We start from the raw sequence: 57671 nt of genomic DNA on the forward strand, positions 1-57671 counted from the left end.
TTTCCTTATTATTCGCATAATCCGGAAAATTAGCTGCCGCATCAATCCAGACATAGCGTGGCTTAACTTCTGTAACGTCCGGATTTTCCGGTTCTTCTGTTGAATTATCATTCCAGGGCCATCCGGGGATTCCATCAGAATCATCACTACATGAAGTGATAGTAACCATTCCGCAAAACGTCAATAATAATATTTTAAAAAGATTTCTCATATTATACATGTTTATTAATGTCAGTAACTCTTTTGAAACACATTAATTATTTGTCGATACAATCAAATTCATATCCTCCGATAATCTTACAGTTGTTGTCAACATAGTAAAGACGAAGTTTATATCCATCTGTAGTTGGAGCAAACAATACATCACCTGTTGCCGCTACACCATCTGCAGAACCGAACGAAGAAAGTGAAGGATTGAATGTCAAAGCGTCTGAAGTAGATACCGTACCGGTAAACGATCCGTCTGAGGTTACATCGTACATATATAAGTACGGAGTGCCTCCCCATTGCGGGAAGTGAGCCGTAGATACCAATACAAGATACTGCGCATTATTGAACGTTCTTGCATCCAGACAGTTATTATTCATTGCCCAGGAATTGCCATTGTCCGAATTGGATAAAGACTTGGACGCATTATTACTTGTTCCATTCACCCAATAAAGTACGTTAGGATCATAATAGGATAAGAAATAATCGCTTTGTGCAGTAGTTCCCTTGGTGACAACCTTGGTATTTGACACAGGAGATCCCCAATAGCCAACACCATTTACCGATACTACTTCAGGACTTCCCAATACACCGTCTGTTATAATCCAGCGAACAAATGTATTAGAACCGGACGAGGCTGTTCCGTCACACGTAGCAATGATAGCGGCATTTGTATTGATATCGCCCTGTACAGATACTTTGGTACCCATATCCAAACTTGTATTGTTGGTATAAGATATCAATAAAGTTGGAACTGTGGTTACAGAAGAAGTCTTATAGATAGAGAAGGATTTACCATTAGCTGCTTTTGTTGCCAACAATATGTTTCCTTTACTATCACTTGTCACACAACCTAAAGATGCAACACCTACGCTTCCCAAAGTCATATTGCCAATCTTACTTCCTGTAGAGGCATTATAATAGGTAGGAGCAGTAGAACCGTCCCCTAAGCAAACAACTAAATTATTGCCATTAACGGCCAGTGAAGGTGAGTTGGCTGAAGTCCAGGGCAAACCTATAACTCCCATATCCAATTTAAACAATTCTGTCTCACTGCCTTTTCTATACCCATAAGGGATCTTATCCGGTACTGCCTTCTGAACTGTGTACGTCTGCTTCGTCACTCCGTCGTGAGCGATGACCGTCAGTTCTACAGGTGAATTGAAGTCAAGCGCCTCTGTCTTAGGATCCGGCGACATTGTCGCATGAGAGGAAAGCGAATATTCTGCCAGACAGAAAGATAAATCTTCTGCAGAAATCAGAGATACCGTCTTATGCTCTTCGTCAATAATTCCACTAATATCTTCGGCCGGTATTGAGAAACTTAATAGCTGACATTTATTGGATTTCACTCTTTCACCCGTAATGCAGATTTGTTTCTTATATCCCTGCGCATCTGTATAAGTGAAGTAATTTTCTTTAGTCAAATCCAATATCGTCAGAACAGGGTCAATAGTACAGTTGGGAGCTAACTTTGCCTGAACCCTCATTGTTTTCATATATTCCGCCGTTTCATTTTCACTGTCTTCCGGATAAAACCATGGCATAGGAATCACATATTTATCTACAGACGCATCCGCAATTGTATAGACAACAGCTTCTTTGTCCACGTAAGGACCTGATGTAAAAAGTGCGGTCAAGCTTGTGATTCCCTGCCGTTCAGCAGTTGGAAGCACATATTCCGGATCTTGGCAGGAACTCATTAATGCCAATACTCCTAATAGTAAGTACTGTATATTCTTTTTCATAATTGTTTTCATTTTAGATTTATTGCCATTCTGCATATTGAGTTACAGCACCGTTATTGTCCAACTCCGCCTGTGGCATAGGGAAACGGTACATCTTAGTCGGGAAGTTACGATCTTTGTCATCACACTCTACATAAATGTAATTGAACGAGCCGTTTGCATTCTGTTCTATCTTAAGTCCATGAAGACGGATACCGGTGAATGCCGTTGCAGATAGTTTCCAGCGACGCATATCCCAATAATAGTGTCCTTCATAAGCTAATTCGACTTTACGTTCCTGACGAATCGCTTTCATCAGGTCTTCTCCACTCTTGTCCGAATAAGGCAAGCCGACTCTGTTACGAATGTCTTTGATGTCTTTATTGGCTTTATCGGCATAGCCACTCAAATGATAGCAAGCCTCGGCATGATTTAGTAACACTTCGGCATAACGAATTTCGGTCCATGGCTGTGTACTTGCCTGCACAGAAGTGAAACTATGAGTCTCATCCACCAGCTTACGCAAATAATAACCTGTGGTAGAACGTCCTTCTGGTTTGGCATCCGTTTTCCATGCAGCCCAACCATCAGTACCATTGACATAAGATGCGATCGTTCTGCCTTTCCACGTCGCACCATTATAAAGAATGGTTGCTTTGAAGCGTGGTTCAAGTTTATCGTATGGAGGAGTTGCCGTTGTTCCTTCTGCTGTATGCCAGGTACTCCAATCCGGAAAACCGCTACCGTCCGCATATTCATAAGATTCTACCATTTCTTGTGTCGGAGTTCCGAATCCTCCGGTCATTGAATTACCATCCAATGCTTTATCACCTCCGGGAGCCATATAGCCGTCAAAATCATGAGTCACAGTAGAACTCTTGTCATAGCAATATTGCAGAATAGCTTCCTGACTTCCTGCTTTAAATGCATTAGAATAATTCTCTTTTTCTTCCAGATTATATCCCATGCCCATCACTTCTTCGGCAGCGATCCGGGCATCATCCCATCTTTCTGCATAAAGCATTGCCCGTGACAGCATTGCATAAGCAGCTCCGCTAGTCAGACGTCCATTAGGGGTTTTATCAACCGGTAAATGTTCGCCCGCAAACTTCAGGTCCTCATATACAAAGTTCCATCCTTCTGCCTCGGAACTGACCGGCATATCCTTCTTTATATTATCCAGATCTTCGTCATATATGATTACTTCCTTATAACGTTTTATCAGGTCGGTATATAAATATCCTCTGAAGAAGCGCATTTCCGCTTCCAGCCGTTCTTGTTCCGTCTGACCAAATGAGGCGTACTTTTTCAGTTTATTGATACCTTCATTGACACGGCGTACATATTCATACATCGTCCCCCAATTGCCTAAATAAGTGCTGACATAACTTACTGTCAGAACGGATCCTCCATAAGCGATTTCGCTAGGTATCTGGCATTTAGACATATAGTTATAGGAACCGTATTTGAGTTGGTCTGTCAACGCTTCCGTCATGCCTGCCAGGCATTGTCCGTCACGATAAACTCCTAAATAATCGATATAACGGTAGAAATCGTTGACAGCTTGTTCGGCATATTCCAGTTTACTCCATACCAGTTTATCTGATGCTTTGTCCGTTGGTGTCATGTCCAGATAATCACTACATGAACCAAGCCCTAAAGAGGCTCCCAACAATATGATAATTATTAATTTTGTTTTCATAATAAATCTTTTAAAGGTTTAGAAAGTCAGAGTTATACCGCCCATGATTGTGCGTTGTTGAGGATAATATCCATTGTTCACTCCCGGAGATTCGGGGTCGATTCCATCGGGAAGACCGGAGATCGTGAATAAATTGGAACCTTCTACATAAATTCTAAGATTCTGAATTCCCACAGGGCTCATCCACTTTTTAGGGAATGTATAACCCAGCTGTGCCGATTTGAGACGAAGGTATCTGCCATTACGCAACCAGAAGGTAGAAGCTAATCCATTGTCTCCTCCATGTCCTTGATTTCCCAGAGTCAGACGTGGGAATGTTCCATTCGGATTTTCCGTGGTATACGCATTCTGAACCAGATATAAAGGTGAGTTGGCACCTTCTTTGAATGCCTGTGTCCAGACCGTATTGTCATCATAACCATTATAGTAAGTTCCGGTTAATGATACATCGAACAATGCGCCTCCGGTAAATTGCGCGCTTAAATCAAATCCGTTCCAGGCACAATTCAAGTTCAGACCATAAGTCAGTTCCGGACGATTGCCCCGTCCTACACGTGTTCTGTCATCTTCATCTATTTTGCCATCGCCATTTAAATCCTTATATTTGATGTCACCTACATTAGGACGGGTTCCATACCATGCGGAATTATCAATTTCTTCTTCCGAACGGAACAAACCTTCTGCCACCCATACAACTGAAGCGTCTACACTGCGACCTGTACGTTTTCTCCATTCTACAGTATTGGGACTATCCGGATAACGGAGATAGCGATTTCTTGCAAAAGTCAAGTTGAAACTGGCTCCGTAAGAAAATGGTTTCCCTGCCAGATTTAATTTATTACGATGACTCACTGTGATTTCAACTCCCTTGCTGTCTACCTTGTTATAGTTGGCATACGTATAATAATATCCTCCCATTGATGGCGGATAATCGCCTCCCATTGCTGTCAGAATATCATAGGTATAGTTATAGAATACATCAAATTCCATACCCAGTAAACCATTCCACATGGTAAAGTCGAAACCTGCATTGTAAGTTAACGTATTTTCCCACGTCAGAGTAGGATTCGCAATTACGGATGCACGCAGCGCCTGCATGACTTTTCCGTTCAGAATTGTCTGGTACGCATTTTTGTTACCGTCCATCAGGTTATAAGTACTAAGGAATGCATACGGACTCACATCGTCATTACCCAACAAACCGATAGATGCACGTATTTTCATATCATCCAGGAAAGTCAGATCGGACATAAAGTTTTCTTTAGATATTCTCCACGCTACTGATGCTGATGGGAAAAATGCCCAACGTTTTCCACTTACATTGCCCGCAAACTTATATGAACCGTCATATCGTCCTGTAAATTCTGCCAGATACTTATTGTCATAGTCGTATTTCAAACGAAAAACGTAACCAATGCTACGATTGGCATCACTATAGCCGGAAATGGGGGAGTCTGCCGGTTGTCCGAAACTCAGTTCCGGAAGTTCTGCAAAACTCATATTCTTATTATATCCGGAGAAACTGTTTTCTTTATAATCACGGATTTCCGCAAGTACCATGGCTTCTACATTATGCTTACCGAAAGAATTCGCATAATTGATGCTTCCCTGGCCTACCATTTGACGGGAACTGAATTGTCCTTCACCTAAATTTATTCCATTTGCAGTTCCACGAGGATCATCCGCTTTAGTCCAAGTCCAGTCTGTAGTGGAGGTCGGCATTTTATTGATATAAGTAGAATAAGGCGTATTCAGGTTTTTATTATGCGAGGTCTTGTAGTCATAAGCTCCGGTAACCTTTACACTTAATCCTTTTACCCAAGGCAGATTATATTGTAAAGAGAGGTTAGTCTGCAAATCAAAGCTATTAGTATGTTTGTAGCCGGATTCATAAATAGCTGCTAACGGGCTATTCGGTAAGCTTGTATTATTCTGTGTAGTAGCGGTATAAAGTCCATCATATTTTTCCGGTAAATACGGATGCATCATGATAGTCTGGTGAGCAACGGATAACCAACCTTGTTCTCCCAATGTGGAATTAGAATCTGTACCACCGGAGGCATATCCCGGAGTTTCACGTTTTCCTACATTTCCGGCAACTCCCAAACTTAACTGGAAATTCTTGGCCAGCTGAGTTTCAATGTTGGTTCTTAAGTTATACCTTCTATAAGTAAAGTTATCAATATTACCATCCTGTCCCAAATAGCCGACAGATGTGAAATAACGCATTTTGTCACTACCACCCTGTACAGTGATGTTATGCTTCTGATTGATACCTGTACCAAATACCTTATCAATATAATTGACATTATCCCACCCATCAGTAGGATCGCCGTTCAACATCGCTTCCACATTTGCTTTTGTGAATACCGGTGTATATTGCTTCATGTCCGTAATGCTTCCGTTAGCCAGCTTATCCATCATATCAGCCATATTATAATAATATGCAAACTGGGGACCATTCATAAACTGCGGAAAGTTTGCATTCATAGATGCTCCTATTGAACCGTTATATGTGATTCTTGACTTTCCTTCCTGTCCTCTCTTTGTTGTAACAATGATAACACCACCTGCGCCCTTCAAACCGTACACAGCCGCAGAAGCTCCATCTTTCAAGACAGATACACTCTCAATATCATTAGGATCAATGTCATTGATGGAACGAGGCATACCATCTACAATATAAGTAACATTGTAAATAGAACCACGAACCCGCAATACTGCTTGGTCATCACCCGGTTCTCCGGAGACCTGAACAGAAGAAATGCCCGGTAAACGTCCGCCTAACAAACTTGATACATTGGTTGCCGGTGCCTTTAACAGTTCGTCGCCTTTGACCGCAGAAACCGCTCCTGTCAGGGATTGTTTCTTTGCAGTACCATAACCAACAACAATCACTTCATCCAGAGATGCTACATCATCCTTCATCACCACATTGATCGTTTTCTGTCCGGCAACTTTTATATCTTGTTCCGCCATACCTACATATGTGAAAGACAATATATCTTTTGAAGTCGCCTGAATGCTGTATTTTCCATTAACATCTGTAACTGTACCATTAGTAGTCCCCTTTACTACAACACTTACACCAGGTAGAGATTCTCCTGTCTCATCAGTAACAGTACCTTGCACCAAACTCTGTGCATGAGCATTGATAGCACATGCAAAAAGTGCGCATATTGAGAAAAGAAATATCTTCAATATGCGAGAGTTTTGCTTAATTTTTGAGTTAAACTCTGTCATAGAATTAATTTTTAGATTATTAATAAGATTGGTTAACATAATAATTCATTGTTTCTATAGCTGTTCCAATACTTTCCAGCATTGAAATAATCCCCTTGGTACATGAAAGCACCCTTTCCATTTACCACCTTTCAGCGGTAACAAAACTTCCCCTCTGCGATTCAGATATCCGTACCATTCCGGATATTCCGGATCTTTGAAGTGCGACCATGTGTAGTCATGCACTTTTTCAAACCATTCCAGACATTTCCTGTCTCCGGTCAGCTGATAACCTTTCAGCAATGAAATCAGAGATTCAATGTGCACCCACCAGAGTTTCTGATCCCATTCCAATTGCTGGGGAGGACAACCGTTACGGTCCATAAAGTAATAGATACCTCCATATTGCTTGTCCCAACCATAGTCGAGCATTGTCAGGGTTACATCTTTTGCTTTTTCTATCAATTCCGGACGATTCAGGCGTTTGCCCAAATCCATGATGAACCACATCGCTTCAATAGCATGGCCGGGAGTCACCTGACGACCTTCGAAGCAATCCATCAGATTACCGTCCATATCAACATTCTCAACAATGATACCACCCAACTCCGGACGATAAAAGACATCCATCACTTCATAGATACAGGTTTCCATCGTCTGTTCCAGATAACCGGGATCCAGCAGATGTTCGATCTCCAAAGCCAGATTACAGAGAATCATCGGGAGAGCGAAGTTCTTCAGATTACGAGTGCCCGGATGAAGCTTGTTCCACTTGCCTTTCGGATTATCAACCTTAGAAAGGATGATTTCAAAGGTCTTCTTTGCTATGTCCGCATACTCCTGATTTCCCGTAGCTAAACTCAGCTGTCCGAAGGCCATCGTGGCGAAAGTATATGAGAAAATATTGTATGGTTCTACCAGTGGTCTACCCGAACGGTCGAGTGAAAAGTACCAGTTATAATTTCCATCATGTCCGTATTTTTTCAAGAATTCACCACCCTGAACGGCACAATCCAACCATTCCTGTCGTTTTTCCACCTTGTTGTAAAGCATGGAGAACATCCATACCTCACGTCCCTGCAACCAGATGAACTTATCCGTATCGAAAACCTTCCCTTCACGGTCCAGGCAGCTGAAATAACCGCCGTATTCACCGTCCTGGGAGTGTTCGAGCCAGAATGGAAGGACATTGTCCAACAATTCATCCCGGTACTGATTCGCTAGTTTCTTAAAATCCATAATATTGTTTTTATTATAGATAGGTATAGGGTACACCGAAGGCGGAGAAACGTTTCTTGAATGGCCATGCAAAAAACGCCTGCGGCTTCTCTATACTTCTCAGTTGTTGTTAGTTTACTGTTATTAAGGTCTCTTTCTTTCTCCTACTGTTCCGACCGGGTCCAGTATCTTTCAATCTCTTCCAGTGACTTTCCCGTAGTCTCCGGCACGAGTTTCCATACGATGAGCATATACGGCACGCACATGACTGCGAACAGGAAGAATGTTCCGGCGGGGGTGAGATTCTGGAGCATCCAGGGGGTTAACTGTCCGATCAGGTACGTTCCTATCCACAGGGCAAATCCTGCGATGGACATCGCCAGCCCGCGTACCTTGGTGGGGTACATCTCCGAGAGGAGCACGAACACCACGGCACAGATGGAGACGGCACAGCAGAATACATAGAACAGGAAGAAAACGAGCAGGAAGAGGCTGGATACTCCCCAGGAATCACCGAAGAGGAAGTAAATGCCGATCAGCAGGAGGGAGACAACCATCCCCGAAACTCCGTAATAGACCAGTTGCTTGCGGCCGACCCTGTCGATGATCACAAGAGCAAGAACGGTGGTCAGAGTGTTGACTAGTCCTACGAGAACTTGGTAAAAAACGCAAGTTTGTCGCTTTGACTGTTAAATATATGCTGAGAAAATCTTATCTTTGCCTTCGTTAAACTAACTAATACCCCCATTTATGAAAAGAAATCATTATTTACTTACCCTTGTTCTCTTGTTAGGGTGCTCTATCTTCGTGAAAGCTTCAGACACCGTTTTTGTACATCAGACGCAAATTCCTATTTTAATTGAGCGGCAGGATAACGTATTGTTCTACTTTCGTTTAGATGCAAAAGAAAGCCGGATGATGGATGAGATCGTTTTGGATTTTGGAAAGAGTGTCAATCTGTCGGATGTACAGGCTGTCAAACTCTATTATGGCGGTACGGAAGCTTTACAAGATAGAGGAAAGAACAGATTTGCACCTGTTGACTATATATCCAGTCACCGTCCGGGGAATACATTGGCAGCAATACCGTCTTATTCGATAAAATGTGCGGAAGTCTTGCGGCCTTCTGCAAAAGTTGTTTTGAAGAGTCATTATAAGTTGTTCCCGGGGATTAATTTCTTTTGGATCAGCTTGCAGATGAAGCCGGAGACTTCTCTATTCACGAAAATAAGTTCCGAACTTCAATCAGTGAAGATCGATGGTAAAGAAGCCATTTGTGAAGAACGGTCGCCGAAAGACATTATTCATCGAATGGCAGTGGGTGTCCGCCATGCCGGTGATGACGGTTCGGCTTCTTTCCGTATTCCCGGATTGGTAACTTCAAATAAAGGAACGCTGCTTGGCGTATATGATGTTCGTTATAATAGCAGTGTCGATCTGCAGGAATATGTAGATGTCGGTTTGAGCCGGAGCACGGATGGTGGCAAAACATGGGAAAAGATGCGCCTTCCTCTTTCGTTCGGCGAATATGATGGTTTGCCTGCTGCACAGAATGGGGTAGGGGACCCTTCTATTCTGGTAGATACCCAAACGAATACAATATGGGTTGTTGCCGCATGGACACACGGAATGGGTAATCAACGTGCCTGGTGGAGTTCTCATCCCGGAATGGATCTATATCAAACGGCACAACTGGTGATGGCAAAAAGTACGGATGACGGTAAAACCTGGTCGAAACCGATTAATATAACCGAACAAGTAAAAGACCCTTCCTGGTATTTCTTGCTTCAGGGACCGGGACGGGGAATAACAATGAGTGATGGAACTTTAGTATTTCCTACCCAGTTTATCGACTCTACCCGTGTGCCTAATGCCGGCATCATGTATAGTAAAGACCGCGGAAAAACATGGAAGATGCATAACATGGCACGTACCAATACAACCGAAGCGCAAGTAGTAGAAACAGAGCCCGGAGTGCTGATGCTGAATATGCGGGATAACCGTGGAGGAAGCCGTGCTGTGGCAATTACAAAAGATCTGGGCAAGACATGGACAGAACATCCTTCCTCTCGGAAGGCCTTGCAGGAACCTGTATGTATGGCTAGTTTGATTCATGTGGAAGCTAAAGATAATATACTTGATAAAGATATCCTTTTGTTCTCGAATCCGAATACGACCAGAGGACGCAATCATATAACTATTAAAGCCAGCCTGGACGGCGGACTGACCTGGCTTCCCGAACATCAGTTAATGCTGGATGAAGGAGAAGGCTGGGGATATAGCTGTCTGACAATGATTGATCGGGAAACGATTGGCATCTTGTATGAGAGTAGTGCAGCCCACATGACATTTCAAGCAGTAAAACTGAAAGATTTGATTCGATGAAAAGTCTTCGAATCTTTTTGGGGATTGCATTTTTATTCCATACCTTATATATATTGGGAGCAGGTCATTTGCATCTGCTTCCCCAACCTCAGCAATGTGTGCTTGCAAAAGGATATTTTGTCGTGGGTAAAATGCAGCTTTCCACTCCTGTGCTTTCGCAGGAATGGAAGCGTTTTGTGACGGAGATGGGAGGCACTCTGACTGATCAGTCGGCATCCTCTATCAATATAAAGTTGGTTGACGCGATTGACAATGTACCTGTCAATCAGGAAGAGGCTTATCGTCTGATTATTACTCCAAAGGCAATTACTGTGGAGGCTGTAGCAGAGCGTGGAGTATATTGGGCGATGCAGACGCTATATCAACTAAAAGAAGAAAAGGGAAAGAAAATCCGACTGAAATGTGGTACTATCACTGATTGGCCGGCTTTCCGGATTCGGGGTTTCATGCAGGATGTAGGGCGTAGCTACTTGTCTTTGGAGGAGTTGAAACGTGAGATAGCTATATTATCCCGATTTAAAATCAATACTTTTCATTGGCACTTGACGGAAAATCAGGCATGGCGTCTGGAAAGTAAAATCTTTCCGATGTTGAATGATAGTGCGAATATGACTCGTATGGCGGGTAAATATTACACGCTGGAGGAAGCGAGAGAGTTGACCGAGTTCTGTAAAGCTCATCAGGTACTGTTGATTCCGGAGATTGATATGCCCGGACATAGTGCGGCATTTATCCGTACTTTCCGTCATGATATGCAAAGTCCGGAAGGAATGAAGATCCTGAAACTCCTGCTGGATGAGATTTGTGAAACGTTTGATGTTCCATATCTCCATATTGGAACAGACGAAGTGCATTTTACTAATCCGCAGTTTGTGCCCGAAATGGTGGCTTATATCCGTGACAAAGGGAAAAAAGTGATTTCCTGGAATCCCGGATGGAAGTATAAGACGGGTGAGATCGACATGATGCAACTTTGGAGCTATCGTGGCAAAGCCCAACAAGGTATTCCCGCTATTGACTCCCGTTTCCATTATTTGAATCATTTTGATACGTTCGGCGATATAATTGCTCTATATAATAGTCGGATTTATAATGCGGATATGGGAAGTGATGATCTTGCCGGAGTCATTATGGGTATCTGGAATGATCGTTTAATCGACAAAGAGTGGAATATGGTTCTGGAAAATAACTTTTACCCGAATATGCTGGCTATCGCAGAGCGTTCATGGCGGGGAGGAGGAACTGAATATTTTGATAAGCAAGGAACAATTCTTCCTGTAGATGAAAACTCTGAGGTTTTTCGTAATTTTGAGGACTTCGAAAGTCGTATGTTATGGTATAAAGAGCATCTGTTTAAAGGGTATCCATTTGCCTATGTCAAACAGACTCATGTAAAATGGAACATTACAGATGCTTTTCCGAATGAGGGGGATCTGACTAAAGTTTTTCCACCGGAAGAAGAGCTGAAAGATTCATATACCTATGAAGGGAAGCAATATGGAGTGCGTCCTGCCATAGGAGCCGGTATCTATCTCCGGCACGTATGGGGGAAAATTGTGCCGGCTTTTTATAAAGACCCGCAGGAGAATCATACTGCTTATGCCTACACGTATGTCTATTCTTCTAAAGCACAGGAAGTCGGCTTATGGGCTGAATTTCAAAATTATGGACGTTCTGAGAATGACCTGCCGCCATTACCGGGAAAGTGGGATTATAAAGAAAGCCGTATTTGGATTAATGATCAGGAAATACTGCCTCCGGTATGGTCTGCTACTCATCGCGTGAAAAGTTTGGAAACAGCCTTAGGTAATGAAAATTGTGTGGCACGTCTGCCACTACGGGTTCATTTGCATAAAGGCTGGAATAAGGTATTGCTGAAACTGCCTGTCGGCAAATTCTCAACGAATGAAGTACGATTGGTTAAATGGATGTTTACCGCAGTATTTGTTACTCCTGACGGCGATAAGGCCGTAGAAGGGCTGATCTATTCTCCGGAAAAGAAAATGTAATTGACTCTTATATGATGAAAAATGTATTATTGATTGTTGTTGCCATCTTGTTTGTTACAGCAGCGAGTGCACAGGAAAATCGTATTAAAGTTGCCTGCATCGGGAATAGTATCACCTATGGTTATGGATTGCCCGACCGGACTACACAATCGTATCCGGCGCAATTACAGAAGATGTTGGGAGAGTCTTATCAAGTCGAAAACTTCGGCAAATCGGGTGCTACCTTGTTGAATAAAGGGCACCGGCCTTACATGCAGCAAGATGAGTATCGCAGAGCGATCGACTTTGGCGGAGATATTGTGGTTATTCATTTAGGCATCAATGATACAGATCCCCGTGATTGGCCCGATTATCGTGATTCCTTTGTGAAAGATTACATTGAATTGATCGATTCTTTTCGGGCGGCTAATTCTAAAGTCCGGATTATGATTGCCAGACTTACACCTATTGCCGATCGGCATCCTCGTTTCCTGTCAGGGACACGTGACTGGCATGGAGAAATACAATTGGCTATTGAGAATGTGGCACGCTATACCGGAGTACAGTTGATCGACTTTCATGAGCCGTTGTATCCATACCCTTTCATATTGACGGACGCCGTACACCCTGATTCCGAAGGAGCGTTTATTATGGCTCAGACCGTATATTCCGCCATTACCGGAGATTATGGCGGACTGAAAATGTCGTTGCTTTATACAGATAATATGGTATTGCAACGGGATGTTCCGCTGACGGTTCAAGGAATTGCCAATGCCGGGGACCGGGTAACTGTAAGCATAGCCGACCGGCAAATGAAAACAAAAGCAGGTCTGAATGGAAAATGGTCGGTAACGTTGCCTCCTTTAAAGGCGGGTGGTCCTTATACCTTAAAGATCTCAACGGATGAGACAGACCTTCAATATCAAAATGTGTTAGCGGGTGAAGTCTGGCTTTGTTCCGGTCAGTCAAATATGGAGTTTATGCTGAAACAGGCTTCGACTGCCCGAGACGATATTCCACGTGCCGCAGATCAGCAACTTCGTTTGTATGATATGAAAGCACGTTGGCGCACAAATGCCGTCGAATGGGAGGCGTCCGTACTTGACTCGTTGAATCATCTCCAATATTATAAGGATACGGAATGGAAAAATTGTACTCCGGCGACAGCTTCTGATTTCTCGGCAATTGCATACTATTTTGGTAAGATGCTAAGAGATAGTCTGAATGTTCCGGTTGGATTGATTTGCAATGCCATTGGAGGATCACCTACAGAAGCCTGGGTAGATAGAGCTAGTTTGGAATATCAGTTTCCCGCCATTTTAAAAGACTGGACTAAAAATGATTTTATTCAGGAATGGGTGCGCGGACGGGCTGCTTTGAATATAAAAAAGTCAGCAAATAGCCAGCAGAGGCATCCGTATGAGCCTTGTTATTTATATGAGTCGGGGATTCGGCCTTTGGAACAGTATCCGATACGAGGAGTAATCTGGTATCAGGGAGAATCGAATGCGCATAATTGGGAAGCCCATGAAAAATTATTTAAACTGCTCGTGAATAGTTGGCGAAAGAATTGGAATGATGCCTGCCTGCCTTTTTATTATGTACAATTATCCAGTTTGAATCGCCCTTCTTGGCCTTGGTTCCGTGATAGTCAGCGTAGAATGTTGAATGAAATTTCTCATATCGGAATGGCTGTATCCAGCGATCATGGTGATTCTCTGGATGTGCATCCTACCTGTAAGAAACCCGTGGGAGAGCGTTTGGCGCGATGGGCTTTGAATAAAACGTATCAGAAAAATGTCATTCCTTCTGGTCCTTTATTTCGTGGTGCAAACGTTCGCGGTGGGAAAGTCTTTTTGTCTTTTGATTATGGAAAAGGGATGCGGAGCTCGGACGGAAAGCCCTTACAATGCTTTGAAGTAGCGGAATATGATGGTATCTATTATCCGGCAACGGCTGAGGTTGTAGGAGAACAGGTGAAGGTATATAGTAAAGAAGTGCAAAATCCCCGCTATGTACGATATGGCTGGCAACCTTTTACGCGGGCTAATCTGATCAATCGGGAAGGACTGCCTGCTTCGACATTTCGTGCCGAATTTTCGATGAAATGAGATATTTTGTGGCTTCAATAGGAAATATTTAACAAAAAAGCAATATCTTTACTCCGTTAATATCTAATGCCCCCACTATGATCTTAAATTTGACAGGAAAGATAGCCCCGATAGCATGTGGATTGCTATGTTGCTGTAGTATGGTTTATGCTCAAGGTAATGACACTTCGGAAGTCATGCTACTGGATACCGGTTGGGAATTTTCTCAATCAGGGACTGAAAAGTGGATGCCAGCCACAGTTCCTGGTACGGTTCATCAGGACCTGATCAGTCATGAATTACTGCCGAATCCTTTTTATGGGATGAATGAAAAGAAAATTCAATGGGTGGAGAATGAGGACTGGGAATATAGAACCTCCTTTATAGTCTCCGAAGAGCAATTGAATCGTGACGGAATCCAACTTATTTTTGAAGGTCTTGATACCTATGCAGACGTATATCTCAACGGCTCATTATTGCTGAAGGCTGATAATATGTTTGTGGGGTATACACTTCCTGTAAAATCAGTGTTGCGGAAGGGCGAGAATCACTTATATATTTATTTCCATTCACCTATCCGGCAAACGTTGCCGCAATATGCTTCCAATGGCTTTAATTATCCAGCGGATAACGATCATCACGAGAAACATCTTAGTGTGTTCAGCCGTAAGGCTCCGTATAGTTACGGTTGGGACTGGGGCATCCGAATGGTGACAAGTGGTGTTTGGCGCCCGGTTACTCTTCGTTTTTACGACATAGCTACCATATCCGACTACCATGTCAGACAATTATCGCTGACAGATGAAAACGCTCGTCTGTCTAATGAACTGATTGTTAATCAGATTGTTCCTCAGAAAACTCCGGCTGAAGTAAGGGTCAATGTATCGTTGAATGGAACTACCATTACAGAAGTAAAACAGCAGGTGACACTGCAACCCGGGATAAATCATATCACTCTTCCTACTGAAGTGACGAATCCTGTACGATGGATGCCTAATGGTTGGGGAACTCCGACTCTGTATGATTTCTCGGCTCAGATAGTTTGTGGAAATCGGATTGTTGCGGAACAATCTCATCGGATTGGTTTACGAACGATTCGTGTGGTAAATGAAAAAGATAAGGACGGAGAATCTTTTTATTTTGAAGTCAATGGCATACCGATGTTTGCCAAAGGAGCTAATTATATTCCTCAGGATGCACTGTTGCCTAATGTTACTACGGAACGCTATCAGACTTTGTTCCGTGACATGAAGGAAGCCAATATGAATATGGTTCGTATATGGGGTGGCGGGACATATGAGAATAATCTTTTCTATGACCTTGCCGATGAGAACGGGATACTTGTCTGGCAGGATTTTATGTTTGCGTGTACCCCTTATCCATCCGATCCTACTTTCCTGAAACGGGTAGAGGCGGAGGCTGTTTACAATATTCGTCGTCTTCGGAATCATGCCTCTTTGGCGATGTGGTGTGGTAATAATGAAATACTGGAAGCTCTGAAATATTGGGGCTTTGAGAAGAAATTTACTCCGGAGGTTTATCAAGGATTAATGCATGGTTATGATAAACTGTTCCGTGAGCTGTTGCCTTCAATGGTTAAAGAATTTGATTCGGATCGTTTTTATGTGCACAGTTCGCCCTATCTCGCTAACTGGGGGCGTCCGGAATCATGGGGGATAGGAGACAGTCATAATTGGGGAGTCTGGTACGGAAAGAAGCCATTTGAGTCTTTAGATACCGATTTGCCGCGTTTTATGAGTGAATTTGGTTTCCAGTCATTTCCGGAAATGAAAACCATTGCTGCTTTTGCTGCTCCTGAAGATTATCAGATTGAGTCTGAAGTGATGAATGCGCATCAGAAGAGTAGTATTGGCAATTCGTTGATCCGTACTTATATGGAACGTGATTATATCATTCCCGAAAGTTTCGAGGATTTTGTGTATGTCGGATTAGTCTTGCAAGGACAGGGGATGCGGCATGGACTGGAAGCTCACAGACGCAATCGTCCTTATTGTATGGGGACATTGTATTGGCAGTTGAACGACAGTTGGCCGGTGGTATCCTGGTCAAGTATTGATTATTATGGTAATTGGAAGGCATTACATTATCAGGCAAAGCGTGCTTTTGCACCGATCTTGATCAATCCTATACAGCAGAATGACAGTTTGAGTGTTTTTCTAATTTCAGACCGGCTTGATACAATGGAGCAAATGACATTGGAAATGAAAGTCGTGGATTTTGATGGAAAAACGCTGGGTAAGAAGATACAAGTACATTCGTTGGAAGCTCCGGCAAATACTTCAAAATGTGTTTATCGTGCAAAACTGGATGGCTGGCTGACTCCCGAAGACTGCCGACGCAGCTTCTTGAAATTGATACTCAAAGATAAATCGGGACATCAGGTGGCTGAAAGCGTCCATTTTTTCAGAAAGACGAAAGATTTGCAACTTCCTCCGGCAGCAGTATCCTATCAAATGAAGCAGACGGATGGTAAATGTGAATTGACTCTCTTTTCATCAATGTTGGCAAAAGATCTTTTTATTGAGACTCCATTGCAGGGAGCCCGTTACAGTGACAACTTCTTTGATCTCTTACCCGGAGAACGTAAGAAAGTAATTATTACTTCTCCCCGGATAAAGAAGGGAGAAGAATTACCTGTCAATATCAAGCATATTCGAGAAACCTATAAATAAAACTAATTTATTAACTACTAACACCTAATTTTTATTTTATGAAACAACTCCTAAAATTAACAGGATGTGTGGCACTGGCAGGACTGATGAGCTCTTGTGACTCGGTACAAGAAGAAGCCAATTATCAGATTATCCCATTGCCACAAGAAATTGTAACATCGCAAGTAAACCCCTTTATTTTGAAAAGCGGTGTGAAAATCCTTTATCCGGAAGGAAATGAGAAGATGCAGCGTAATGCGCAATTTTTGGCTGATTATCTGAAGACTGCAACCGGAAAAGACTTTTCGATTGAAGCCGGAACTGAAGGTAAAAATGCTATAGTGCTGGCGTTAGGCTCAGAAGTAGAAAACCCTGAATCTTATCAGTTGAAAGTCACCGATCAAGGTGTCACGATAACTGCCCCTACAGAAGCCGGAGTTTTCTATGGTATTCAGACTTTGCGTAAATCATTGCCTATTGCTTTGGGTGCTGATGTAGCATTGCCTGCTGTTGAAATTAAGGATGCTCCTCGTTTCGGTTATCGTGGTGCACATTTCGATGTTAGCCGTCATTTCTTCACAATTGATGAAGTGAAGACTTATATTGATATGCTGGCTTTGCACAACATGAACCGTTTGCACTGGCATATCACTGACGACCAGGGATGGCGTCTGGAAATCAAGAAATATCCGAAGTTGACGGAAATAGGTTCTCAAAGATCGGGAACGGTCATCGGACGTAACTCCGGTGAATATGACAATACACCCTATGGTGGATTCTATACACAGGAACAGGCTAAGGAAATTGTAGATTATGCCGCAGAACGTTATATCACTGTTGTTCCTGAGATCGACCTTCCGGGACACATGCTGGCTGCCCTTGCCGCTTATCCGGAATTGGGTTGTACCGGTGGACCGTATGAAGTTTGGAGACAATGGGGAGTGGCCGATGATGTACTTTGTGCTGGCAACGATCAGGTTCTGAAATTCCTGGAAGATGTATATGGTGAATTGATTGAAATCTTCCCTTCAGAGTATATCCATGTAGGTGGTGACGAATGTCCGAAGGTAAGATGGGAGAAATGTCCGAAATGTCAGGCACGTATCAAAGCGTTAGGCTTGAAATCGGATAAGAATCATACTAAGGAAGAACGTTTGCAGAGTTTTGTTATCAATCATATAGAGAAGTTCCTGAATGATCACGGACGTCAGATTATCGGTTGGGATGAGATTCTCGAAGGCGGACTTGCTCCTAATGCAACAGTTATGTCATGGCGTGGCGAAAGTGGAGGTATTGAAGCTGCCAAGCAGAAACATGATGTGATCATGACCCCGAACACTTATCTGTATTTTGATTATTATCAGGCTAAAGATACTGAGAATGAACCTTTCGGTATCGGAGGTTATTTGCCGATGGAAAGAGTGTACAGCTATGAGCCGATGCCGGCTTCCCTTACTCCGGAAGAACAGCAGTATATAAAAGGTGTACAGGCCAATCTCTGGACAGAGTATATTGCTACTTTCTCTCATGCTCAATATATGGTCTTGCCTCGTTGGGCTGCTTTGTGTGAAGTCCAGTGGTCAACACCTAATAAGAAGAACTACGAAGATTTCTTGTCTCGTCTTCCACGACTGATTAAGTGGTATGATGCAGAAGGATATAATTATGCAAAGCACGTATTTGATGTAAAAGCAGAATTTACTCCGAATCCGGCTGATGGTACTTTAGACATTACACTTACTACAATTGATAATGCACCAATCCACTACACGCTAGATGGTACAGAGCCGACGAGTATTTCTCCCGTTTATGATGGCGCTTTGAAGATTAAGGAAAATGCAGACTTCTCGGCTATAGCTATTCGCCCTACTGGCAATAGTCGTGTCGTTTCTGAGAAAATCGATTTCAGTAAATCAAGCATGAAGCCGATTGTTGCTAATCAGCCGGTGAATAAACAATATGAGTTCAAAGGTGTCTCTACGTTGGTAGATGGCTTGAAAGGAAATGGTAACTATAAAACCGGACGCTGGATTGCATTTAGAGGAAATGATATGGATGTGACTATTGATCTCAAACAACCAACAGAGATTTCAAGCGTTGGCATTTCTACTTGCGTAGAGAAGGGAGATTGGGTTTTTGATACAAGAGGACTCTCTGTAGAAGTTTCAGAAGACGGCACAAACTTCACGAAAGTGGCATCTGAAGCTTATCCTGCAATGAAGGAAACTGATAAAAATGGTGTTTATGACCATAAACTAACATTTACACCTGTAACTGCACAATATGTGAAAGTTATAGCTTCACCCGAGAAAAGTATTCCGGAATGGCATGGTGGTAAGAGTTATCCAGGCTTTTTATTTGTAGACGAAATCACAATTAATTAATGAATATAAGAAAGAGATACACTAAAGTTTGTCTTTTCTTATGGGTAATCGGGATGTGTCTTTGTACACATCCCATAAATGCACAGTCCGTAATTCCTGTTCCCTTAAAGATGGAACAGGGTACGGGCTCTTTTTTACTCTCTGAAAAAACAAAGCTTTATACAAATCTACAGGGAGAAGAAGCTATTCTTCTGGGTAACTATCTGAAAACTGCATTACCTGTACAATTTAAGGAAGGGAAAAAGAAAGATAAACAGAATGTCTTGTCTTTATTGATAACAGAAAAGAAGCCTCAGTTGGTGTCACCGGAAAGTTATATATTATCCGTTACTCCTGAACATATTCTGATTCAGGCTTCTTCCGGTGCTGGGTTGTTTTATGGAATTCAGACATTGTTGCAGTTATCTCAGCCTTCGGACACGGGCTATTCTATAGCTTCTGTTGAAGTACAGGATACCCCTCGTTTTGCTTATCGTGGTATGATGCTGGATGTCTCCCGCCACTTCTTCTCTAAAGAATTTGTGAAGAAACAGATAGACGCATTGGCATTTTATAAACTAAACCGTTTGCACTTGCATTTGACGGATGCGGCAGGATGGAGACTTGAAATAAAGAAATATCCTTTATTGACGGAATTTGCAGCCTGGCGTACAGATGCCAACTGGAAGAAATGGTGGAATGGCGGACGGAAATATCTTCGTTTTGATGAGCCCGGTGCTTCCGGTGGTTATTATACTCAGGATGACATGAAGGAGATTATTGCATATGCGCAGCAGCATTATATCACAATCATTCCTGAAATCGAGATGCCTGCCCATTCAGAAGAAGTATTGGCTGCTTATCCACAACTCTCCTGTTCGGGTGAACCTTATAAAAACGCAGATTTTTGTGTTGGAAATGAAGAAACATTCATTTTCTTAGAAAATGTGCTTACTGAAGTAATGGAACTTTTTCCATCGGAATATATTCATGTAGGAGGCGATGAGGCTGGTAAAGCGGCTTGGAAGACTTGTCCGAAATGTCAGAAAAGGATGCAGGATGAACATCTTTCTAATGTAGACGAGTTACAAAGCTATCTGATTCATCGTATTGAACTGTTTCTGAATGCACATGGACGTAAGTTGCTGGGTTGGGATGAAATTCTTCAGGGTGGTCTGGCTCCTAATGCTACTGTAATGTCATGGCGTGGCGAAGAGGGAGGTATTGCTGCTGTCCGTTCCGGTCATCAGGCAGTTATGACTCCCGGTCAATATTGTTATTTGGATAGTTATCAGGATGCTCCGTATTCTCAGCCGGAAGCTATCGGAGGATATTTGCCATTGGAGAAGGTTTATTCATATAATCCGGTCTCAGATTCTTTAACTGTAGAACAGGCAAAACTTGTTTATGGTGTGCAGGCAAATCTATGGGCAGAATATATCCCCACTCCGGAGCATATGGAATATATGATATATCCTCGTATCCTTGCTTTGGCAGAAGTGGCTTGGTCGGCTCCCGAACGTAAATCATGGACAGACTTTCATAATCGTGCATTGAAAGCAGTTGATGATTTGCAAGCGAAAGGATATCATACTTTTGATCTTAAAAATGAGATAGGAAGTCGTCCGGAGTCTTTGAAGCCGATAAGTCATCTGGCTGTGGGGAAGAAGGCCATTTATAATGCTCCGTATAGTTCTCACTATCCTGCGCAGGGAAATACAGCTCTTACTGATGGTATTCGTGGCGACTGGACTTATGGAGATGGTTCCTGGCAAGGTTTTATCGATAAAAAGCGATTGGATGTTACCATTGATATGGGTACGGAAACTGCTGTCCATTCTGTTTCTGCCGATTTTATGCAAGTAGTAGGAGCAGAGGTCTTTTTGCCCGAGTCTGTCACTATTTCCATTTCTGATGATGGAACCAACTTCACAGAACTGAAACAATATACTTCCAAAGTAAATAAAGAAGAAGCTATTAAGTTTATTAGTGTTTCATGGGAAGGCAGTGCTGAAGGACGGTATATACGTTATCAGGCTCGTGCCGGAGAAGAGTTTGGCGGATGGATATTTACGGATGAAATAGTAGTGAAATAATCAGATGTATAATTTATGACTCTAAATATTAGATATTTATTAGGAATAGCCGTCCTTTTTTCTTTCTCTGTGATCAGTGCACAGGTACGAACCTCGTATACTTTTGAGAAAGGATGGAAATTTACACGTGAAGATAATGCTGATTTTATTCGGCCCGACTATAATGATATCAAGTGGCAATCTGTGGTAGTACCCCATGACTGGGCTATTTATGGACCTTTTGGTATAGATAATGACAGGCAATTGACAGCCATTGCACAAGACGGACAGAAAGAAGCGATGGAACACGCCGGACGTACGGGGGGGCTTCCTTTCGTCGGAGTGGGCTGGTATCGGCTGAATTTTGATGCTCCCTCTTTTGCCAAAGGGAAAAAGGCTACATTGATCTTTGACGGAGCTATGAGCCATGCTCGTGTGTATGTCAACGGTCAGGAGGCGGGTTATTGGCCCTATGGGTACAATACCTTTTATCTGGATGTAACTCCCTATCTGAAAGAGGGGACAAAGAATACTTTAGCTGTTCGTCTGGAGAATGAGACAGAATCTTCCCGTTGGTATCCGGGAGCCGGACTTTACCGAAATGTACATCTGGTAGTAACGGAAGATGCTCATATTCCGACATGGGGTACACAGTTAACTACTCCCATAGTGAAGGATGACTATGCGAAAGTGAATATAAAAACAACTTTGGTCGTACCTTCCGGAAAACAGTTTGATGCATACCGTATAGTGACTGAACTTAAAGATAAGGATGGAAAAGTAGTAACTACTGATGAGAAACAAGGTTCCCGTTTTGATGATAATATCTTCAGTCAGGAACTTGTTGTCAGTCGTCCGGCTTTATGGAGCCCGGAAACTCCTGTTCTTTATCAGACTGTTTCTAAAGTCTATGAAGGTAATACACTGAAGGATGAATATACAACATCTTTCGGTATTCGTACTATTGAAGTCATTCCCAATAAGGGCTTTTTCTTAAATGGAAAGAGAACTCTATTCAAAGGCGTATGCAATCATCATGACCTCGGTCCTTTGGGAGGTGCTGTGAATGATGCTGCTATCCGTCGTCAGATTCGTATTTTGAAAGATATGGGTTGTAATGCGATTCGTACTTCTCATAATATGCCTGCTCCTGAGTTAATCAGAGCTTGTGATGAGATGGGAATGATGGTGATGGCGGAATCGTTTGATGAATGGAAGGCTATGAAGGTTAAGAACGGCTATCGTCATGTCTTTGACGAATGGGTAGTAAAGGATCTGACGAACTTGCTACGTCATTATCGTAATAATCCGAGTGTGGTGATGTGGTGCATCGGAAATGAGGTTCCCGAACAATGGGATGGAAATAAAGGACCTAAGATGTCTTATTTTCTACAGGAACTTTGTCATCGTGAAGATCCGACACGTCCTGTCACACAGGGGATGGATGCGCCGGATGCTGTAGTCAATAATAATATGGCGGCAGTAATGGATATTGCGGGATTTAATTATAGACCACATAAATATCAGGAGAATTATAAAAAACTTCCTCAACAGATAGTCTTGGGTAGTGAGACGGCTTCTACGGTTAGTTCCCGTGGAGTATATAAATTTCCTGTTACCCGCCAATGGATGAAGAAATATGACGATCACCAGTCTTCCTCTTATGATGTGGAGTCTTGTTCATGGTCCAATCTGCCTGAAGATGATTTTATTCAACATGAGGACTTGCCTTATTGCATAGGAGAGTTTGTTTGGACAGGATTCGATTATCTGGGTGAACCGACTCCCTATTATACAGATTGGCCCAGTCATTCTTCACTATTTGGAATTATCGATTTAGCGGGGCTGCCCAAAGACCGTTATTATCTCTATCGCAGTCACTGGAATAAAGAACAGGAAACACTTCACATTCTTCCTCACTGGAATTGGGAAGGACGAGAGGGAGAGATAACTCCTGTCTTTGTGTATACCAACTATCCTTCAGCCGAATTATTCATCAACGGAAAGAGCCAGGGGAAACGTACCAAAGACCTTTCCGTAACCATTGATAATAGTGCTGACTCTGTTTCCATCATGAACTTGAAACGTCAGAGCCGTTACCGCCTGATGTGGATGGATACAAAATATGAGCCAGGCACGGTGAAAGTCGTGGCTTATGATGCTGACGGGAAAGCTGTAGCTGAAAAAGAACTCCATACAGCCGGTAAACCGGATCATATTGAATTGGTAGCCGATCGTAATGTAATCAAAGCGGATGGAAAAGATCTTTCTTTTGTAACAGTGCGAGTAGTAGACAAAGACGGTAATCTGTGTCCGGATGCCTCACATGAAATCAGTTTCAAAATGAAGGGGGAGGGTAGTTACCGTGCAGGAGCTAATGGTAATGCAGCTTCCTTGGAATCTTTCCAGCGTCCGAAGATGAAAGTCTTCAGTGGTATGATGACTGCTATTGTATCTTCGACAGAGCAACCGGGCAAAATAACCCTTGAAGCTACGGGCAAAGGCTTGAAAAAAGGAACCTTGATCATTGAAAGCCGTCAGGAAGCTAAGAAGTAAGAAATATCGTTGTAATATATGTAATTCCTCTAAGTGTTTCATTGCGATACACTTAGAGGGATTTTTGTTTAAGCAGACAGGAGTTTAACATCTTTGCAGGCAAAATAAAAGCTGTAAAAGTATGTTCTTTTATTAAATTGTATTACTTTTGCATCGTTTTAGTACTGTATCCGTTTCTCTATGAACCTTGGTTCTTATATGGAGATAAGATAAAAAGGCTAAATCCTTAAGAGATGCGCTACTGCTTCATAAATGGATTTCATTTGTGAAAGTCAGGGCGCTTTTGTCTTTTAAGTAAGTGATGAAATAAAAAACAAGGGGTAATGGGTGATAATGAATGATTTGGACAAAGAACGACAAACAGAGGGAAGGAAGGCATGGTATGCTGTACAAACCTTCTATTGTAAAGAAGAACATTTGGGGAAATATTTGGAAAAAAAAGGGGTAAATTATTTTATTCCGATGCGATATATCGAGCATGAGACGCTTGATGGTAAAAAGCATCGGAAACTGACTCCAGCTGTACACAATCTGCTGTTTATCGAGAAAGAATTTACGGAAAAAGAACTTTTAGAAAGGGTAAAAGATTGTACTATACCTTTTTTGCTTGTTCGTGACCGGAGTACACGGCGGTGTTATGAGATTCCAGACTGTGAGATGTTGGAATTCCGTGCCGTATGCGATCCTAATTATAAAGGAACTCTTTATGTCGATACAGTAACAGCAGAAGCCCGTCCCGGACAAGCAGTTCGGGTGATCCGTGGCCCGTTTGCCGGACTTGAAGGCAAACTCACGCAATACAAGAAGAGCTATTACGTAGTTGTTACGTTAGCTACTATCGGCGTCATGCTACATATTCCCAAGTGGTATTGCGAAAAAATCAACTAATCATAACATTACGATCATCTGCTCAACACCTTGTTGTCGGACACTTCATGTCTGACTTTTAGAACTATTTTTTTAATCTCGGAAGGTAATCTATTTTTTTAATAAAATATTCAATTTTTGAGTGGAAGGATATATACCCTGCCACTCAAATCTTGAGTACTAATAACAAATCAATGAAAGGAATTGTTTTAGCCGGTGGTTCAGGTACTCGTTTGTATCCGATCACAAAAGGAGTGAGCAAACAACTGCTCCCTATCTTTGATAAGCCAATGATTTATTATCCTATTTCGGTATTGATGTTGGCTGGTATACGTGAGATTCTGATAATTTCTACTCCTTATGATCTTCCGGGCTTTAAACGTCTTTTAGGAGATGGCTCTGATTATGGTGTACGTTTTGAATATGCAGAGCAACCTTCTCCAGATGGATTGGCTCAAGCATTTATTATCGGAGAAGAATTCATCGGTAACGATTCTGTTTGTCTGGTACTAGGTGATAATATTTTCTATGGTCAGGGTTTCACCCGTATGCTGCAAGAAGCTGTGTATACTGCAGAAGAAGAGAATAAAGCTACTGTTTTTGGATACTGGGTTGCCGATCCTGAACGTTATGGTGTTGCCGAATTTGATAAAATGGGGAATGTTCTGAGTATAGAAGAAAAACCTATTCAGCCAAAATCTAATTATGCAGTAGTCGGTCTTTATTTCTATCCTAATAAAGTGGTGGAAGTAGCTAAAAATATCACACCATCTTCGCGTGGTGAATTAGAGATTACGGCGGTGAATCAGCAATTTCTGAATGATCAGGAACTTAAAGTGCAACTGCTAGGTCGTGGATTCGCTTGGCTGGATACAGGAACTCATGATTCTTTATCCGAAGCCAGTACTTTTATTGAAGTTATTGAGAAACGTCAAGGGTTGAAGGTAGCATGCTTGGAAGGTATTGCCTTACGTCATGGATGGATTACTACTGATAAAATGCGCGAACTGGCCCAGCCTATGCTAAAGAATCAGTATGGACAATATCTGTTAAAGGTAATTGATGAGTTAACACAGAAATAAACTTAATACTTAATTTTCAAAATAATCACAGTGGAAGTTATTAAAACAGCTATAGAAGGTGTGTTCATTATTGAACCTCGTTTGTTTAAGGATGATCGTGGCTATTTCTTCGAATCTTTCTCGCAACGGGAATTTAACGAGAAAGTTCGTAAAGTGAATTTTGTACAAGATAATGAGAGTAAGTCTAGTTATGGGGTGCTACGAGGTTTACATTTTCAGAAGCCTCCTTATGCACAAAGTAAATTAGTTCGTGTTATTAAAGGTGCTGTTTTGGATGTTGCGGTAGATATTCGCAAAGGCTCACCAACGTTTGGAAAGTATGTATCTGTAGAACTGACAGAAGATAATCATCGTCAATTTTTTATTCCTCGTGGTTTTGCTCATGGATTCAGTGTGCTGACGGATGAAGTTATTTTTCAATATAAATGTGATAATTTCTATGCTCCGCAAAGTGAAGGGGCTTTGGCATGGGATGATCCTGATTTGGGTATTGATTGGAGAGTTCCGGCAAATGAGATTGTATTGTCTGAGAAGGATAATCATCATGAATTATTGAAAGATGCTTCTTGGTTGTTTAACTATAATGAAAGTCTATATTAAATAATGAATATTCTAGTAACTGGAGCTAATGGTCAGCTTGGTAATGAAATGCGATGCATAGCAGCTACAAGTTTGAATAATTATATATTTACTGATGTTGCAGAGTTGGATATTACAGATTTAGATGCTATTCGTAATATGATACATTTGGATAATATAAAGGTAATTGTTAACTGTGCTGCTTATACGAATGTAGATAAAGCAGAAGATGATTATGATATGGCAGACTTATTGAATAATAAAGCTGTAGAGAATCTGGCTATTGCTGCAAAAGAAGTTAATGCTACTTTAATTCATATTTCGACTGATTATGTATTTCAAGGTGATAAGAATATGCCATGTGGAGAAGACTGTGAAACTAATCCTTTAGGTATTTATGGCAAAACAAAAAGAGCAGGAGAACAAAGCATCCAACGTGTGGGCTGTAATTATTTGATTTTTCGTACAGCTTGGCTGTATTCTCAATTTGGTAAGAATTTTGTTAAGACTATGCGACAGTTAACCGCTGATAAAGATAAATTGAGAGTTGTTTTTGATCAGATTGGTACACCTACATATGCAAAAGATTTGGCTGATATTATTTATAGAGTGATTGAGGGGGATCAATATCACAAACAAGGTATCTATCATTTCAGTAATGAGGGTGTTTGTTCATGGTATGATTTTGCTAAAGAAATCTGTGAATTGAGTGGAAACAGTTGTGATATTCAACCTTGTCATAGTGATGAATTTCCTAGTAAAGTAAAACGTCCTCATTTCTCAGTATTAGATAAAACAAAATTGAAGCTGGCTTTTGGTGTCGAGATTCCTTATTGGAAAGATTCTCTTGTGAAATGTATTAATGAACTTAAAGAAAATAATTAATCATGAAATTCTCAAGAAATATAATGATCACTGGTGGCGCTGGTTTCATTGGTAGTCATGTTGTCCGTCTGTTTGTGAATAAATATCCCAGCTATCGTATTATCAACTTAGATAAACTGACTTATGCTGGAAACTTGGCTAATCTGAAAGATATTGAAGATAAACTTAATTATGTTTTTGTAAAAGCTGATATCTGTGATTTTGAAAAAATGATAGAGTTGTTTAGTGAGTATAAGATAGATGGGGTTATTCACTTGGCAGCTGAAAGTCATGTAGATCGTAGTATTAATGATCCTTTTACTTTTGCTCGTACGAATGTAATGGGAACCCTTTCTCTGCTTCAAGCGGCTAAATTAACTTGGGAGTCTCTTTCTGAAGGTTATGAAGGCAAGCGTTTTTATCATATATCTACAGATGAAGTTTATGGAACCTTAGAGTTTGATGATACTTTTTTTACGGAAGAAACTAAGTACCATCCACATAGTCCTTATTCTGCTAGCAAGGCTAGCAGTGATCATTTTGTGAGAGTATTTCATGATACTTATGGCATGCCAACAATTGTTACTAATTGTTCAAATAATTATGGTCCTTATCAATTTCCAGAAAAGTTGATTCCATTATTTATTAATAATATTCTATATGGAAAACCACTACCAGTTTATGGTGAAGGGAAGAATGTTAGAGATTGGTTATATGTGGTAGATCATGCACGTGCCATTGATGTTATTTTTCATGAAGGAAAAATTGCAGATACTTATAATATTGGTGGTTTTAATGAATGGAGAAATATTGATTTAATCAAAGTTATAATTAAAACAGTTGACCGTTTACTGGATAATCCGGAAGGAACTTCAGAGAAACTTATAACTTATGTGACTGATCGTAAAGGACATGATTTACGCTATGCTATCGATAGTAATAAACTAAAAAAGGAGTTAGACTGGGAGCCTTCACTTCAGTTTGAAGAAGGAATAGAAGAGACAGTGAGGTGGTATTTAGATAATCCGACATGGATGAATAATGTGACGAGTGGTGATTATCAGAAATATTATAGTACGATGTATAGGGGAATGTAAAATATATGAGAGTGGTTTGTTTGAATATTTTTACATTTAATGGCCTTGGTTTATTATAGATATGATTTTAGTGAAAAAGTATTCAAGATTATCTGATTCTAGAAAAAATATCATAAAGAATCTATTCTGGGCTATTTTAGGGAAGGTGGTTAATGTTTTAGGTGCCTTATTTGTAGGAATTCTAGTTGCTAGATATTTAGGACCATCCCAATATGGTTTAATGAATTATGTGATAAGCTATGTCACTATTTTTATGATATTATCAGCTTTCGGGCTTGATAATATTGAAATTAGAGAATTGTCGCGTAAAAAAGGTAGAGAAAATGAAATTTTAGGTACGACTTTTACTTTACGAATCATATTTTCTCTTATAACATTGTTGTTAGAAATAGTGACATTAATCATATATAAAGCTGATTCTTATACTACTCTTCTGATAATAATTTACTCCATAAGTATTTTTATGAGTAGTTTTAATGTTATAAGAAATTACTTTACTTCAATTGTTCAGAATGAATTTATAGTCAAGACTGAAATATCGCGTACCGTTATTGGAGCATTAATTAAAATAATACTGTTATGGCATAAAGCCCCTCTGATCCTATTTATTATTGCGGCTGGTTTTGATACAATTTTAGTTGCAAGTGGTTATGTTATTGGCTATAGAAAGGTGGGGGCTATTATGGAATGGAGATATAATAAGTCTTTGGTTCCGTTTTTACTAAAAGAGTCTTTCCCTTTGTTACTGTCAGGAGCAGCAATTATAATTTATCAGAAAATAGATCAGGTGATGATTGGTAATATGCTTGATAATAAGTCTGTTGGTTTTTTTGCTACTGCAGGTAAATTTGTAGATGTTGTTTTATATATCCCTATGGTATTAGCACAAACCTTGACCCCATTATTAGTTCGAGTGAAGGAAACGGATCTGATATCGTATAATATAAAAAAACAGCAGTTTTTGGATATAATATTATGGGTTTCTATAATTTTATCCTTATTGACATCACTGCTGGCATATTACATAATAAAATTCACATTTGGTAGTAATTACCTTGCAGCTGTTCCTATATTACAAATTATGGTATGGAAAACAGTTGGCATGGCACTTTCTGTTTCATCTGGGCAATTGATGATTATGGAGCATATTCAAAAAATGAGTGTAATAAGGAATATTGTGGGATGTGCACTTTGTGTCATATTGAATTATTTACTTATTCCAGTTTTAGGTATTATAGGCTCTGCATGGGTGACAATAATAACTGTAATTGTTAGTGGATATATTGTAAATGCATTTATTCCTGCATATAGAGAAATATTTAAAAGTCAATGTAAGTCCGTGCTTTGGGGATGGAAAAGTTTGTATAATTTCAGAAAATACTAAATAATGAGAATCCTTATTGATAAGATGAAATATGCTCTGATTAAAGAAGGGTATATCTTTATTAAAAAAATATTGAAACATAATGCCTCGATAAATACTGATGAAGATATTATGAAGATGCAGTATACTATTCTTAGACAGAATCATGTCATCGAAAAGGGAATGTCTATGCGTTTTCCTCGTAAAGGATTTGGTCAGGATAAGGTGTTGTTTTTAATATGTCGATTATCGAAATACTACGATTTATATGGAAAAAGAGATTTGTTTTTTCTTATTTATCCGTTGTCGACAATCTTAGAATATATCAAATATACTAAGAATAACGGTGTTGATATATCTTCTATTGAAGCAGAATTTAAAAGACTTTATGAGAAAACAGGTTTTACTATTTCAGATTTAGAAGCCAATGAAGGAGGAATTAAACTAATTTCGAGAATTGATATTTTGAATTCAGTGCAGAATCTAGATTTTAAGTCCTTTGTGCAATCCAGGCATTCAATTAGATATTTTAGTCCGGAACTACCCGATTACAAATTAATAGAAAAGGCATTAGAAATAGCACAATATACACCTTCGGCATGCAATCGTCAAGGATGGATGGCTCATATATTTATGGGGGCGAAGAATCGTGACCTGTTGGGTTGGCAAGGAGGGGCAAATGGATTTTATGAAGAAATACCTATGAGTATATTGGTTACTGCCAATATGAGTGCATTTTTATCTTATGAGCCTAATCAAGTGTATGTTGATGGTGGACTATATGCAATGAGCTTATTGTATGCTATTCATTCTCAAGGACTGGGGACAATTTCATTGTCATGTGGTTTTTATAGTTCTAAATTGTCAACACTGTATGAAAGATTTGATATTCCTGATAATGAAGTACCTATAATGATAATAGGTGTTGGGTGTTTGCTAGAAAACTTCAATATTGCTATTTCGAAGAGAAAAGATATATCCAGAACTACTGTCATACATAAATAATTTATGAATATTTTATTAATCAATCAGCCTTTAAATAATCGCGGTGATGAGGCAGCCCATAAAGCTTTAGTAAGGACTCTTTCTAAAGATTATCCTGATAGTCATATTGAAGTTTTATTTATTGATGCAAATCCTGATAGTGTGGAGCAATTTGAGATTTCTGCAACAAATATTGAATATATAAATTTATTGCCTAGATATGATAGTCATAGTATTTCCTATCGAATTTATAGGCGTTTTATATTAGATAATACTATGAAGTTATTGAAATCTCGTTTATTGCAGAAAAAATCCTGGAAATGCTGTGTTAATCCTAAGATCATGTTGATAAAAAAAAAGATGAAACAGGCTGACATTATTATTAATTCACCTGGTGGAATCTGTATGGGAGGATTTCAATATTGGCCACATATTGCCTTATTATCGATTGCCAAGTCTTTACATAAACCTATTGTTTATTATGGTAGATCATTTGGACCATTCCCCACTGAAACAAAAGATAACATCATATTTAAAGAAATAAGTTTAGACCTTCTGAATTATTTTAAATTTATCTCAATACGTGATTCTAAAACCGAACAGTTAGCTGATTCATTAGGTGTTGAATATGTAAAAACTGTTGATACTGCATTTTTGGAAGTCCCTCGGGTTAATATTCCTATTGAGATTAGAAAAAGCATTGGTGATGGAGAATATATGGTTTTTGTCCCCAATTTGCTTATATGGCATTATGCTTATAGGAATATTCCCAAACAGCAAATCTTGAAATTCTATTTGGAAATGATTCAATGCATTGTTGAATTATATCCATCTCTTAAAATAGTAATGTTGCCACAGACCTTTAATTATAAAACGGAACTAATGGATGATATTAATTTATTTAAAGAATTAAGTCAAAAAACATCCAGTGAAAATATTATAGTAATATCGGATCAATACAGTTCAGATATTCAACAAACAATTATTTCTTCAGCGAAGTTTGTAGTAGGTGCCCGTTATCATTCGGTTGTTTTTGCGATCAATAATAATGTTCCATTTGTGGCTTTGAGTTATGAACATAAAATTGCAGGATTATTAAATACACTTGATAAAACAGACCGAATGATTGATATCACAGGTTTATCGGATGTCAATTTCGATTATGATTCTTTTTATTTATCCTTTAAAAAAATGATAGTCAATTTGAGTAGAGATGAAAATACAGCTACAAGAGCTAGGAATATTGCATATGATTGCTTCTACAAAATGTTGGAAATTATTTAGTTTATGGATGAGGCTCTGATTTATCTTATTTTATATTCTATAGCTTTTATAGGATGTTATGTTTATTTTCTACTAAAAATGAAAAAACACACTATAGGAGTAAACTTATTGCTTATTTATGCTATTTCTTCTTTTACTACTATATATTTCTACTTGAATACATCTCAAGATATTGGCAAGATATATGGGGAGGCGTTAATTTATTTGTTTGGGGCATTTATGGTATGCTTTTACCCATTATTGAATTTTGATGAAACTAGAATAAAAAGAATTAGTATAACTTCTAGAGGACATAAATTTATAGTATATACTAGTGCTTTTTTAGCGTTAATAATGTGGGAAGGTACTTTTGAGGTCTTTAGGAATTGTCTGGATATTAGTGCAAGTCAGTTGGCTTCTATTTATGATAAGCAAGAGACTGGGAGTAATTTAAGACTATCTTGGATCGGGGGTAAAATTATAATGATTACCAATGCTTTTGAATTCTTGCTTCCTATTTTTGTCTTTTATTTACTGCAATATAGAAAAAAATATTTGTTGATAATTATAGGACTTTCCTTGGGAATTCTATCATTTATATTAATGGCATATGCTAATGCTCAAAGGATTTCTATTGTAAAAACAATCCTTTATTTATTCTTAGTATTTTTGGTATTTCGTCCTTTTTTAGACTATAGGATTTGTCGTGTTATTAAATATATTGGGGTATCTGTGGGAGGCCTTTTGTTGTTGATAATAATTGTGACAACATTAGTGCGTTATAATGATAAAGATAATGTGAGTATAGATATCTGGACTTGGGTATCTTTATATACAGGAGAAGGACATCTGAGGTTTGCTGAAATAATATGGGGGAAATTAAAAATATGGTCAGTGGGTGACAACTGCTTTGCTTTGATTAAAGACATTTTAGGTTTGCCTACTTTTACGGATAATTGGTCACGAAGAGAATATTGGGAGATTAAACAGGGGATACCCACGTATATTTTTTATACTTACATCGGCGATTGGGTTGCAGATCTGGGATATTTGTTGACATTTGCCTGGTGTTTTGTAATACAAAAAATTCAATTATTTCTGCTTCCTTCCAAATCAAAGAATACTATTACTATTGAGAAGTTAATTCTGTTATTGCTAATATGGCAATTTTTCTATTTAGGATTCACTTTTTATATTTATAAACCATATGCAGTGCAATTGAATGTTTTATTTGCAGTGTTTTTTTGTATTATACTTCGTCTAACTAGATTTTATAAAAGTAACAACTATGAAAAAAAATAGAATAATAGCAATCTATTTACCACAATTTCATCCCATACCCGAGAATGATAATATTTGGGGGAAGGGATTTACAGAATGGAATAATGTAGCAAAGGGCAAGAAGCGTTTTATAGGGCATTACCAACCTAGGTATCCTGCGGATTTAGGGTATTATGATTTAAGACTACCTGAGATCAGGGAGCAACAAGCAACTCTTGCTAAAAAAAATAATATTGATGGTTTTTGTTATTACCATTATTGGTTTAATGGCAAGAGATTACTGAATAAGCCTTTAGATGCGGTTCTGACGAGTGGAAAACCTGACTTTCCTTTTATGTTATGTTGGGCGAATGAAAATTGGACTAAAGCATGGGACGGGAAAAATAATGATATTATAGTGCATCAGGATTATTCATTAGAGGATGATCTTAATCATATACGTTTTCTGTTGAATATATTTAAAGATCCTCGCTATATACGGATTGATAATAAGCCAGTTTTCGCTATCTATAAATCACATCTTTTTCCTGATATTGAGCAAACTCTTAGGGTGTGGAGAGAAGAAGCGATGAAAAAGGGAATAGAGTTGTATATTTGTCGTTTTGAACATTTTGATTATCAGGGAGCTAAATATCTTGAGTCAGGTTTTGATGCTGCTATACAATTTACGCCATATTTGAAAACCAGTAGACTCCAAGATTCATTATTGTATAGATTAAATAAATTGTCTACAAAAATATGTGGTAAACCTAAATTTTCATATGTTTATGATTATGAGAAGTATACAAAAAAGAGATTGAAAGACCCCTTGCCTGCTTATAAGAGATATCCATGTATAACCCCTATGTGGGATAATTCATGCAGAAGAGTTAACAGGTCATTTTTTGCATTAAAGAATTCTACTCCTGAAAAGTATAAATATTGGTTGGTAGAAGCAATGAAAAAGTTTGTACCGTATAGTGATGAAGAGAATTTATTTTTCATTAATGCATGGAATGAATGGGCTGAGGGAAATTACTTGGAACCCGATTCAAAATGGGGGCATGGTTATTTGCAGGCAACAAAAGATGCTGTTGATGAGATTTCTAACGTAGATTGATATGCTAGTACTTAGTGTAAAAATAGAACATTAAAATAAAATAGATGAAAAAGGCCAGAGTTATAGCATTCTATCTTCCACAATTTCATCCAATACCGGAAAATGATAAATGGTGGGGAAAAGGATTCACAGAATGGACTAATGTAGGTAAGGCTAAGCCTTTATTTAGAGGGCATTATCAACCTAGAGTCCCCGCTGATTTGGGGTATTATGATTTAAGAATGCCAGAAGTTAGAGAGGCACAAGCGCAATTAGCAAAAGATGCAGGAATCGAGGGCTTTATGTATTGGCATTATTGGTTTGGAAATGGCAGGAGATTGTTGGAACGTCCTTTTAATGAAGTATTAACGACTGATAAGCCTGATTTCCCTTTTTGTTTAGGGTGGGCTAATCATAGTTGGACACGTAGAACTTGGAATAGTAATGCACAGTCTTGTAAGGATGTTGATTTGTTGTTACAGACTTATCCTGGAGATAATGATATAATTGAACATTTTCAATGTGTTTTGCCTGCATTGAAAGATCATCGATATATTTGTGTTGATGGAAAACCAATGTTTATGGTATATGATCCGCTGTCTGTTCCTAATATGAATAATTTTATGAAGATCTGGAATGAACTGGCTATAAAAAATGGATTGACTAATGGTATTCATTTTGTAGGGTTAGCGAGTGGATGGTTGGATAAGTATCAGAAAACTTTAGATTTAGGATTAGATGCAATTGCCCCGTCAAATTTATGGTATGCAGAATCTAAAGTAAAGGGGAAATATATAAAATTAGTAGAACATAAGCTTCGCAAATATTTTCCTTCCATTGCCCCACTTGACAAGTATAAATATAAAGATATAATAAAGAATTTCTATACTGACTATGATAGATTGGAAAATAGCTATCCTTCTATTATTCCTAATTGGGATAGGTCTCCAAGAGGAGGTAGAAGAGCTGTCATATACACAGGGTCGACGCCTGAATTATTTAAACGACATATTGAAGATGCTATAAAAATAGTAGAGAATAAAAAGGCGGAGCATAAAATTATATTTTTGCGTTCTTGGAATGAATGGGCCGAAGGAAATTATGTAGAACCAGATATAAAGTTTGGGCATGGGTATCTGGATTCATTAAGGAGTGTTATTTTGGAAGAATGATAAATAATGAGATTTCTAATATGAAAATTGTACATATTCTAAATTCTCTTAAAGGGGGAGGTATTCAGAATCTCTTATTGTCGTTAGCTCCTGAGCAGGTAATAAAAGGGTGTCAAGTATTAATTATAGTTGTAGATAATGACGATTATGAATACTGTACACGTTTAAAAGAAAAATTTGAGAACAATGGTGTGCGGGTTTGTTATTTAAATAAAAAATTGCATAGTAAAATCTCATTTTTGAAAACCTTGATAAAATGTAGGAATATTATAAAGAAAGAACAGCCCGATATCGTAAATACACATGGGGAAATCTGTCACATATATGGAGCGGTGACTACTTGGGGAAGGAAAATCAAACATTGTATTACTGTTCATAATGCCCCCGAACATTGGAATAAATTAAATATCCTCTTTAATGGAAGTAAACCTTTGATTTTTTGTTCGGAAGCAGCTTATTCTCTTAGGGTACAAAAGAATAAAAGCTATGAAGTGATAAACAATGGAATTTCTCCATCTATTGTACAAACTAAGGAATGCGTAAATTTAAGAGATGAATTGAATTTAAGTCATAATGATAAAATTGTTGTCTCAGTAGGATCTTTGCGTCCTCAAAAAAATTACGATTTCTTAAAAGAGATTTCGACTGCGATGATGGATGAACATATCCATTTCTGCGTATGTGGTGGTAATTATGGAAAGGGGTATATTAATACTAATTCTTTTAAAGAATATAAGAATATCCATTTCTTGGGACTTAGGTCTGATATTTCAGCTATAGAGAATTCTGCAAATTTGTTTTTGAGTTGCGCTACGTTTGAAGGGTTACCGATTGCTGTTTTAGAGGCTTATTTTAATGGGATACCATGTGTCCTTTCTCCCATAGAGCAACACATTAATATATCTAATGTTTCAAAATGTTGGATACCAGAATCCTTCAAAGTTTCTGATTTTATCGTGACTATAAAAGAAGCCTTAAGATGCGAAGATAGTCATGATATTATATATGCTGAAAGACTTCCATTTATTGAAAAATACAGCATTTCTAGAACCGCAGAACTCTATATTGAATATTATAATAATTTATTGTAATAATGGGAAAGAGTATACTATATACGGTCAGTAATGGCTTGTGTACCGGATGTGGCATTTGTCAAGGGGCATGTCCAAATACTTCAATTACAATGCACGTCAAAAGTGGAAGATTTCTACCAGTGGTTGATCAGAAATCATGTAAGAATGATAAGGGTTGCCATCGTTGTTATGATATTTGTCCTGGGGTAGGAGTTAAACTCAATTGTATAGCGAAAGAGGAATTTAGCGGAGCTGATACATTCTATAATGGGAAAATAGGATATTATAGGAAATGTTTTACAGGGTACAGTAATAATTATGATGTGCGATATCATAGCGCGTCTGGAGGAATGGTTACTCAGTTACTTGTTTGGATGCTTGAAAAAAAACTTATTGACGGTGCAGCAGTTACGGCCTTTAGATCAAAAAGTGAATTGTTGGTTCATTCTTTTATTGCTACAACTAAAGAGGAAATTCTTTCTGCGAAAAGTTCTAAATATGCACCTGTTACATTAAATAATATCATTCATGATATAAAAGCTAGAGAGGGGAAATTTGTTATTGTAGGATTACCTTGCCATATCCATGGTCTCCGTAAATATGAAAAAATAGATAAAAAGTTTAAGGACAAGGTTTTTGCTTATTTTGGTCTATATTGTTCTGGAAGTAAAAGTTTTTATTTAACAGAGTATGTCTTGGATAAATATAATATAAATATGAAAGGGCTATCATATTTATCTTATAGAGATGAAGGATGTTTAGGAGGAATGGTCGCAAAAGGTGTTGATCCTCAATCAAAACAATCATATAGGTTCTACGAAGATTATCAGAAATATAGCCATCCTTTACGGTCTTTTTTTGTTCCTAGAAGATGTTTGTTTTGTATAGATCATTTTGCTGAATTGGCTGATATTTCTTTTGGTGATATTCATGTAATGCCTTATTCGTTAGATAAAGTTGGAATAAATTCTTTAGTAACACGAAAATCAGGAATGACTGAACTACTTTATGAAGCAGCGAGCGAGCGAGCGATATCTTTGTCAGATCTGAATGAAGATGTGCTATTGTCATCACAAATTGCAGTAAAGCAAAAAAAAAAACGGGCATCAACTTTTATTAAAATAGATAGAATATTAGGTCGTAAAGTACCAAAATATGATGTTAAACTTGATGATAGCTTTGTGTGCAGATCAGTCTTTTCATATGGATTCAATATGTTACAACAGTTTGTTGGCAACCATAAATCGCTTTGGAATATTATAAGTGTACTCAAGAAAAAAACAACAATTGATTAAAAGAATAATGGAATATGAGAAATAAGAAAAAAATAGGATGTGTGATTGCTTATTCTGATAATCATAATAATTATGGAACATCACTTCAAGGTTTTGCAACAATAAAAAAAATACGAGACTTGGGATATGGTTGCGAAATAATCCGTTATAAAAAGCAATTGACTCTATTTGAGAAAATCAAGCTTATATATCTGATGTTTCGCTGTGGGGGAACAATGGATAAGATACGCATTGTAAAAGAACGTTTGAATATGAAACTTCACCCTATGTACAAGAAAAATATTCAGGAAAGAACAGATGCTGTTAATGAGTATAAATTGAAACGATTGATTCCTTTATTTCATGAGTATGTTGGCTATGAAAAATTGTGCCAAGGATCATTAAATTATGATGTTGTATTAGTTGGGAGTGACCAGGTTTGGACACCACTAAGTTTATATAGTAAATATTATAATCTGCTGTTTGTTAGTGATTGGGTGCCCAAAGTTGCCTATGCTTCGAGTTTTGGAGTATCTATAATTCCTTCTTTCCAACATGAGGAAACAAAAAGATTCTTAAACCGGTTCAATAAAATAGGGGTTAGAGAAATTCGTGGTAAAGAAATTGTGGAAACAATCTCTGATAATCAAGCTACGGTTGTGGCAGACCCTACAATGTTATTAACTAGAGAAGAATGGCAGCAAGAAATTGCAGAATCAGATATTCAGAAAAAGGAGCCGTATATCTTTTGTTATTTTTTAGGAACAAATCAAGAGGCAAGAGAAGCCGTTAATAATTTGAGGGATCAAACTGGGTATAAGGTGGTTGCTATTAGGCATATGGATGAGTTTGTGCCTAGTGATGACGTTTTTGGTGATGAGGCTCCATACAATGTCAGTCCTAATGATTTTATTAAATATATTAGTGAAGCCTCTTATATTTGTACTGATTCTTTTCATTGCACAGTCTTTTCCATTATATTTCAACGCAAATTCTTAACATTTTATCGCTTTAAGAAGCATTCTCTTACTTCTAGAAATTCCCGTATTGATAGTTTGTTGGAGTACTTTGATTTATCAGATCGGTTATATAATGGCGACATTTGTTCTATAAAAAATAATATTGATTATAATGATGTAAATAGGAAGCTTTCAATATTAAGAGAAGAATCTATTATTTTTTTGAAAAACGCATTGGAGCTCCCTCGAAATACAATTTAGTAGGGAAAGTAATAGATCAATTCTTATTCAGCTCTTATTAACAGATATCTATTTAAGTAAGAATATTTGGAATCTAAAAACATATAAATTAATATGCCTTATTTCATATCAAAACCGTTGTCTAAAAGAATCCTTTTTTTAGGAGTCTCAATGAAGACGAAAGGTGGGATGACTGCTGTACTTACTTCTTATGATGAATACATTGAAAACATGCGTTTTATTCCCACATGGAAACTAGGGAATAAGTTTGTGAAAGCGTGGTATGCCTTGCAGGCATTAATACGTACGTTTTTTCTTTGTATATTTGATAAAGATATTGAAATAGTTCATATTCATGGCGCTGCCAATGCTTCATTTTATCGTTGTAAGCTTTTTATTCAATTAGTAAAAATATTTAAGAAGAAAGTTATTTTACACGAGCATGCTGCAGATTTTGTTGATTTTTATAACAAAGCAACAAATAAAGAAAAGATTGTCGATGCAATTAATATTTGTGAGCGATTGATCGTACTTTCTGAGTCTTGGAAGATCTTCTTTTGTTCTATAGGTGTGGAAAGACAAAAAATATATGTGTTGAACAATATTGTTTCTCCTCCGATTATTCAATTTCCGAAGCGAGAAGATAATAAAGTTCATCTCTTGTTTATGGGTGAAATTAGTAAAAGAAAAGGAGCTTTTGATTTATTGCTGACATTAAGTGAAAATCGGGAATATTTTAAAGATAAGTTAAGTGTAAGACTAGGTGGCAACGAAGTAGATGGGGATATAAGAGCTTTTATAAAACAACATGAATTATCTTCTTTTGTAAGTTATGAAGGATGGATTTCCGGTCAAAAGAAAGTTGACTGTTTGAATTGGGAAGATATTTATATTTTGCCTTCTTATAATGAAGGTCTTCCTGTTGCAATATTGGAAGCTATGAGCTATAGCCATCCTGTTATTTCTACTCCAGTTGGTGGAATCCCCGAGGTTGTATATTCTGGGGTAAATGGTATGTTGATAGAACCGGGAAATTTACAGGGAATGAGAGATGCTTTGAAAGTATTTATAGAACGTCCTGATTTAATTTCTTGTTATGGGAAGGAAAGTTTTCGGCTGGTTCAACCTTATTTCCCTGAAAATGTGTTCAAACAGCTTACTACTATTTATCATTCATTATTGGAATAGCTTTTGGGAGAAAATAGTTATTTATTATTCATATAATTAGTTATGGTTGAAAATGTAGTCCGTATATTGAATGTGGACATACACTCTATTACTCAGCAGGAACTTTTACAAAATCTGAAGAAGGGCATTGTAATCACTCCGAATGTAGATCATTTGGTGAAACTTCAAAAAGATGCTGGTTTTTACGCAGTTTATCAAAAAGCTGATTGGGTGATTTGTGATAGTAAAGTTTTATATTTAATGTCGAAATTGCTAAGGAAAAAATTACCTGAAGCAATTCCTGGTTCTAGTTTCTTTACTGCTTTTTATCAATATCATAAAGATGATAAAAATTGTAGGATATTTCTTCTGGGAGCGGCAGAAGGAGTGGCTGTAAAAGCGATGGAAGAAATAAACCTGAAAGTAGGGCGGGAAATAGTTGTGGGAGCCTTTTCTCCTTCCTATGGCTTTGAAAAAGATGTAGATGAATGTAATATGATTCTTGATATTATACGTTGCTCGGGGGCTAATATTCTTTTGGTCGGAGTTGGGGCTCCTAAACAAGAGAAATGGATTGCTCAATACAGTAAGCAGCTTCCCGAGATTGATTTATTTATGGGGTTGGGAGCTACGATTGATTTTGAAGCAAAGATATTGAAGCGTGCTCCCTTATTTTGGCAGAGAATAGGGATGGAATGGCTATACCGCTGTTTAAGAGAGCCAAGGAGGCTTTTTAAACGTTATTTTATAGATGACATGCAATTTTTTTACTATTTCGTTCTCCAATTATTAGGGTTGTATCGAAATCCATTTAATAAATCTCTGAAGTAAATAGCGGGATAGTGTTAATAGTAATTGCAGCTAGCGGTAACATAAGAAAAATGGGGGCCTTATTTTTTTCATATATCTCGTATAGGTTTACAAGAAATATGTTTTTTATTAGTGTACAAGAGGTGGGTATTGATAAAAAAAATAAGTATAATTATGCAGGAAGTCCGGCGTTTTAATAAAGTTTTAAAATCTAGTGTCCTTTTTGGGGATATTATTCTACTTAATCTGCTTTTATGGGGATTTGAATTTCTTTTTGGTGATCGGTTCTGGTGTGATAAATGTGGTTCAATATATCAGGGAATGGCATTAATTACTTTATGCTATTTGTTTTGTAATATACATTCTGGTGTAATCCTATATCGTTCGGTAGTTCGCCCTGAACAGATAATGATTCGCGTACTTCGTAATATGGTACCTTTTGTTTTACTGTCGACCTGTTTTTTATTACTGTTTGATTTTGAGTTTTCTAATTCTCGTTTTTTTGGGGTATACTATCTTATTTTGATAATGGTGATAGTCAGTTACCGTTTGACATTCCGTCGTTTTTTGGAACTTTATCGTGAAAGAGGCGGGAATATTCGCAGAGTCGTATTAGTGGGAAGTCACGAAAATATGCAGGAACTTTATCATGCGATGACAGACGACCCTACTTCGGGATATCGTGTACTCGGTTATTTTGAGGATGTACCATCTGATTGTTATCCTGATGGAGTTTCTTATTTGGGACAACCTAAAGAGGTAAATGCTTATTTAGAAAAACATGTAGGGAAAGTTTGCCAACTTTATTGTAGTCTTCCTTCCGCACGTAGTGCTGAGATTGTTCAGATTATAAACTATTGTGAGAATAACTTGATACGTTTTTTCAGTGTTCCGAATGTTCGCAACTATTTGAAAAGAAGAATGTATTTTGAAATGTTAGGTAATGTTCCTGTTTTATCCATTCGTCGTGAGCCTCTTGAACTGTTAGAGAACCGGATTTTAAAGCGCAGTTTTGACATAGTCTGTTCTATTTTGTTTTTATGTACTATTTTCCCTCTTATTTATTTGGTTGTGGGGATTGCCATCAAAGTAAGTTCCCCGGGACCTATCTTTTTTAAACAGAAACGTAGTGGTGAAGACGGTCGTGAGTTTTGGTGTTACAAATTCCGTTCAATGAAGGTGAATGCGCAGTGTGATACATTACAAGCTACGGCACATGATCCGCGCAAAACACGTATTGGAGAATTTATTCGGGCGACAAGTATTGATGAGTTACCTCAGTTTATAAATGTTTTGTGTGGAGATATGTCTGTTGTCGGACCACGACCACATATGTTAAAGCATACGAAAGAATATTCTCAATTAATTAATAAGTTTATGGTTCGTCATTTTGTGAAACCTGGTATAACTGGCTGGGCACAGGTCACAGGGTATCGAGGTGAGACAAAAGAATTATGGCAGATGGAAGGTCGTGTGACACGCGATATCTGGTATATTGAACACTGGACATTTTTATTGGATTTGTATATTGTATATAGAACTGTATACAATGCTATTCGTGGGGATAAAGAAGCTTATTGATAATTACGAATTCCAGTTTGCTTTATTTGATAAAATTTAAATTACTGAATATATGATGAGAAGACTAAACAAGAGAATTTGCTGGTTATTGCTGCTGTTTTTACTAGCTGGCTGCCAGTCGTACAAAAAAGTACCTTATTTGCAGGACATAGAAGTGATAAGTCAAACAGAACAAAGGGACAATTTATACGATGCTAAAATCATGCCTAAGGATTTGTTGACTATCGTTGTGTCCTGTACGAGTCCGGAATTAGCAGCACCGTTCAATTTGACAGTAGCCAGTCCGAGTAATCTGGCTGCAGCAAGTACGTTAGCTACTACGCAACCTGTATTGCAAACTTATTTGGTAGATAATGGAGGTCGGATTTCTTTTCCGGTACTAGGTGAATTGCAGTTGGGAGGATTGACGAAAAGGCAGGCTGAGCAAATGATAGTGGATAAATTGAAGCCCTATATGAAAGAGACTCCTATAGTGACAGTTCGTATGGTAAATTATAAAATCTCAGTGATAGGTGAAGTTACTCGTCCGGGGACATTTACAATTTCAAATGAGAAAGTAAATTTATTGGAAGCCCTTGCTATGGCAGGTGATATGACTGTTTATGGGTTGCGTGATAATGTGAAACTTATTCGTGAGGATGCTACAGGAAAACAAGAAATTATTACTCTAGACCTGAATAAATCAGAAACGATTCTTTCTCCATATTATTGGCTCCAGCAGAATGATATCGTTTATGTGACTCCCAATAAAGCAAAAGCTCGAAATTCGGATATAGGAAACAGCACGAGTTTATGGTTCTCTGCCACATCCATCTTAGTATCACTTGCAAGCTTATTATTTAATATCTTAAAATAACGTTTGGAATAATGAAAGAAGAAATAATAAACGAAAGACACCCCGATGCTGCTGATGAGAAAATTGATATTCAGGAATTGCTTTTCAAATATATTATCCATTGGCCGTGGTTTGTCGGCGCAGTGTTGATTTGCCTTGTTGGTGCTTGGATTTACTTACGTATGGCTACCCCAATATATAACATCTCAGCTACAGTTCTTATAAAGGATGATAAAAAAGGCGGGGCGGCAGGTATGATTACTGGACTTGAGAATTTAGGTTTGGATGGTCTTGTGTCTTCATCGCAGAACATTGATAATGAGGTAGAAGTGTTGCGGTCTAAGACTATCGCGAAAGAAGTTGTAGAACAATTGGGGCTGTATGTCTCTTATACAGATGAAGATGAGTTCCCTTCAAAAAATATATATAAGACTTCTCCAGTCATAGTTAGTTTGACTCCACAGGAAGCTGAGAAGTTGAGTGCCCCAATGGTTGTTGAGATGGCATTATATACTCAAGGAGGGCTTGATGTGAATGTAGCAGTTGGAGATAACGAATATAAAAAGCATTTTGAGAAATTACCAGCTGTATTCCCGATGAATGAGGGTACTTTAGCTTTTTTTCAATCGCCAGATTCACTTTCTATGAAGAAGGATACAATAGAAGATTCTTCAACTCAAAGTGTGCGTCATATTACTGCTACAATTAATTCACCGATGAGAGTGGCTAGAGCATATTGTGAGAATTTGAGTATTGAACCTACTTCTAAAACGACTTCGGTAGCTGTGATTTCATTGAAGAACTCTAGCTTGCAACGTGGACAGGATTTTATCAATCAGCTGCTTGAAATGTATAACCGTAATACAAATAACGATAAAAATGAGATTGCACAGAAGACTGCTGAATTCATCGATGAACGTATTAATATTATTTCGAAGGAATTAGGAAGTACTGAGGCAAATCTGGAGAACTTCAAACGTAATGCGGGTATTACAGATTTAAGTAGCGAGGCACAAATAGCTTTGACCGGTAATGCTGAATATGAGAAGAAGAGGGTGGAGATTCGGACACAAATCAGCTTGATCGAAGATTTGCGTAAGTATATAAGAGGGAATGAGTATGAAGTATTACCTAGTAATGTGGGGTTACAAGATGTTGCATTAGTTGCAACGATTGAACGATATAATGAAATGTTAGTTGAACGGAAGCGCTTATTACGTACTTCTACAGAAAATAATCCAACCATCATCAATTTGGATACAAGTATCCGTGCCATGAAGTTGAATGTACAAGCTACTCTCGATGGTACTTTGCAGGGAATGCTGATTACAAAAGCGGACCTTGATCGTGAAGCAAGCCGTTTTTCTCGTCGTATTAGTGATGCTCCCGGACAAGAACGTCAGTTTGTAAGTATTGCCCGTCAACAGGAAATCAAGGCCGGACTGTACTTGATGCTTTTACAAAAGCGTGAGGAGAACGCCATAGCATTGGCAGCTACTGCAAACAATGCAAAGATCATTGATGAAGCTATCGCCGATGATATCCCTGTTTCTCCTAAGCGTAGAATGATTTATCTGATCGCTTTAGTATTAGGCGTTGGCATCCCTGTAGGCATCATCTACCTGATTGGCCTGACCAAGTTCAAACTCGAAGGCCGTGCAGATGTCGAGAAACTGACAACCGTTCCTATCGTCGGTGATATCCCATTAACCGACGAGAAGAACGAAAAAGACGGTTCTATTGCCGTCTTTGAGAATCAGAACAACCTGATGAGCGAGACCTTCCGAAACATCCGTACCAACCTTCAGTTCATGCTTCAGAATGACAAGAAAGTGATTCTTGTGACTTCTACCGTCAGTGGAGAAGGAAAATCATTTATCTCCGCCAATTTAGCCATCAGTCTCTCTTTATTAGGAAAGAAAGTGGTGATCATAGGGCTTGATATCCGTAAACCGGGATTGAATAGAGTCTTCCGTCTTTCGACAAAAGAGAAAGGTATTACCTTATACCTTGCAAACCCGGAAACAGATTTGATGAGTCTGGTACAACCTTCGGATATTAATCAGAATCTGTATATCCTTCCCGGTGGAACGGTTCCTCCTAATCCGACCGAGCTGTTAGCGCGTGATGGTCTGGACAAGGCAATAGAGATCTTGAAGAAGAACTTTGACTATGTGATTCTGGATACCGCACCGGTAGGCATGGTTACCGATACCTTGTTGATCGGTCGTGTAGCGGACTTGTCCGTCTACGTATGCCGTGCCGACTATACCCATAAAGTAGAGTACACACTGATCAACGAACTTGCCGAAGAAAAGAAACTGCCTAACCTTTGTACCGTAATCAACGGCGTAGACCTGAAACGCAGGAAGTATGGCTACTACTACGGCTACGGTAAGTATGGCAAGTACTATGGATATGGCAAACGCTATGGCTACGGATACGGTTACGGACAGGAAAAAGGTACTAAACCGTAATCCGGTTCTAAGAATAAACCTAAGAATAAACCTGAGAATAAACGATAGCCTGTTTCAGTCTGATTGACCACAGTATATCCCCCAAGATATAGTCAGTCAGATATAGCCGACCGCTTGATTTTCCCCAATCAAGCGGTTTGTTGTATTCATCTACGTTGACAATATAATTTTTATATCCCATATCAAAGAAAAGCGGGTATCCGGACAACCAGATACCCGCTTTTTTTGTTATATTTGTATTATCCCTTAAAAAATGATAATTATGAAACAACACTACAGACTTACTATTTGGAGCCTTTTCTTTCTGATCACTTCCAGTGGAAGTGCCTTTGCCCAGAGAAAAACGATCACTCCGATAGACTCTCTGATAACGGTAGGATACGCCACCGGAAGTTTAAAAACCATATCCGGATCAGTGGAGAAAATCACGGAGACACAGATGAATAAAGACCAGATCACGAATCCGCTGGAAGCCATACGCGGACGAGTACCGGGCCTGACCATCCAGCGTGGGACAAACGGTCCCGCCGCCTTAGATGCAGTCCGCCTGCGAGGAACCACCTCATTGACCAGCGGAAACGACCCGCTAATTATCGTCGATGGAGTCTTCGGCGATTTGAGCATGCTTACCTCCATTTATCCTACAGACATAGAGAGTTTCACCATCCTGAAAGACGCTTCCGAAACGGCACAGTACGGATCAAGAGGCGCCTCCGGTGTCATCGAAATCACCACCAAGAAGGGGATGAGCGGTAAAACGCAAGTGAGTTATAACGGTATTTTCGGTATATCCACCGTCTATAAGAATCTGAAAATGCTGTCAGCAGATGACTTCCGCCGGGTCGCATCTGAACGTGGCATCTCCATACTGGACAAAGGAAACAACACCGACTTCCAGAAAGAGATAGAACAGACAGGATTGCAACAGAACCACCACATCGCCTTCTATGGAGGCTCGAATGAATCCAGCTACCGTGTCTCCCTCGGTTTCATGGACCGTCAGGGAGTCATACTGAACGAAGACATGAAGAACTTCACCTCCAATATGAACATGACCCAAAAGATGTTCGACGGTTTTCTGAACTGCGAACTGGGCATGTTCGGTTCTATCCAGAAGAATCACAATCTGGTAGACCTTCAGAAAACCTTCTATTCTGCCGCTACTTTCAATCCCACATACCCCAATCACAAAGATCCCGATTCCGGTTCATGGGACGGAATCACTACCGCCAGTCAGATCACGAATCCGTTGGCATGGATGGAAGTGCAGGATCATGACGCCACCTCGCATATAAGTACTCATGCCCGTCTGACTTTCAATCTGATGGACGAACTGAAACTGGTACTCTTCGGCGCCTATACCTATAATATAGTCGAAAATTCCCAATACCTGCCCACCTCCGTCTGGGCGCACGGACAGGCATACAAAGGCACGAAAAAGATGGAATCCCTCCTAGGTAACCTGATGCTGACCTACAAGAAAGGCTGGAAGAAGCATTACTTCGACGCGCTGGCACTGGCGGAACTCCAGAAGGAGACATATACCGGATTTTATACCACAGTCACCAATTTCAATACAGATAAATTCGGCTACCACAACCTGCAAGCCGGCGCCCTCCGTCCGTGGGAAGGAACCAACTCGTACTACGAGCAACCGCATCTGGCCTCCTTCATGGGACGTTTCAACTACACCTATGCCGACCGCTACAGTCTGACAATGACCGCCCGTACCGATGCCTCTTCCAAATTCGGAGCCAATCACAAATGGGGATTCTTTCCCTCCGTCTCCGCCGCATGGGTGATCAGTGAGGAAAAGTTCATGAAACGCCTCTCTGTAATTGATAATCTGAAGTTCCGTATAGGCTACGGTCTGGCTGGTAATCAGAGCGGTATCGACTCCTACACCACGCTGAGCCTTGTCAAACCGAACGGAGTGATTCCCGTAGGAAACTCGGCAGCCGTGTCATTGGGCGACTTGCGAAACACGAATCCCGACTTGAAATGGGAAGTGAAACATACCTTCAATACGGGTATTGACCTGGCCATGTTCGGCAACCGCCTGCTGCTCTCCGCCAATTATTACAACTCCAAAACGACGGATATGCTCTACCTCTACAACGTAAGCGTGCCGCCCTTTACCTACAACACCCTGCTGGCGAATATCGGCTCCATGCGCAACAGCGGTCTGGAAATAGCCATCGGCATCACCCCGTTGAAGACGCAGGACATGGAACTGAACATCAACGCCAACATCACCTTCCAGCAGAACAAACTGCTCTCTCTGAGCGGTATGTACAATGGCGAACTGATTTCCGCTCCCGAATACAAGAGTCTCGCCAGTCTCGACGGAGCCGGCTTTCACGGAGGCTATAACCACATCGTTTACCAAGTAGTAGGCCAGCCGCTGGGCGTCTTCTACCTGCCACGTGCCAACGGACTCGTTTCCGACGGAAACGGCGGCTACACCTATGACATAGCCGACCTCAATGGCGGCGGCGTCAGCCTCGAAGATGGTGAAGACCGCTATGTGGCCGGGCAAGCCGTACCCAAAACAATTCTCGGATCGAACCTCAGTTTCCGTTACAAGCGTTTCGATATTTCAGTACAGATCAACGGTGCCTTCGGACACAAAATATACAACGGAACCTCCCTGACCTATATGAACATGAATATATTCCCCGACTACAATGTGATGCAGGAAGCTCCCGCACGCAATATCAAAGACCAGACCGCCACCGACTACTGGCTGGAAAACGGAGCGTATGTCAACTTCGACTACGTGACACTCGGCTGGAACGTACCGATAGAAAAGGTGCAGAAACTAAAGAAATATGTCCGCTCCCTGCGACTGGCATTTACAGTCAACAACCTTGCGACGATTTCCGGCTATTCAGGTCTTTCGCCCATGATCAACAGTTCGACGGTCAACTCCACTTTGGGGCTGGACGATAAACGCGGATATCCGTTAGCGCGGACTTACACGTTGGGATTGAGTATTAACTTTTAACGGAGGAGGAAAACGATAATGAAAAAGATAAAGCGATATTTGCAGCAGCAAGGATGGCATTTAGAGAGTAAATCTCTATATGATGGAAAAGCAACTCTGCTTGGGGGGAAGATGAACCTGAAAAAGACAGTTGTCTTTCTTATTGTGTGCATTACCTTCTTCTCGTGCGACAAGTTTTTGGAAGAGAGTCCCAAAGACAAACTGCCGGAAGATGAAGTCTACAACAATATTTCGGATGTATATCTGAATGCTGTAGCCTCACTTTACACCTACATCGGCGGTTATAGCGACAGTCAGGGATTGCAGGGGACGGGTAGGGGAGTCTATGACCTGAACACCTTCACCACCGACGAAGCCATTATCCCCACCCGTGGCGGCGACTGGTACGACGGTGGCTTTTGGCAAGGTCTGTTCCTGCACCAATGGGGAATAGAAAACGATGCCATCCAAGCCACTTGGGAATATCTTTATAAAGTGGTGATGCTGTCCAACAAATCCATCGAACGAATAGACAAATTCAGTGCCACCCACACAGATGCCGAACTTCCCGCCTATCGTGCCGAAGTACGCGCTATGCGGGCGATGTATTATTATTACCTGATGGATCTGTTCGGACGTGTCCCGCTTGTACTTACCTCATCCCCGTCGATGAAAGACGTAGTGCAGAGCGAACGGAAAACGATATTCGACTTTGTATTCAAAGAACTGCAAGAATCCGCCCCTTTGCTGGCCGAAGTCCACAGCAACCAGTCCGGTCCGTATTACGGGCGAATCACCCGTCCCGTAGTTGTTTTCCTCTTGGCGAAGCTTGCCTTGAATGCCGAAGTCTATACCGACAACGACTGGACGGACGGTCAGCGTCCCGACGGAAAGAATCTCTTTTTCGAAGTAGACGGCAACCGCCTCAATGCCTGGCAGACGGTTATCGCATACTGTGACCAACTGCAAGAAATGGGCTATCGTCTGGAACCGGATTACAAAACCAACTTTGCCGTATTCAACGAACCGTCTGTCGAGAACATCTTCACCATCCCGATGAACAAGACCTTGTACACCAACCAGATGCAATACCTTTTCCGTTCCCGCCATTACAATCACGCCAAAGCCTACGGACTGAGCGGTGAAAACGGACCGAGTGCCACTATCGAAGCTCTGGAAACCTTCGGCTATGAAACGGCGCAACAGGACCCGCGTTTCGACATCTGCTATTTTGCCGGAGTCGTGTATGATTTAAAAGGAAATATAGTCCGTCTGGACGATGGGACCGTTCTCGAATATTTGCCGTGGAAAGTCGAACTGGATATCTCGAACACTCCCTATGAGCAGACGGCAGGAGCACGCATGAAAAAGTACGAAGTAGACGAAACGGCTACCAAGGACGGTAAACTGATGGAGAACGACATTGTACTGTTCCGTTATGCAGATGTCCTGCTGATGAAGAGTGAAGCAAAGGTTCGTAATGGGGAAGACGGGTATGCCGAGCTGAACGAAGTACGCGGGCGTGTCAACGCTTCCTCCCGAACGGCTACATTAGAAAATATCCTTGCCGAACGACAGCTCGAACTGGCTTGGGAAGGTTGGCGACGGCAGGACTTGATTCGTTTTGGAGCGTTCACGAGAGCATACAGCAGTCGTCCGGAACTTCCTGCTGAGAATAATGGATATACTACTGTATTCCCGATTCCGGAAAAGATACGGGTGATGAATACAAAACTGGAGCAGAATCCGGGATATTAGCCGGATTCATCCATTCATTTGCTATAATATCCCAATACAAACTAAAAGGCTTCGGCATTCATAACGAACACCGAAGCCTTTATTATATCTCTGTGTGAATGACTATGATCTTAAAAACAGACCCAGCCAAAGAAAGCTAGTCAAAGAAGCTCTTGAACTTCTTGAAGATCTTCTCCTTCACCGACGTACTCGGCTTGAAGTTGTCCGAAGCCTCCATCTTTTCCAGCGTACTCTTTTCCTCCTTGTTCAATGCTTCCGGCACATAAATGCTGATATTGACCAGCAAATCTCCCGTACCATAACCATTGACATTCGGCAGACCTTTACCGCGCAGACGCAGCACTTTACCCGGTTGAGTACCCGAGTCGATCTTCACTTTCACTTTGCCGTCGATTGTCGGAATCTCCACAGCGCCACCCAGTGCGGCAGTCGGGAAACTCAGCAGCAAGTTATAGATCAGATCATTCTCGTCGCGGATCAAGTCCGGATGCGGTTCTTCCTCAACGAGAATCAGCAAGTCGCCCGGCACACCATTATGCTTTCCGGCATTACCCTTGCCGCCCATCGAGAGCTGCATACCTTCTGCCACTCCGGCAGGAATCTTCACCGTCACTACCTCTTCGCCATATACGATACCGTCTCCGCCACACTCTTTACACTTGTTCTTGATGATCTTACCTTCACCGTTACAAGTAGGACAAGTGGCGCGGGTCTGCATCGTACCCAGAATCGTCTGCTGGTTACGGATCACCGAACCGCTACCCTTACAGGTCGGACAAGTCTCCGAACCGCCGTCGCCTTCGGCCCCCGTGCCATGACAGTGATTACACGGCACATATTTTTTCAGTTTGAATTTTTTTTCTACTCCTGTCGAGATTTCTTTCAAAGTCATCTTTACCTTGACACGTAGATCGCTGCCCCGATAACGACGTTGCTGTGAACCACCGCCACCGCCACCGAAACCGCCGAAACCTCCGAAGCCGCCGCTGAAACCACCGCCACGACCTCCGAAGATGTCACCGAACATGGAGAAGATATCATCCATAGACATTCCTTCGCCACCGAAACCACCGAACGGACCTCCGTTGCCTGCCGCACCGCTTACTCCCGCATGACCGAACTGGTCATAACGCGAACGCTTGTCCGGATTGCTCAACACGTCATACGCTTCGGCAGCCTCCTTGAATTTCTCTTCCGCTTCCTTGTCACCCGGATTTTTGTCGGGGTGATATTGGATCGCTTTTTTGCGGTAGGCTTTTTTAATCTCTTCTACTGTGGCGGTTTTTGTCACCTCCAGCACTTCATAATAGTCTCTTTTTTCTGCCATGCTTCTTAACTAAACTAACTTTTGTATTTACTCCCCAACTACCACTTTCGCGTGACGAATCACCTTGTCATTCAGCGTGTAACCCGTCTGTACGCAGTCCAGAATCTTACCTTTCTGCTCTTCCGACGGGGCAGGGATGACGGCAATGGCTTCGTGATAATCGGTATCCAGCGGCTGGTCTTTCGTTTCGATGACCTTCACGCCGTTCTGTGCAAGAGTAGCCATGAACTTATTATAAATCAATTCGACACCTTCCTTCACGGCTTTTACGTCTTTGGCAGTTTCCATCGTTTTGATGGCACGCTCAAAGTCATCGATCACCGGCAGAATGCTGCTGATGCTCTTTTCGCCACCATTCAGAATCAGTTCCGCCTTCTCCTTCATGGTACGTTTGCGGTAATTGTCAAACTCGGCGGACAGGCGCAGATATTTGTCCTTTTGCTCCTCGATGACAGCCTGAGCATCTTCCAGCTCCTTTTCGAGCTGCTCCTCATGAGTCAGGGGAGCGGTCTCTTCTGCCTGATCGTTTTGCGGTTGTTCTTCCGCCGTATCCTTTGTTTCTTCCACATTCAGCTCTTCAGCCATCTTTTCTTTTTCTTTTGGATCCATATCTTATTTTTATTTTTTATTCATAATATCAATTTCCCAAGCAAAAACTTTGCCAATCTGACCGTTTTGCCAAAAAACGTGGCAAAGGTAATACATTTATGCCAGATTGACACATTCCGGATAGCTCATAATTCATTTTAAATGTCTACCTTTGCACGCTCAAATAATAATATAGTAACTGGTAAAATAGTAAATAATAGAAAATGATTACAGTTTCAAACGTTTCGGTGCAGTTTGGTAAAAGAGTCTTGTTTAATGACGTGAACCTGAAATTTACAAGTGGCAACTGCTATGGTATTATCGGCGCGAACGGTGCGGGAAAATCCACCTTCCTCCGTACAATCTACGGAGATCTGGACCCGACGACCGGTACGATTGCCCTGGGACCGGGCGAACGCCTGTCGGTGTTGAGCCAGGACCACTTTAAATGGGATGCTTATACGGTAATGGACACCGTAATGATGGGCCACACCGTGTTGTGGGACATTATGAAGCAGCGTGAAGTATTGTACGCCAAGGAAGACTTCACGGACGAAGACGGACTGAAAGTATCCGAACTGGAAGAGAAATTTGCCGAGCTGGACGGATGGAATGCGGAGAGTGACGCAGCCATGCTGTTGAGCGGTCTGGGCATCAAGGAAGACAAGCATTATACATTGATGGGTGAGCTGAGCGGTAAGGAAAAGGTGCGTGTGATGCTTGCGCAAGCATTGTACGGCAACCCCGACAACCTCCTTCTGGACGAACCTACCAATGACCTCGATATGGAGACAGTGACCTGGCTGGAAGAATACCTTTCCAACTTTGAGCACACCGTGCTGGTGGTAAGCCACGACCGTCACTTCCTCGACTCCGTATGTACGCACACTGTAGACATCGACTACGGAAAGATCAATATGTTTGCCGGAAACTACAGTTTCTGGTACGAATCTAGTCAGCTGGCGCTCCGTCAGCAGCAGAACCAGAAGGCGAAGGCTGAGGAGAAGAAGAAAGAGCTGGAAGAATTTATCCGCCGTTTCAGTGCCAACGTAGCGAAGAGCAAGCAGACCACAAGCCGCAAGAAGATGCTGGAAAAACTGAATGTAGAAGAAATCAAACCTTCTTCACGCAAGTATCCGGGCATCATCTTCACTCCCGAACGCGAGCCGGGCAACCAGATCCTCGAAGTTTCCGGACTGAGCAAGAAGACGGAAGAAGGCGTAGTGCTGTTCAGTGACGTGAACTTCAACATCGAAAAAGGCGACAAAGTGGTATTCCTTTCACGCAACCCGCGTGCGATGACCGCTTTCTTCGAAATCATCAACGGAAACATGAAGCCGGATGCCGGACAGTTCAACTGGGGAGTAACCATCACAACGGCTTACCTACCTCTGGACAATACGGACTTCTTCAACACTGACCTTAACCTGGTGGACTGGCTGAGTCAGTTCGGCGAAGGTAACGAAGTGTACATGAAGGGCTTCCTCGGACGTATGCTGTTCTCCGGCGAAGAGGTACTGAAGAAAGTCAGCGTACTTTCCGGAGGTGAAAAGATGCGTTGTATGATTGCACGTATGCAGCTCCGCAATGCGAACTGTCTGATTCTGGATACTCCGACCAATCACTTGGACCTGGAATCTATTCAGGCTTTCAACAACAACCTGAAGACATACAAAGGAAATATCCTCTTCTCTTCGCATGACCACGAATTTATTCAGACGGTTGCCAACCGCATTATCGAACTGACTCCGAACGGTATCATCGACAAGATGATGGAATATGACGAATATATCACTTCGGATCATATCAAGGAGTTGAGGGCGAAGATGTACGGTGATAAATAATTATACGGTGAATGATATTTTACGATAATCAATAATTAAGGAAACTACCTTTTATTGTGTAAAATAAGATACTTTAAGCCCGAGAATGATTCAGCTTCATTCCCGGGCTTAGTTCTTACTTACGTTATATTTTTTGATGAGTGTAAACGATCAAAAACAATGGAAATAGTTGTAGTCACTTAATTTTTCTGTTGTTCTATCTTTTTACAGTGCTCTATAATGTTAATCAGCTCTTGTTCTGTGAACTCTTTAGTATGATTTACGTCCCAATATACATCAGGATGCAAAGTCTCTTCCTTGAAGTAATCAGAGAAGTCAAACAAGGATGTGGCTACAGAAAAATTAATCTTAGAATTGGGCATTGTGTAGCCGAAATTGCGAGTGAAAGCAACGGTTGGCTCTCCTGAATGCTGTCCGACCAATGTACCCAATTTGTTTTCAGCGACAATTCTGCAAAAGTAATCTCCTGCCGATGCAGTGTTAATGCCTTGAAGAACAAATAACTTCCTTTCTTTTGGAACATTTTCGTCAGTAATATTAGGTTGTAGTATTCTTTTGTTGCGATTATACTTCTTGTTAACTTGATCAATGCGCTTAGTCTCATTCAAACGGAAAGTGATTGTGTCATGTCTTATAATATCCAACGCTTTAAGAGCCGAATATAAAGCATCAAATGATCCTCCTGCGTTCATTGATAGATCATAGAATATGTTTTGTATATTCATATTGTTGACTCCTTTGAAAAAGACCTTGAGTGCACTTTCTAGTGCTTCTTTACCTCCATCTTGAAAGCCATCTATCCTAAAAATCGCAATTGAATTAAATGGATATATTTTGAATAAGCTAATTTCTCCTCCCCGAATTCCCACAGCGGATTCTTGATTAAATTTATAGAGTGAATAACCGTCAAGTACCTGATCACTAGAGGAACTATCTAGTCTCACTTTAAATGGAGCTTCAATGTTATACTTATTTATAAGGAAGCTGCTGAAGTACGCTTCCATCCAATGTCTGTTTATCTCATAAGGTAGTTTCCAATTAAAATATTTTTTAAATTCATGAAGGATTGTATCTGCTTTTATACCATTTATTTCATTGATTTCAGCATTGTTCTCTTTAAGATAGACTTTATCATTTTTGATTCTGACAACAGGGAAGATTTTCTTGTCGATATCAATTTGTTTTCTCCAAAAAGTTTGTAGATAAATATAGATTTTGGAATGTGCGTCAATATATGAGTTTATCTCACCGATAATCCATGCAAATTGTTCATGAGTTAGGGGCTTGTTCAACTGAGCATAAATATCATTCTTTTTATCTTCAAATTCCTTTAACGAATAGTAATAATAAGGATTTGGATGATTGGTATAAAGTGTTTTGAAATAGTAATCCGCATCTTCTTTTAGTTGTTCAGGAGTTAGCAACTGATCCTCCTGTGCATGGATATGGGGTAAGCACAATAGTAAAATGAGAATTAGGATACTTTTCATATTTTCGTTATGTTTGATTTATATGTGTGTCTTGAAATTGCTGACAATGTAAATAAAAAAAATGATATGACCAATTTCTTTTGATGGAATTATTGGGTTTATTGCTATGTGTTTTTTTCTATATGTTTAAATAGTATGCTCATTCTCTTACTGTCAAGGAAAGGGAAATGCTTGTTAACTGTCGTAACATTGCTTCTCCCTTTCCTTTTCATTGCTTGTTAGCACCCGAAACATCCTATCCTACATTCACGGTCGAGTGTGCTTACTGTTTATTGTTTATCACTCCGAAATTCTCCGTTTTACAACTCAAACTTCCCCTGTTTCGGCAACTGCGGCAATGTCGAATTAGCCTTGCGCTCTTCCCGCGAATACTCTACTACCATATATTCCGTAACGCCGTCCGAGGTGACCCGTTTATGGAAATTATTCTTTTCGAGCACGGTGACCAATATCTTTTGTGCCTGTTGGTTGGACTGGGTGCGTCCGTTCATGCTCAGTATTGAAAGGATATAAGAAGCGGGATACCATTGCGCGTTTATTTCTCCTCCTTTAGCCGCACGGAAATAGAAAAACAGATTTTCCTCCACCGGGTCCTTCAGGCGGAAATTCTCGTTGCGATCGTTCAAGAAAGTGATCTCTTCCTTCTCATACCAGTATTGAAATCCTTGTTGATAAAGCGCCAAGGCTTGTGAGTATACTCCTTCGTAATTTATAGGGTTACGATAGTCAACTTTTAGGATAGTGTTAAACAGAATGCGTCTGTTTTCTTTGATGTCCTGCAGGCAGTGCGGATTGTTGGTGCTGGCTATGAACGAGGCACGGCGGACGTAGTTGTACGTTTGTATGTCGTAAACTTTCCGCTCTGTTACCTCATCTTGTGTGATCAATCTTTTCAGGTCCTGCATGTGCCAGGGTGAGATGCTGTCAAACTCATCCAAGTCGATGATGAGACAGGAAGAAAGCTGTAGCAGATGGTCTGTTTTGTCGGGTTTGATCATGCCGTGACGGTAATACCCCTTTAGTTCCGGAGGAAGAAGACGTCGGATAAAAACGCTCTTACCTTTCCCTTGTTCGCCATAAAGTAACATCAACTGATGGTTTTGCGCATCGTCGTTGATGGCGCAAGCCACCATTCCTACCAGCCAGTGGCGGAGACTGTCCTCAAAAAAGGACTGGTCTGCTGCTTTGACCGTTTTTGCGAGTTGGGTGATGTAGTCGGTTTTTCCATTCCACGGCGGGAGGGAATAGAAATAGTGGATGAAGGGGTTGAACGGTTTCGCGTAATCCGAATCGACCAATGCTTTGAGGTAATTTTGCGAACAGCTTACTCCCTTCATTTGCGCATTGATGTAGAATGTGTTGATGTCTTTGGTGCGTAGGGTGATGAAGTCGGAGGGGGCGGAGTCGGCAGCCGATGCCGGTCTCGG

General features: G+C 40.2%; 38 protein-coding genes and 1 pseudogene (2 of these 39 cut by a window edge). 29 read left to right on the forward strand and 10 right to left on the reverse strand.

All coding sequences use genetic code 11. From position 1 onward, the window contains the following. From ACHLI0_RS00205 to ACHLI0_RS00230, 6 genes and pseudogenes are all read right to left on the reverse strand, one after another. Positions 1-211: the 5' portion of an alpha amylase family protein gene (locus ACHLI0_RS00205; RefSeq protein WP_490748173.1), read on the reverse strand. The gene continues 1193 nt to the left of window position 1, outside the view; the window shows 211 of its 1404 coding nt (coding positions 1-211); it begins with the start codon at positions 209-211; its stop codon lies off the left edge, out of view. Between the two features lie 46 nt (positions 212-257). Next, a complete protein-coding gene (locus ACHLI0_RS00210) occupies positions 258-1955 on the reverse strand; it encodes a DUF5018 family protein (protein ID WP_490748174.1) in 1698 nt (565 codons plus the stop codon). A 19-nt stretch (positions 1956-1974) separates the two neighbouring features. After that, entirely contained in the window at positions 1975-3636 is a 1662-nt protein-coding gene (locus tag ACHLI0_RS00215; RefSeq protein WP_490748175.1) for a RagB/SusD family nutrient uptake outer membrane protein, read from the reverse strand. Between the two features lie 18 nt (positions 3637-3654). After that, a complete protein-coding gene (locus tag ACHLI0_RS00220; RefSeq protein WP_490748176.1) occupies positions 3655-6879 on the reverse strand; it encodes a SusC/RagA family TonB-linked outer membrane protein in 3225 nt (1074 codons plus the stop codon). A gap of 54 nt (positions 6880-6933) precedes the next feature. Then, the gene (locus ACHLI0_RS00225; RefSeq protein ID WP_347079075.1) at positions 6934-8097 is read right to left on the reverse strand and encodes a n-acyl-d-glucosamine 2-epimerase; all 1164 of its coding nucleotides are present in this window, start codon (positions 8095-8097) and stop codon (positions 6934-6936) included. A gap of 143 nt (positions 8098-8240) precedes the next feature. Continuing rightward, positions 8241-8744, reverse strand: a pseudogene (locus ACHLI0_RS00230) (MFS transporter); the annotation flags it as partial. 82 nt (positions 8745-8826) lie between these two features. Between ACHLI0_RS00230 and ACHLI0_RS00235 the strand changes: the two are divergent. The 28 genes from ACHLI0_RS00235 to ACHLI0_RS00370 all read left to right on the forward strand — a co-directional run bounded on the left by ACHLI0_RS00235 (position 8827) and on the right by ACHLI0_RS00370 (position 50995). Further along, the gene (locus tag ACHLI0_RS00235; protein WP_490748161.1) at positions 8827-10461 is read left to right on the forward strand and encodes a BNR-repeat neuraminidase N-terminal domain-containing protein; all 1635 of its coding nucleotides are present in this window, start codon (positions 8827-8829) and stop codon (positions 10459-10461) included. Further along, positions 10458-12470 (forward strand): beta-N-acetylhexosaminidase, encoded by a 2013-nt coding sequence (locus tag ACHLI0_RS00240; RefSeq protein ID WP_490748160.1) that lies wholly within the window; start codon positions 10458-10460, stop codon positions 12468-12470. Before ACHLI0_RS00235 ends, ACHLI0_RS00240 begins: the two co-directional genes overlap by 4 nt. Before the next feature lie 14 nt (positions 12471-12484). After that, positions 12485-14560, forward strand: a complete 2076-nt coding sequence (locus ACHLI0_RS00245; RefSeq protein ID WP_070750964.1) for a GDSL-type esterase/lipase family protein — start codon at positions 12485-12487, stop codon at positions 14558-14560. Between the two features lie 77 nt (positions 14561-14637). Then, complete coding sequence (locus ACHLI0_RS00250; protein ID WP_070750951.1) at positions 14638-17232, forward strand: beta-mannosidase; 2595 nt, start codon at positions 14638-14640, stop codon at positions 17230-17232. Between the two features lie 38 nt (positions 17233-17270). Then, positions 17271-19595: a glycoside hydrolase family 20 protein gene (locus tag ACHLI0_RS00255; protein ID WP_490748177.1), complete on the forward strand. Its 2325-nt coding sequence runs from the start codon at positions 17271-17273 to the stop codon at positions 19593-19595. Continuing rightward, positions 19595-21670: a glycoside hydrolase family 20 protein gene (locus ACHLI0_RS00260; RefSeq protein WP_490748178.1), complete on the forward strand. Its 2076-nt coding sequence runs from the start codon at positions 19595-19597 to the stop codon at positions 21668-21670. The genes ACHLI0_RS00255 and ACHLI0_RS00260 overlap by 1 nt, the downstream gene beginning before the upstream one ends. A gap of 15 nt (positions 21671-21685) precedes the next feature. Next, positions 21686-24205 (forward strand): beta-galactosidase GalB, encoded by a 2520-nt coding sequence (gene galB / locus ACHLI0_RS00265; protein WP_490748179.1) that lies wholly within the window; start codon positions 21686-21688, stop codon positions 24203-24205. A gap of 333 nt (positions 24206-24538) precedes the next feature. Next, positions 24539-25093, forward strand: a complete 555-nt coding sequence (locus tag ACHLI0_RS00270; RefSeq protein ID WP_008766024.1) for a UpxY family transcription antiterminator — start codon at positions 24539-24541, stop codon at positions 25091-25093. 173 nt (positions 25094-25266) lie between these two features. Then, positions 25267-26154, forward strand: coding sequence for a glucose-1-phosphate thymidylyltransferase RfbA (gene rfbA, locus ACHLI0_RS00275; RefSeq protein ID WP_195211786.1), 888 nt, complete (start codon positions 25267-25269; stop codon positions 26152-26154). Positions 26155-26184: 30 nt separating this feature from the next. Continuing rightward, on the forward strand, positions 26185-26754 hold the full coding sequence (rfbC, locus tag ACHLI0_RS00280; RefSeq protein WP_008766022.1) for a dTDP-4-dehydrorhamnose 3,5-epimerase: 570 nt from the start codon (positions 26185-26187) through the stop codon (positions 26752-26754). A gap of 3 nt (positions 26755-26757) precedes the next feature. After that, positions 26758-27618, forward strand: a complete 861-nt coding sequence (rfbD, locus tag ACHLI0_RS00285) for a dTDP-4-dehydrorhamnose reductase (protein WP_008766021.1) — start codon at positions 26758-26760, stop codon at positions 27616-27618. A 2-nt stretch (positions 27619-27620) separates the two neighbouring features. Beyond that, positions 27621-28694, forward strand: coding sequence for a dTDP-glucose 4,6-dehydratase (gene rfbB, locus ACHLI0_RS00290; RefSeq protein WP_490748180.1), 1074 nt, complete (start codon positions 27621-27623; stop codon positions 28692-28694). A gap of 61 nt (positions 28695-28755) precedes the next feature. Next, the gene (locus tag ACHLI0_RS00295; RefSeq protein WP_490748181.1) at positions 28756-30078 is read left to right on the forward strand and encodes a flippase; all 1323 of its coding nucleotides are present in this window, start codon (positions 28756-28758) and stop codon (positions 30076-30078) included. A gap of 3 nt (positions 30079-30081) precedes the next feature. Then, positions 30082-31062 (forward strand): nitroreductase family protein, encoded by a 981-nt coding sequence (locus tag ACHLI0_RS00300; RefSeq protein WP_490748182.1) that lies wholly within the window; start codon positions 30082-30084, stop codon positions 31060-31062. 3 nt (positions 31063-31065) lie between these two features. Continuing rightward, positions 31066-32325 (forward strand): polysaccharide pyruvyl transferase family protein, encoded by a 1260-nt coding sequence (locus ACHLI0_RS00305; protein ID WP_490748183.1) that lies wholly within the window; start codon positions 31066-31068, stop codon positions 32323-32325. 3 nt (positions 32326-32328) lie between these two features. After that, on the forward strand, positions 32329-33606 hold the full coding sequence (locus ACHLI0_RS00310) for a hypothetical protein (RefSeq protein ID WP_490748184.1): 1278 nt from the start codon (positions 32329-32331) through the stop codon (positions 33604-33606). After that, positions 33593-34684, forward strand: a complete 1092-nt coding sequence (locus tag ACHLI0_RS00315) for a glycosyltransferase WbsX family protein (RefSeq protein ID WP_490748185.1) — start codon at positions 33593-33595, stop codon at positions 34682-34684. The genes ACHLI0_RS00310 and ACHLI0_RS00315 overlap by 14 nt, the downstream gene beginning before the upstream one ends. A 44-nt stretch (positions 34685-34728) precedes the next feature. Beyond that, positions 34729-35835, forward strand: coding sequence for a glycosyltransferase WbsX family protein (locus ACHLI0_RS00320; protein WP_490748186.1), 1107 nt, complete (start codon positions 34729-34731; stop codon positions 35833-35835). A 20-nt stretch (positions 35836-35855) separates the two neighbouring features. Then, positions 35856-36926 carry a glycosyltransferase gene (locus ACHLI0_RS00325; protein ID WP_490748187.1) on the forward strand — a complete coding sequence of 357 codons (1071 nt, stop codon included), beginning with the start codon at positions 35856-35858 and terminating at the stop codon, positions 36924-36926. Positions 36927-36928: 2 nt separating this feature from the next. Beyond that, positions 36929-38203, forward strand: coding sequence for a Coenzyme F420 hydrogenase/dehydrogenase, beta subunit C-terminal domain (locus ACHLI0_RS00330; RefSeq protein ID WP_490748188.1), 1275 nt, complete (start codon positions 36929-36931; stop codon positions 38201-38203). Positions 38204-38217: 14 nt separating this feature from the next. After that, complete coding sequence (locus ACHLI0_RS00335) at positions 38218-39402, forward strand: polysaccharide pyruvyl transferase family protein (RefSeq protein WP_490748189.1); 1185 nt, start codon at positions 38218-38220, stop codon at positions 39400-39402. Positions 39403-39552: 150 nt separating this feature from the next. Beyond that, a complete protein-coding gene (locus tag ACHLI0_RS00340; protein WP_490748190.1) occupies positions 39553-40569 on the forward strand; it encodes a glycosyltransferase family 4 protein in 1017 nt (338 codons plus the stop codon). Between the two features lie 42 nt (positions 40570-40611). Then, positions 40612-41379: a WecB/TagA/CpsF family glycosyltransferase gene (locus tag ACHLI0_RS00345; protein ID WP_008760760.1), complete on the forward strand. Its 768-nt coding sequence runs from the start codon at positions 40612-40614 to the stop codon at positions 41377-41379. Between the two features lie 153 nt (positions 41380-41532). Further along, positions 41533-42939 (forward strand): undecaprenyl-phosphate glucose phosphotransferase, encoded by a 1407-nt coding sequence (locus ACHLI0_RS00350; protein ID WP_490748191.1) that lies wholly within the window; start codon positions 41533-41535, stop codon positions 42937-42939. 55 nt (positions 42940-42994) lie between these two features. Beyond that, the gene (locus ACHLI0_RS00355; RefSeq protein WP_490749540.1) at positions 42995-43795 is read left to right on the forward strand and encodes a polysaccharide biosynthesis/export family protein; all 801 of its coding nucleotides are present in this window, start codon (positions 42995-42997) and stop codon (positions 43793-43795) included. A gap of 11 nt (positions 43796-43806) precedes the next feature. Further along, entirely contained in the window at positions 43807-46251 is a 2445-nt protein-coding gene (locus ACHLI0_RS00360) for a GumC family protein (protein ID WP_490748192.1), read from the forward strand. A 262-nt stretch (positions 46252-46513) separates the two neighbouring features. Beyond that, positions 46514-49258: a SusC/RagA family TonB-linked outer membrane protein gene (locus tag ACHLI0_RS00365; protein ID WP_490748193.1), complete on the forward strand. Its 2745-nt coding sequence runs from the start codon at positions 46514-46516 to the stop codon at positions 49256-49258. 18 nt (positions 49259-49276) lie between these two features. Continuing rightward, positions 49277-50995, forward strand: coding sequence for a RagB/SusD family nutrient uptake outer membrane protein (locus tag ACHLI0_RS00370; protein ID WP_490748194.1), 1719 nt, complete (start codon positions 49277-49279; stop codon positions 50993-50995). A 136-nt stretch (positions 50996-51131) separates the two neighbouring features. Here the strand turns inward: ACHLI0_RS00370 and dnaJ are convergent, their stop codons facing one another. Continuing rightward, positions 51132-52322 (reverse strand): molecular chaperone DnaJ, encoded by a 1191-nt coding sequence (gene dnaJ, locus ACHLI0_RS00375; RefSeq protein WP_048696131.1) that lies wholly within the window; start codon positions 52320-52322, stop codon positions 51132-51134. A 27-nt stretch (positions 52323-52349) separates the two neighbouring features. Next, the gene (locus tag ACHLI0_RS00380) at positions 52350-52931 is read right to left on the reverse strand and encodes a nucleotide exchange factor GrpE (protein WP_368118798.1); all 582 of its coding nucleotides are present in this window, start codon (positions 52929-52931) and stop codon (positions 52350-52352) included. Between the two features lie 203 nt (positions 52932-53134). Between ACHLI0_RS00380 and ACHLI0_RS00385 the strand changes: the two genes are divergently transcribed. Then, positions 53135-54754: an ABC-F family ATP-binding cassette domain-containing protein gene (locus ACHLI0_RS00385; protein WP_008763401.1), complete on the forward strand. Its 1620-nt coding sequence runs from the start codon at positions 53135-53137 to the stop codon at positions 54752-54754. A 179-nt stretch (positions 54755-54933) separates the two neighbouring features. On the opposite strand, the gene ACHLI0_RS00390 is transcribed toward ACHLI0_RS00385, so the two are convergent. Together ACHLI0_RS00390 and ACHLI0_RS00395 are read right to left on the reverse strand one after the other, a co-directional pair. Further along, complete coding sequence (locus ACHLI0_RS00390; RefSeq protein WP_490748195.1) at positions 54934-56244, reverse strand: S41 family peptidase; 1311 nt, start codon at positions 56242-56244, stop codon at positions 54934-54936. A 299-nt stretch (positions 56245-56543) separates the two neighbouring features. Continuing rightward, positions 56544-57671: the 3' portion of a BT4734/BF3469 family protein gene (locus ACHLI0_RS00395; protein WP_490748196.1), read on the reverse strand. Its footprint extends 1065 nt past the window's final position; the window shows 1128 of its 2193 coding nt (coding positions 1066-2193); its start codon lies beyond the right edge, outside the window — the gene reads right to left on this strand; its stop codon occupies positions 56544-56546.

The sequence above is a fragment of the Bacteroides sp. RCH18 genome, from assembly GCF_058231005.1.

Excerpts from the sequence above, each read along its gene's own strand:
- ACHLI0_RS00210 (WP_490748174.1), bottom strand. The coding sequence starts at position 1,955 with ATGAAAAAGAATATACAGTACTTACTATTAGGAGTATTGGCATTAATG.
- ACHLI0_RS00215 (WP_490748175.1), bottom strand. The coding sequence starts at position 3,636 with ATGAAAACAAAATTAATAATTATCATATTGTTGGGAGCCTCTTTAGGG.
- ACHLI0_RS00220 (WP_490748176.1), bottom strand. The coding sequence starts at position 6,879 with ATGACAGAGTTTAACTCAAAAATTAAGCAAAACTCTCGCATATTGAAG.
- ACHLI0_RS00225 (WP_347079075.1), bottom strand. The coding sequence starts at position 8,097 with ATGGATTTTAAGAAACTAGCGAATCAGTACCGGGATGAATTGTTGGAC.
- ACHLI0_RS00235 (WP_490748161.1), top strand. The coding sequence starts at position 8,827 with ATGAAAAGAAATCATTATTTACTTACCCTTGTTCTCTTGTTAGGGTGC.
- ACHLI0_RS00240 (WP_490748160.1), top strand. The coding sequence starts at position 10,458 with ATGAAAAGTCTTCGAATCTTTTTGGGGATTGCATTTTTATTCCATACC.
- ACHLI0_RS00245 (WP_070750964.1), top strand. The coding sequence starts at position 12,485 with ATGAAAAATGTATTATTGATTGTTGTTGCCATCTTGTTTGTTACAGCA.
- ACHLI0_RS00250 (WP_070750951.1), top strand. The coding sequence starts at position 14,638 with ATGATCTTAAATTTGACAGGAAAGATAGCCCCGATAGCATGTGGATTG.
- ACHLI0_RS00255 (WP_490748177.1), top strand. The coding sequence starts at position 17,271 with ATGAAACAACTCCTAAAATTAACAGGATGTGTGGCACTGGCAGGACTG.
- ACHLI0_RS00260 (WP_490748178.1), top strand. The coding sequence starts at position 19,595 with ATGAATATAAGAAAGAGATACACTAAAGTTTGTCTTTTCTTATGGGTA.
- galB (WP_490748179.1), top strand. The coding sequence starts at position 21,686 with ATGACTCTAAATATTAGATATTTATTAGGAATAGCCGTCCTTTTTTCT.
- ACHLI0_RS00270 (WP_008766024.1), top strand. The coding sequence starts at position 24,539 with ATGAATGATTTGGACAAAGAACGACAAACAGAGGGAAGGAAGGCATGG.
- rfbA (WP_195211786.1), top strand. The coding sequence starts at position 25,267 with ATGAAAGGAATTGTTTTAGCCGGTGGTTCAGGTACTCGTTTGTATCCG.
- rfbD (WP_008766021.1), top strand. The coding sequence starts at position 26,758 with ATGAATATTCTAGTAACTGGAGCTAATGGTCAGCTTGGTAATGAAATG.
- rfbB (WP_490748180.1), top strand. The coding sequence starts at position 27,621 with ATGAAATTCTCAAGAAATATAATGATCACTGGTGGCGCTGGTTTCATT.
- ACHLI0_RS00295 (WP_490748181.1), top strand. The coding sequence starts at position 28,756 with ATGATTTTAGTGAAAAAGTATTCAAGATTATCTGATTCTAGAAAAAAT.
- ACHLI0_RS00300 (WP_490748182.1), top strand. The coding sequence starts at position 30,082 with ATGAGAATCCTTATTGATAAGATGAAATATGCTCTGATTAAAGAAGGG.
- ACHLI0_RS00305 (WP_490748183.1), top strand. The coding sequence starts at position 31,066 with ATGAATATTTTATTAATCAATCAGCCTTTAAATAATCGCGGTGATGAG.
- ACHLI0_RS00310 (WP_490748184.1), top strand. The coding sequence starts at position 32,329 with ATGGATGAGGCTCTGATTTATCTTATTTTATATTCTATAGCTTTTATA.
- ACHLI0_RS00315 (WP_490748185.1), top strand. The coding sequence starts at position 33,593 with ATGAAAAAAAATAGAATAATAGCAATCTATTTACCACAATTTCATCCC.
- ACHLI0_RS00320 (WP_490748186.1), top strand. The coding sequence starts at position 34,729 with ATGAAAAAGGCCAGAGTTATAGCATTCTATCTTCCACAATTTCATCCA.
- ACHLI0_RS00325 (WP_490748187.1), top strand. The coding sequence starts at position 35,856 with ATGAAAATTGTACATATTCTAAATTCTCTTAAAGGGGGAGGTATTCAG.
- ACHLI0_RS00330 (WP_490748188.1), top strand. The coding sequence starts at position 36,929 with ATGGGAAAGAGTATACTATATACGGTCAGTAATGGCTTGTGTACCGGA.
- ACHLI0_RS00335 (WP_490748189.1), top strand. The coding sequence starts at position 38,218 with ATGAGAAATAAGAAAAAAATAGGATGTGTGATTGCTTATTCTGATAAT.
- ACHLI0_RS00340 (WP_490748190.1), top strand. The coding sequence starts at position 39,553 with ATGAAGACGAAAGGTGGGATGACTGCTGTACTTACTTCTTATGATGAA.
- ACHLI0_RS00345 (WP_008760760.1), top strand. The coding sequence starts at position 40,612 with ATGGTTGAAAATGTAGTCCGTATATTGAATGTGGACATACACTCTATT.
- ACHLI0_RS00350 (WP_490748191.1), top strand. The coding sequence starts at position 41,533 with ATGCAGGAAGTCCGGCGTTTTAATAAAGTTTTAAAATCTAGTGTCCTT.
- ACHLI0_RS00355 (WP_490749540.1), top strand. The coding sequence starts at position 42,995 with ATGAGAAGACTAAACAAGAGAATTTGCTGGTTATTGCTGCTGTTTTTA.
- ACHLI0_RS00360 (WP_490748192.1), top strand. The coding sequence starts at position 43,807 with ATGAAAGAAGAAATAATAAACGAAAGACACCCCGATGCTGCTGATGAG.
- ACHLI0_RS00365 (WP_490748193.1), top strand. The coding sequence starts at position 46,514 with ATGAAACAACACTACAGACTTACTATTTGGAGCCTTTTCTTTCTGATC.
- ACHLI0_RS00370 (WP_490748194.1), top strand. The coding sequence starts at position 49,277 with ATGAAAAAGATAAAGCGATATTTGCAGCAGCAAGGATGGCATTTAGAG.
- dnaJ (WP_048696131.1), bottom strand. The coding sequence starts at position 52,322 with ATGGCAGAAAAAAGAGACTATTATGAAGTGCTGGAGGTGACAAAAACC.
- ACHLI0_RS00380 (WP_368118798.1), bottom strand. The coding sequence starts at position 52,931 with ATGGATCCAAAAGAAAAAGAAAAGATGGCTGAAGAGCTGAATGTGGAA.
- ACHLI0_RS00385 (WP_008763401.1), top strand. The coding sequence starts at position 53,135 with ATGATTACAGTTTCAAACGTTTCGGTGCAGTTTGGTAAAAGAGTCTTG.
- ACHLI0_RS00390 (WP_490748195.1), bottom strand. The coding sequence starts at position 56,244 with ATGAAAAGTATCCTAATTCTCATTTTACTATTGTGCTTACCCCATATC.